The organism is Pseudomonas sp. HMWF032 (assembly GCF_003060885.1).
Classification (GTDB): Bacteria; Pseudomonadota; Gammaproteobacteria; order Pseudomonadales; family Pseudomonadaceae; genus Aquipseudomonas.
In genome coordinates this window covers 437,199-494,869 of record NZ_QAIG01000008.1, presented here as the reverse complement: position 1 = coordinate 494,869, position 57,671 = coordinate 437,199, and the positions used below count along the sequence as shown (strand labels likewise).

At 59.7% G+C, this 57,671-nt stretch carries 51 protein-coding genes (2 of these 51 cut by a window edge); 33 read left to right on the top strand and 18 right to left on the bottom strand.

The genetic code is table 11. The features are described from left to right. The 3 genes from DBR00_RS14710 to metR form a co-directional block, all read right to left on the bottom strand. Window positions 1-606 carry the 5' portion of a TetR/AcrR family transcriptional regulator gene (locus tag DBR00_RS14710; protein ID WP_108487601.1) on the bottom strand. It extends 51 nt beyond the left edge of the window, so 606 of the gene's 657 nt are visible here — the first part of the coding sequence; the start codon lies at window positions 604-606; its stop codon lies beyond the left edge, outside the window. A 106-nt stretch (window positions 607-712) separates the two neighbouring features. Beyond that, window positions 713-1,477, bottom strand: coding sequence for an ABC transporter substrate-binding protein (locus DBR00_RS14705; protein WP_218276623.1), 765 nt, complete (start codon window positions 1,475-1,477; stop codon window positions 713-715). 36 nt (window positions 1,478-1,513) lie between these two features. Further along, window positions 1,514-2,434: a transcriptional regulator MetR gene (gene metR / locus DBR00_RS14700; protein WP_108487605.1), complete on the bottom strand. Its 921-nt coding sequence runs from the start codon at window positions 2,432-2,434 to the stop codon at window positions 1,514-1,516. A 150-nt stretch (window positions 2,435-2,584) separates the two neighbouring features. Between metR and metE the strand changes: the two genes are divergently transcribed. Then, a complete protein-coding gene (gene metE / locus DBR00_RS14695; RefSeq protein WP_108487607.1) occupies window positions 2,585-4,903 on the top strand; it encodes a 5-methyltetrahydropteroyltriglutamate--homocysteine S-methyltransferase in 2,319 nt (772 codons plus the stop codon). Between the two features lie 247 nt (window positions 4,904-5,150). Then, the gene (locus DBR00_RS14690; protein WP_108487609.1) at window positions 5,151-6,140 is read left to right on the top strand and encodes an alpha/beta fold hydrolase; all 990 of its coding nucleotides are present in this window, start codon (window positions 5,151-5,153) and stop codon (window positions 6,138-6,140) included. 319 nt (window positions 6,141-6,459) lie between these two features. On the opposite strand, the gene DBR00_RS14685 is transcribed toward DBR00_RS14690, so the two are convergent. From DBR00_RS14685 to DBR00_RS14675, 3 genes are all read right to left on the bottom strand, one after another. Next, window positions 6,460-6,966: a DUF1993 family protein gene (locus DBR00_RS14685; RefSeq protein WP_108487611.1), complete on the bottom strand. Its 507-nt coding sequence runs from the start codon at window positions 6,964-6,966 to the stop codon at window positions 6,460-6,462. Between the two features lie 156 nt (window positions 6,967-7,122). Further along, window positions 7,123-7,593, bottom strand: a complete 471-nt coding sequence (locus tag DBR00_RS14680) for a MaoC family dehydratase (RefSeq protein ID WP_108487613.1) — start codon at window positions 7,591-7,593, stop codon at window positions 7,123-7,125. After that, window positions 7,590-8,552 carry an alpha/beta hydrolase gene (locus DBR00_RS14675; RefSeq protein ID WP_108487615.1) on the bottom strand — a complete coding sequence of 321 codons (963 nt, stop codon included), beginning with the start codon at window positions 8,550-8,552 and terminating at the stop codon, window positions 7,590-7,592. Before DBR00_RS14675 ends, DBR00_RS14680 begins: the two co-directional genes overlap by 4 nt. Before the next feature lie 273 nt (window positions 8,553-8,825). Between DBR00_RS14675 and fadD2 the strand changes: the two genes are divergently transcribed. Together fadD2 and fadD1 are read left to right on the top strand one after the other, a co-directional pair. Then, a complete protein-coding gene (fadD2, locus tag DBR00_RS14670; RefSeq protein ID WP_108487617.1) occupies window positions 8,826-10,514 on the top strand; it encodes a long-chain-fatty-acid--CoA ligase FadD2 in 1,689 nt (562 codons plus the stop codon). 384 nt (window positions 10,515-10,898) lie between these two features. Beyond that, the gene (fadD1, locus tag DBR00_RS14665) at window positions 10,899-12,587 is read left to right on the top strand and encodes a long-chain-fatty-acid--CoA ligase FadD1 (RefSeq protein ID WP_108487619.1); all 1,689 of its coding nucleotides are present in this window, start codon (window positions 10,899-10,901) and stop codon (window positions 12,585-12,587) included. A gap of 302 nt (window positions 12,588-12,889) precedes the next feature. Here fadD1 and DBR00_RS14660 read toward each other — a convergent pair whose 3' ends face one another. From DBR00_RS14660 to DBR00_RS14645, 4 genes are all read right to left on the bottom strand, one after another. Then, the gene (locus tag DBR00_RS14660; RefSeq protein ID WP_108487712.1) at window positions 12,890-13,261 is read right to left on the bottom strand and encodes a hypothetical protein; all 372 of its coding nucleotides are present in this window, start codon (window positions 13,259-13,261) and stop codon (window positions 12,890-12,892) included. Window positions 13,262-13,263: 2 nt separating this feature from the next. After that, entirely contained in the window at window positions 13,264-14,070 is an 807-nt protein-coding gene (locus tag DBR00_RS14655) for a putative RNA methyltransferase (protein WP_108487621.1), read from the bottom strand. Further along, complete coding sequence (gene dapE / locus DBR00_RS14650; RefSeq protein WP_108487623.1) at window positions 14,067-15,221, bottom strand: succinyl-diaminopimelate desuccinylase; 1,155 nt, start codon at window positions 15,219-15,221, stop codon at window positions 14,067-14,069. The genes DBR00_RS14655 and dapE overlap by 4 nt, the downstream gene beginning before the upstream one ends. 129 nt (window positions 15,222-15,350) lie before the next feature. Beyond that, on the bottom strand, window positions 15,351-17,945 hold the full coding sequence (locus tag DBR00_RS14645) for a glycosyltransferase (protein WP_108487625.1): 2,595 nt from the start codon (window positions 17,943-17,945) through the stop codon (window positions 15,351-15,353). A gap of 252 nt (window positions 17,946-18,197) precedes the next feature. Here DBR00_RS14645 and tcdA point away from each other — a divergent pair, with 252 nt between their 5' ends. Together tcdA and DBR00_RS14635 are read left to right on the top strand one after the other, a co-directional pair. Next, entirely contained in the window at window positions 18,198-19,019 is an 822-nt protein-coding gene (gene tcdA / locus DBR00_RS14640; RefSeq protein ID WP_108487627.1) for a tRNA cyclic N6-threonylcarbamoyladenosine(37) synthase TcdA, read from the top strand. Window positions 19,020-19,170: 151 nt separating this feature from the next. Continuing rightward, window positions 19,171-19,911 carry an ABC transporter substrate-binding protein gene (locus DBR00_RS14635; protein ID WP_256583021.1) on the top strand — a complete coding sequence of 247 codons (741 nt, stop codon included), beginning with the start codon at window positions 19,171-19,173 and terminating at the stop codon, window positions 19,909-19,911. Here DBR00_RS14635 and DBR00_RS14630 read toward each other — a convergent pair. The 7 genes from DBR00_RS14630 to map all read right to left on the bottom strand — a co-directional run bounded on the left by DBR00_RS14630 (window position 19,886) and on the right by map (window position 27,808). Then, window positions 19,886-20,305, bottom strand: coding sequence for a SufE family protein (locus DBR00_RS14630; RefSeq protein WP_108487629.1), 420 nt, complete (start codon window positions 20,303-20,305; stop codon window positions 19,886-19,888). The genes DBR00_RS14635 and DBR00_RS14630 overlap by 26 nt on opposite strands. Further along, window positions 20,302-21,507 (bottom strand): aminotransferase class V-fold PLP-dependent enzyme, encoded by a 1,206-nt coding sequence (locus tag DBR00_RS14625; RefSeq protein WP_108487631.1) that lies wholly within the window; start codon window positions 21,505-21,507, stop codon window positions 20,302-20,304. The genes DBR00_RS14630 and DBR00_RS14625 overlap by 4 nt, the downstream gene beginning before the upstream one ends. A gap of 77 nt (window positions 21,508-21,584) precedes the next feature. Continuing rightward, window positions 21,585-22,619, bottom strand: coding sequence for a 2,3,4,5-tetrahydropyridine-2,6-dicarboxylate N-succinyltransferase (gene dapD, locus DBR00_RS14620; RefSeq protein WP_108487633.1), 1,035 nt, complete (start codon window positions 22,617-22,619; stop codon window positions 21,585-21,587). Between the two features lie 39 nt (window positions 22,620-22,658). After that, a complete protein-coding gene (locus DBR00_RS14615) occupies window positions 22,659-23,006 on the bottom strand; it encodes an ArsC family reductase (protein WP_108487635.1) in 348 nt (115 codons plus the stop codon). Further along, a complete protein-coding gene (gene dapC / locus DBR00_RS14610) occupies window positions 23,006-24,202 on the bottom strand; it encodes a succinyldiaminopimelate transaminase (RefSeq protein ID WP_108487637.1) in 1,197 nt (398 codons plus the stop codon). The genes DBR00_RS14615 and dapC overlap by 1 nt, the downstream gene beginning before the upstream one ends. 71 nt (window positions 24,203-24,273) lie before the next feature. Continuing rightward, a complete protein-coding gene (locus DBR00_RS14605; RefSeq protein ID WP_108487639.1) occupies window positions 24,274-26,976 on the bottom strand; it encodes a [protein-PII] uridylyltransferase in 2,703 nt (900 codons plus the stop codon). 49 nt (window positions 26,977-27,025) lie between these two features. Next, on the bottom strand, window positions 27,026-27,808 hold the full coding sequence (gene map / locus DBR00_RS14600; RefSeq protein ID WP_108487641.1) for a type I methionyl aminopeptidase: 783 nt from the start codon (window positions 27,806-27,808) through the stop codon (window positions 27,026-27,028). Between the two features lie 287 nt (window positions 27,809-28,095). On the opposite strand from map, the gene rpsB reads away from it, so the two are divergent. The 23 genes from rpsB to ispD all read left to right on the top strand — a co-directional run bounded on the left by rpsB (window position 28,096) and on the right by ispD (window position 53,763). Beyond that, window positions 28,096-28,839 carry a 30S ribosomal protein S2 gene (rpsB, locus tag DBR00_RS14595; protein ID WP_108487643.1) on the top strand — a complete coding sequence of 248 codons (744 nt, stop codon included), beginning with the start codon at window positions 28,096-28,098 and terminating at the stop codon, window positions 28,837-28,839. 182 nt (window positions 28,840-29,021) lie between these two features. Next, window positions 29,022-29,888 carry a translation elongation factor Ts gene (tsf, locus tag DBR00_RS14590; protein WP_108487716.1) on the top strand — a complete coding sequence of 289 codons (867 nt, stop codon included), beginning with the start codon at window positions 29,022-29,024 and terminating at the stop codon, window positions 29,886-29,888. A gap of 187 nt (window positions 29,889-30,075) precedes the next feature. Further along, the gene (gene pyrH / locus DBR00_RS14585; RefSeq protein WP_108487645.1) at window positions 30,076-30,819 is read left to right on the top strand and encodes a UMP kinase; all 744 of its coding nucleotides are present in this window, start codon (window positions 30,076-30,078) and stop codon (window positions 30,817-30,819) included. Beyond that, a complete protein-coding gene (frr, locus tag DBR00_RS14580) occupies window positions 30,816-31,373 on the top strand; it encodes a ribosome recycling factor (RefSeq protein ID WP_108487647.1) in 558 nt (185 codons plus the stop codon). Before pyrH ends, frr begins: the two co-directional genes overlap by 4 nt. A gap of 16 nt (window positions 31,374-31,389) precedes the next feature. Then, complete coding sequence (gene uppS, locus DBR00_RS14575) at window positions 31,390-32,145, top strand: polyprenyl diphosphate synthase (RefSeq protein ID WP_108487649.1); 756 nt, start codon at window positions 31,390-31,392, stop codon at window positions 32,143-32,145. Beyond that, complete coding sequence (locus tag DBR00_RS14570; protein WP_108487651.1) at window positions 32,145-32,960, top strand: phosphatidate cytidylyltransferase; 816 nt, start codon at window positions 32,145-32,147, stop codon at window positions 32,958-32,960. The genes uppS and DBR00_RS14570 overlap by 1 nt, the downstream gene beginning before the upstream one ends. After that, window positions 32,957-34,141, top strand: coding sequence for a 1-deoxy-D-xylulose-5-phosphate reductoisomerase (ispC, locus tag DBR00_RS14565; protein ID WP_108487653.1), 1,185 nt, complete (start codon window positions 32,957-32,959; stop codon window positions 34,139-34,141). Before DBR00_RS14570 ends, ispC begins: the two co-directional genes overlap by 4 nt. 21 nt (window positions 34,142-34,162) lie before the next feature. Further along, window positions 34,163-35,515, top strand: a complete 1,353-nt coding sequence (rseP, locus tag DBR00_RS14560; protein WP_108487655.1) for a sigma E protease regulator RseP — start codon at window positions 34,163-34,165, stop codon at window positions 35,513-35,515. An 89-nt stretch (window positions 35,516-35,604) separates the two neighbouring features. Next, window positions 35,605-37,953 (top strand): outer membrane protein assembly factor BamA, encoded by a 2,349-nt coding sequence (bamA, locus tag DBR00_RS14555; RefSeq protein WP_108487657.1) that lies wholly within the window; start codon window positions 35,605-35,607, stop codon window positions 37,951-37,953. A gap of 42 nt (window positions 37,954-37,995) precedes the next feature. Further along, window positions 37,996-38,499: an OmpH family outer membrane protein gene (locus DBR00_RS14550; protein WP_108487659.1), complete on the top strand. Its 504-nt coding sequence runs from the start codon at window positions 37,996-37,998 to the stop codon at window positions 38,497-38,499. Beyond that, window positions 38,499-39,560, top strand: coding sequence for a UDP-3-O-(3-hydroxymyristoyl)glucosamine N-acyltransferase (lpxD, locus tag DBR00_RS14545; RefSeq protein ID WP_108487661.1), 1,062 nt, complete (start codon window positions 38,499-38,501; stop codon window positions 39,558-39,560). The genes DBR00_RS14550 and lpxD overlap by 1 nt, the downstream gene beginning before the upstream one ends. 47 nt (window positions 39,561-39,607) lie before the next feature. Continuing rightward, window positions 39,608-40,048 (top strand): 3-hydroxyacyl-ACP dehydratase FabZ, encoded by a 441-nt coding sequence (gene fabZ / locus DBR00_RS14540; RefSeq protein ID WP_108487663.1) that lies wholly within the window; start codon window positions 39,608-39,610, stop codon window positions 40,046-40,048. Beyond that, a complete protein-coding gene (gene lpxA / locus DBR00_RS14535; RefSeq protein WP_108487665.1) occupies window positions 40,045-40,821 on the top strand; it encodes an acyl-ACP--UDP-N-acetylglucosamine O-acyltransferase in 777 nt (258 codons plus the stop codon). The genes fabZ and lpxA overlap by 4 nt, the downstream gene beginning before the upstream one ends. Before the next feature lie 3 nt (window positions 40,822-40,824). Then, entirely contained in the window at window positions 40,825-41,958 is a 1,134-nt protein-coding gene (gene lpxB, locus DBR00_RS14530) for a lipid-A-disaccharide synthase (protein WP_108487667.1), read from the top strand. Continuing rightward, window positions 41,958-42,554 (top strand): ribonuclease HII, encoded by a 597-nt coding sequence (rnhB, locus tag DBR00_RS14525; protein WP_108487669.1) that lies wholly within the window; start codon window positions 41,958-41,960, stop codon window positions 42,552-42,554. Before lpxB ends, rnhB begins: the two co-directional genes overlap by 1 nt. 103 nt (window positions 42,555-42,657) lie before the next feature. Continuing rightward, window positions 42,658-46,179, top strand: coding sequence for a DNA polymerase III subunit alpha (gene dnaE, locus DBR00_RS14520; protein ID WP_108487671.1), 3,522 nt, complete (start codon window positions 42,658-42,660; stop codon window positions 46,177-46,179). A 168-nt stretch (window positions 46,180-46,347) separates the two neighbouring features. Further along, complete coding sequence (locus DBR00_RS14515; RefSeq protein WP_108487673.1) at window positions 46,348-47,298, top strand: acetyl-CoA carboxylase carboxyltransferase subunit alpha; 951 nt, start codon at window positions 46,348-46,350, stop codon at window positions 47,296-47,298. Next, window positions 47,299-48,612, top strand: a complete 1,314-nt coding sequence (gene tilS / locus DBR00_RS14510; RefSeq protein WP_108487675.1) for a tRNA lysidine(34) synthetase TilS — start codon at window positions 47,299-47,301, stop codon at window positions 48,610-48,612. 167 nt (window positions 48,613-48,779) lie between these two features. Then, the gene (locus DBR00_RS14505) at window positions 48,780-50,411 is read left to right on the top strand and encodes a CTP synthase (protein WP_108487677.1); all 1,632 of its coding nucleotides are present in this window, start codon (window positions 48,780-48,782) and stop codon (window positions 50,409-50,411) included. A gap of 3 nt (window positions 50,412-50,414) precedes the next feature. Next, window positions 50,415-51,275 (top strand): 3-deoxy-8-phosphooctulonate synthase, encoded by an 861-nt coding sequence (kdsA, locus tag DBR00_RS14500; RefSeq protein ID WP_108487679.1) that lies wholly within the window; start codon window positions 50,415-50,417, stop codon window positions 51,273-51,275. Window positions 51,276-51,419: 144 nt separating this feature from the next. Beyond that, the gene (gene eno / locus DBR00_RS14495) at window positions 51,420-52,709 is read left to right on the top strand and encodes a phosphopyruvate hydratase (protein ID WP_108487681.1); all 1,290 of its coding nucleotides are present in this window, start codon (window positions 51,420-51,422) and stop codon (window positions 52,707-52,709) included. 65 nt (window positions 52,710-52,774) lie between these two features. Further along, entirely contained in the window at window positions 52,775-53,056 is a 282-nt protein-coding gene (gene ftsB / locus DBR00_RS14490; RefSeq protein ID WP_108487683.1) for a cell division protein FtsB, read from the top strand. Continuing rightward, on the top strand, window positions 53,053-53,763 hold the full coding sequence (gene ispD, locus DBR00_RS14485) for a 2-C-methyl-D-erythritol 4-phosphate cytidylyltransferase (RefSeq protein WP_108487685.1): 711 nt from the start codon (window positions 53,053-53,055) through the stop codon (window positions 53,761-53,763). Before ftsB ends, ispD begins: the two co-directional genes overlap by 4 nt. On the opposite strand, the gene DBR00_RS14480 is transcribed toward ispD, so the two are convergent. Then, window positions 53,760-54,647, bottom strand: coding sequence for a LysR substrate-binding domain-containing protein (locus DBR00_RS14480; RefSeq protein WP_108487687.1), 888 nt, complete (start codon window positions 54,645-54,647; stop codon window positions 53,760-53,762). The two genes, ispD and DBR00_RS14480, sit on opposite strands and share 4 nt — an antisense overlap. Window positions 54,648-54,770: 123 nt before the next feature. On the opposite strand from DBR00_RS14480, the gene DBR00_RS14475 reads away from it, so the two are divergent. The 4 genes from DBR00_RS14475 to truD form a co-directional block, all read left to right on the top strand. Next, window positions 54,771-55,883, top strand: a complete 1,113-nt coding sequence (locus DBR00_RS14475) for an S-(hydroxymethyl)glutathione dehydrogenase/class III alcohol dehydrogenase (protein WP_108487689.1) — start codon at window positions 54,771-54,773, stop codon at window positions 55,881-55,883. Window positions 55,884-55,923: 40 nt separating this feature from the next. Then, a complete protein-coding gene (fghA, locus tag DBR00_RS14470; RefSeq protein ID WP_108487691.1) occupies window positions 55,924-56,769 on the top strand; it encodes an S-formylglutathione hydrolase in 846 nt (281 codons plus the stop codon). Window positions 56,770-56,858: 89 nt separating this feature from the next. Further along, on the top strand, window positions 56,859-57,332 hold the full coding sequence (gene ispF / locus DBR00_RS14465; protein WP_108487693.1) for a 2-C-methyl-D-erythritol 2,4-cyclodiphosphate synthase: 474 nt from the start codon (window positions 56,859-56,861) through the stop codon (window positions 57,330-57,332). Then, on the top strand, window positions 57,329-57,671 hold the 5' end (the start) of the coding sequence (gene truD, locus DBR00_RS14460) for a tRNA pseudouridine(13) synthase TruD (protein WP_108487695.1). It continues 716 nt past the right edge of the window; the window shows 343 of its 1,059 coding nt (coding positions 1-343); it begins with the start codon at window positions 57,329-57,331; its stop codon lies beyond the right edge, outside the window. The genes ispF and truD overlap by 4 nt, the downstream gene beginning before the upstream one ends.

The following is a 57,671-nucleotide window of genomic DNA, read 5'->3' as shown; positions in this document are numbered from 1 at the left end:
GCCGGCAATGATGAAATCGGTGACGCGAGCGAAATACTCATCCAGGGCTATCGGCTCGGCCCAATGGGCAAAACCACCGGAGGCGATACGCGCCATCACTCCGTTGACGCAGGCTTCCACGCCCCACAGCAGGTTCTGGCAGTCGCTCTGGCTCAGCGCCTGGTTGTTCAGGGTGACGCCGAGCATGTCGCTGAAGAACAGCTGGAATTCCTGCTCTATATCGAGGAATTGCTGGCGGTACGGGCTTTCCAGGCGCTCCTGAAACTCCGGGCGGTCGCAGTGCAGGCACAGCTGCGCCTGGATCGGGTTGGCCAGCATCTGCTCGAAGGCGCGCTGAATGACCCGGCGCATGGCGTCCTGCGCCGGACTGGCGGCATGCAGTTCGCGCAGTTCCAGCAGGTTGGCGCGGCTGAGGTCGAGCACCAGGCGCGCATACAGCGCTTCCTTGCTGGGGAAGTGCTTGTACACCGTGCCTTTACCGATGCCAGCGGCAAGCGCCACTTCGGCAATCGTCACGCGGTCCCAGGGCTGCTCGGCAAACAGCTGACGGGCGGCGTCGAGGAGGGCGGTTTCGCGTTGTTCGAAGAGTTGATCTTGGTAGCGCATGCGGATTTGTCAGAGGTTGTGACCGGTGGTCATGCTATGACTGTTGGTCACGATGCGGCAAGCCGGCAGTTGTAACAGGCTTTGCCGTGATTGGATGGATCAGTGTTTAAGGATGGTGTGATGTGCTGAGTGGTTGCCAGAGTTGCGCATAACGGCCGCTGTCTTTCAGCTCGCGCAGGCCCTGATCGAAGAGTTGCTGCAGGCGTTCGCTCTCAGGCAACTGGCGGGAGAAAATCAGGTGGTAATCCCAGGTATCGTAGGTTTGCGTGGTGGTCAGGTGGGCGCGTTCCTTGGCGCTGAGTTGGTTGAGCACATGGCTGCCCGAGCCTTTGACAATGTCCACCGCATCAATGCGCCCGGCGGCCAGCTTGCGCAGGTTGATCAGCTCATCCCCGCTGGCTTCGTACTGCACCCAACCGCGCTGTTCGGCTTGCTCCAGCACTGGCATCTTCGCCGATCCCAACGGAATGCCGATGCGCAGACCATTGAGCTGCTCGGCCCCTGCGAGGCGGCCGTCCCAGCTGATCGGTTTGTCGCGACGGTAGAACAGCACCAGTTCATCGCTGTAGACCACAGCAGAAAACAGGCAGTCGGCCTCGCGCTCCGGCGTGCGACCCCAGATGGCCGAGGCTTGCCAGTGACCCTGTTTGACTTCTGTGTAGGCGCGCTTCCACGGGAAGAAACCGTATTCCACGCTGACGTTCTGGCTGGCGAAGACTTCGCTGATCAACTGCGGCACTACGCCGTAGTGAGGCAGCGATGCGCTGATAAACGGTGGCCATTCGCCGATGGCGATGTGTATTTTTTCCTGGCTATGCAGGGGCTGGCAGAGGCCAGCCCAGAGCAGCAAGACGGAAAGCAAACAACGCATGCAGTGCTCGATATTCAGGCGGCGGGTTATGCAAGCTCAGCCGCGTGCCACGCTGACGCCTTCCAGATTGGCGAAGGAGGTGTCTTTGGCGGTCAGCAGGAAGTCGCGCATAAACGGCGCGTCGAGCATATCGGTACGGATGCCGGCATACAGTGTTGCAAACAGCCCCTTATCGCCCAGGCGTTTTGCCGTCACGTAGCCACGCGAACTGTATTCATGCAGCGCCCAGTTGGGCAGACCACACACGCCGCGGCCGCTGGCCACCAGCTGCATCATCATCACCGTCAGCTCGGAGGTGCGCACCTGCGCTGGTTCGACATCTGCCGGCTCAAGGAAGCGGGTGAAGATGTCCAGGCGGTCACGTTCCACCGGGTAGGTGATCAGGGTTTCCGTGGCCAGGTCCTGCGGCTTGATGCACGGTTTGCTGGCCAGCGGATGCTGGTTGGCCACGGCGAGCATGGCTTCATAGGTAAACAGCGGCACATAGGTGATGCCGGCCAGTTCCAGTGGATCGCTGGTCACCACCAGGTCCAGATCACCGCGGGCCAGGGCGGGCAGTGGGGCGAAGGAGAAGCCCGAGGCCAGGTCCAGTTCCACTTCCGGCCAGGCATCGCGGAACTGGTCGATGGTCGGCATCAGCCACTGGAAGCAGCTGTGGCATTCGATGGCCATGTGCAGACGGCCGGCGGTGCCACCGGCCAGGCGGGCTAAATCACGCTCGGCACCGCGCAGCAGCGGCAACACCGTGTCAGACAGCTGCAACAGGCGCAGTCCTGCGCTGGTAAAGCGCACCGGCTTGGTTTTGCGCACGAACAGCGGCATGCCCAGGCGCTCTTCCAACTCCTTGAACTGGTGTGACAGCGCCGATTGCGTCAGGTGCAGACGTTCGGCGGCATCCACCAGGCTTTCGCTTTCGCGCAGGGCATGCAGGGTTTTCAGGTGGCGCAATTCGAGCATGGCGGGCCTCGGTGTTTGGCGGATCGGCGTTCTAGCGACAAGCAGAACATGAGTAAAACTATAGATCAAGGCGAATAGATTGAGTTTGTCTCACTTAGACGGGGTGCCGAGAATAGCCAGCATCTTATTGATCTGCTGGAGCGTTCTGACATGGCCCTGTCCCATTCCCTTGGTTTTCCGCGTATCGGTCGCGACCGTGAACTGAAAAAAGCCCTGGAGGCCTACTGGAAGGGCGAACTGGACGAGGCCGGTCTGCAGGCGGTGGGGCGTGAGCTGCGCGCCGCCCACTGGCTGCTGCAGAAGGACGCGGGTATCGACCTGCTGCCGGTCGGCGATTTCGCCTGGTACGACCAGGTGCTGACGCACTCGTTGAGCTTCGGCGTGATCCCCGAGCGCTTTCGCCCGGCCAACGACAAGCCGACCCTGGATACCTTGTTCGGCATGGCGCGCGGTGCCGTTGCAAACAAGAGCAGCCAGAACGCCTGTTGCGGTGCCCATGCGCAAGAAATGACCAAATGGTTCGATACCAACTACCACTATCTCGTGCCCGAATTCAGTGTCGAGCAGCAGTTCCAGTTGAGCTGGGAGCAACTGTTCGAGGAAGTCGAAGAAGCTCACGCATTGGGTCACCGCGTCAAGCCGGTGCTGATCGGCCCGCTAACCTATCTGTGGTTGGGCAAAGCCAAGGGTGCCGCTGCTGAAACCGAGAGCTTCGACAAACTCGATCTGCTGGAGCGCCTGTTGCCGGTCTACGGCGAAATCCTCCAGCGCCTGGCCGTTCAGGGTGTGGAGTGGGTGCAGATCGATGAGCCGATTCTGGTGCTGGACCTGCCGCAAGCCTGGAAGAACGCCTTCGAGCGCGCCTACAACCTGCTGCAGCGCGAGCCCTGCAAGAAACTGATCGCTACCTATTTCGCCGGCCTGGAAGACAACCTCGGTCTGGCCGCCAGCCTGCCGGTGGATGGTCTGCATATCGACCTGGTACGTGCGCCCGAGCAGTTCCCGACCATCCTCGACCGTTTGCCGGCCTATAAGGTGCTGTCGCTGGGCGTGGTCAGTGGCCGCAACGTTTGGCGTACCGATCTGCAAGCGGTGCTGGAGACGTTGCAACAGGCCCAGGAGCGCCTGGGCGAGCGCCTGTGGGTGGCGCCAAGCTGCTCGCTGTTGCACAGCCCGGTGGACCTGAACCGCGAGGACAAACTGGATGATGAGCTGAAAAGCTGGCTGGCCTTTGCCGTGCAGAAGTGTGAGGAAGTCGCACTGCTGACCACGGCGCTTAATAACCCGCAGGATGCTCAGGTGCAGGCCGCACTGGCGGCAAGCCGCGCCGTGCAGGCCAGTCGCGCGCAATCGCCACGCATCCACAAGCCGGCAGTGCAGGCGCGTTTGGCTGCCATTACTGCCGCTGACAGCCAGCGTCAGTCGCCATTTGTCACACGCATCGAGCAGCAGCGCGCACGCCTGCAGCTGCCGGTCTTGCCGACCACTACCATTGGCTCGTTTCCGCAAACCGCCGCCATCCGTCTGGCGCGTCAGGCGTTCAAGGCTGGCAAGCTGTCGGCGGGGGATTACACCGAGGCCATGCACAGCGAAATCCGTCATGCCGTTGAGGTGCAGGAAAACCTCGGTCTGGATGTGCTGGTGCACGGCGAGGCCGAGCGCAACGACATGGTCGAGTACTTCGCCGAGCAGCTCGACGGCTATGCCTTGACCCGTTTCGGTTGGGTGCAGAGCTACGGTTCGCGTTGCGTAAAACCTGCAGTGATCTACGGCGACCTGAGTCGGCCCAAGGCCATGACTGTGGCCTGGATCGGTTATGCGCAGACCCTTACCCGCAAAGTGATGAAGGGTATGCTGACCGGCCCGGTGACCATGCTGATGTGGTCCTTCCCGCGCGACGACATTTCCCCTGAGCAGCAGGCGCGTCAGCTGGCCCTGGCCATTCGTGACGAGGTGGTTGACCTGGAAACAGCGGGTATCAGGATCATCCAGATCGACGAAGCCGCCTTCCGCGAAGGCCTGCCGCTGCGCCAGGCGCAGTGGCAGGGGTACCTGAACTGGGCCACTGAGGCGTTCCGTCTGTGCGCCTCGGGTGTGCGTGACGAAACGCAGATCCACACCCACATGTGCTACAGCGAGTTCAACGACGTGATCGAGTCCATCGCCGCCATGGATGCCGACGTGATCACCATTGAAACCTCGCGTTCGGACATGCAGCTGCTGGAGGCCTTCGAGCGCTTCGACTACCCCAACGACATCGGCCCCGGCGTGTATGACATCCACTCGCCACGGGTGCCGGACAGCAGGGAGATGGTCAACTTGTTGCGCAAGGCCGCGCAGCGTATTCCGCTCGAGCGGCTGTGGGTCAATCCGGACTGCGGCCTGAAAACCCGTGCCTGGCCGGAGACCGAAGCGGCGTTGATCAATATGGTGGCGGCGGCTCGTCAGCTGCGTAGCGAACTGGCCTGATCAGCCATTGTGTAGGTTGGTGCCGAGCGCAGCGAAGTCCAACTGGGAACTCCAGGTTCTGCTCGACACTTGCCCGTTTTTTGGGCTTCGTCGCAGGCTCCTCACCCAACCTACTCACTGCAATGGCGACCGCTCGTCTCCCTTCATCAAATTGTCACGCTTGTGTGGCAGTGCGCTCGTAAAAACATCATCACACTCGCGTCTTAATGGGGGGCTGCGTTCTGCTGTCCCATGGCTGGGTGATGCCATGCGTAGTTTGATTGTTCTCGTCGCACTGCTGTGCGGCCTGCCGGCTTTTGCCGCACAACCTTGCAGTGTTCAGGTGCCAACGCTGACCGCCGAGGTCGCAGACGTGCGCCTGGCTTACCAGAGTATCGGGCGTGACACGGACCCGGCGTTGCTGCTGGTGATGGGCCTGGGTGGGCAATTGATTCATTGGCCGGATGAGGTCGTCGAGCGTCTGTGTCAGCAGGGGTTTCGGGTGATTCGCTTCGATAACCGCGATGTCGGCTTGAGCAATTGGGTCGCTACGGCACCGGAAATCAACCTGACCTATGAAGCGCTGCGCTATCGCCTGGGGCTGTCGGTGGCAGCGCCTTATGGCCTGCGCGACATGGCCCGTGATGCTCTGGGGCTGCTGGATAGCCTGAAGATCGAACGCGCCCATGTGTTGGGCGCTAGCATGGGCGGGATGATCGCTCAGCACATGGCCGACCTTGCGCCTGAGCGGGTTCAGAGCCTGACGTTGGTGATGACCAGTTCCGGTGCCCAGGGCCTGCCGGCCCCGAGCAGCGAACTGCTGACCTTGCTGGCTCGGCGCGACGCCCCCAATCGCACGGTGGCGCTGGAACAGCAGGCTGACCTGCTGGCGGCGCTGGGTAGCCCGGCGGTCAGTGATGACCGCCAGTTATTGTTACAGCAGGCGCAGGTTGCCTATGACCGCGCTTTCAACCCAGAGGGGGTGCAACGCCAGTTGCTGGCCATCCTCGCCGAACCGAGCCGGGTCGAACTGCTCAACCGCTTGCAGGTGCCGACGCTGGTGGTGCACGGTACGGCTGATCCGCTGCTGCCGGTGATGCACGGTGTGCATGTGGCCGCGCATATCAAAGGCAGTGAGCTGCGCTTGATTCCGGGACTGGCCCATCGCTTTCAGGATGCGTTCAAGGAGCCATTGCTGGCAGCGGTGCTGCCGCACCTGCAGGCCCATCGTGTGGATGGGCAGTGGGCACGGCTATGACAGGCGAGCCATTCGCCGTTTGTGTCTTCCACTGACGAGTGGTTCCGCCCTTACGGCGGCTCACTTTTGGCAAACGCCCGGATGGCCGGCCCCGCCAAAAGTAAGCAAAGGTTCTTTCCCCTTGTATCCGGCCCGACTTCGTCGGGTTCCCTCACTCCATCATTGCTCTAGGGGGCGGCGTACAAGGGCCGTCCCTGGCCTTTTATCGCGGTGGCGCCAGCCCTCTCGCCGCATCCATGCGGCTCGCACCCTTCCACAACGATTCTGCTTGGCCTTCTGATGGGGCCTTCGGCGTCGCCTGTAAGACCTGGCGCTTGTCTTAACGAGTACCGAGGAAGTCGCGCTTGCCGATATTGACGCCGTTGTGGCGCAGGATGGCGTAGGCGGTGGTGTAGTGGAAGTAGAAGTTCGGCATGACGTGATCGAGCAGGAAGGCCTGACCCTGGAAGTGGGTTTCTTTGTCGCGGCGCTTGAGGGTTACGGTGCGTGTTGCGCTGCCGTCGATCTGCGCGGCGCTCAGGCCTTGCAGAAAACTCAGGGTCTTGGCGATGCGCGTTTGCAGTTCGGCGAAGCTGGTTTCGTCGTCGGCATGGCTGGGTGCTTCCACTTCAGCCAGCAGCGCAGCGCCAGCCTTGGCGCCGTCGCAGGCGATTTGTACCTGGCGGCTGAGCGGGAACATATCGGGGGCCAGGCGGGCGTTGAGAAATACGCTCTGCTCGATGTTTTTCTCTGCGGCGTGGGCGGCGGCGAGGCCGAGGATGGTCGACAGGTTGTTCAGCTGGCGGGTAAAGACGGGGATGGATGCTTGGTACATGGACAGGGACATGGGTATCTCCAGAAGCGCCGAAGCGGGAGTGCCTCGGGCGCGATTGTATAGAAGGGCGGAGCACCGCCGCAGGCAGCGACGGTGACGTGGGCTAACAAGCTTAGAAGCTGTTGATGATCTTGCCGCCGAGCAACGGGCAGTGATCGTGAGCAATTTTTAGCCGATGGTGATGGGCGGCAGCTGAGTCAGTTCAACATTCTGTGCCTTGCGCGGGGCGAGGATTTCCGCTTCGCCATCGACCACCAGCTCATCGTTCTGGTTGAACACGCGAGTGGCTACACGCACGCGGAATTTTGGCAGTTTCTCAAGGATTTCCAGGCGCACGGTGAGGGTGTCGCCGAGCTTCACCGGTGCGGTGAAACGCATGCTCTGGCCGATATAGATGGTGCCGGGGCCAGGCAGTTCGCAGGCTACGGCGGCGCTGATCAAGGCACCGCTGAACATACCGTGGGCGATACGCTCCTTGAACATGGTGGTGGCAGCGTAGTCCGCATCCAGATGCACCGGATTGTGATCGCCGGAGACCTCGGCAAACAGCTGGATATCGCGTTCGCTGACGGTCTTGCTGTAGCTGGCGGTCTGGCCGACTTCGAGGGCGTCGTAGGGCGTGTTGCTGCTCTGGGTCATGGGTGACTCTCTTGGCTCTGTTGGTGGTACTGGCGCGGTTGGCTGAGGGCCTGCTGCAACCAGTCGATGATCTGGGCAGTGACTTCGTCACGATTGCTCTCGTTGAGCAACTCGTGACGCGCGTCGGGATAGAGTTTGACTTGAACGTGCTGGTTGCCGGCGGCCCTCAGGGCGTTGCCCAGATCCTGCTGACGGCGGCCGTCGCTGACCGGGTCACAGGCCCCGCCTATCACCAGCAGCGGCAGGCTGTTGTCGATCTGCGCAAGATTTTCCAGTGGGGTGATCTGTTGCAGGCCGCCGAGCAGGTCGATCCACAGCTGATTGCTGCAGCGGAAGCCGCACAGTGGGTCATGGATGTACTTGTCGACTTCCAGAGGGTCACGGCTCAGCCAGTCGAAGGCGGTGCGGTTAGGTTTGAAGGCCTTGTTGAACGAACCGAATGAGGCGAATTCCAGCAGAGCACTGCGTCCCTCTGGCCCTTGTCGCCAGCGCTCGAAGCGTGCCAGCCACTGGCCGGCGCGGTACAGCGCCACGGGCTGGTAGTTGGAACCGGACAGAATCGCACCCTGCAAACTGCAGCTGTGTTGCATCAGATAGGCCTGAGCGATGTAGCTGCCCATGCTGTGGCCGAGCAGGAAAATCGGCGTTTGTGGGTGGGTTTGCCGCATATGATGATTGAGGCGTGCGAGATCGTTGACGACCAGCTCCCAGCCTTTGCTGTCGGCATAGTGGCCGAGCAGACCATGCTCGGCGGTTTTGCCATGCCCGCGCTGGTCATGTGCGTAAACCTCGAAGCCCTGCGCCACCAGCGCTTCGGCCAGGCGGGCATAGCGTCCGCTGTGTTCGGCCATGCCGTGGGCCACCATCAACAATGCTTTTGGCGGCTGTTCTGCGCACCAGCGATTGACGTAGAGAGGCGCTGCATCGGTACTGTTGAGCCAGAACGCGTGGTGGGGCATGGCGAATTCCTTGAGCCTGCAGAAGCTTCGCATTGTGCACCCCGTGCAGCGCGGCGCAAAGTCCATCCAGGTGTAACGGCTGTCCATGAACCTATGGCCGTTATCCGCTGGCGGCGTTTCTGTACCGGGTTGGCAGGATAGTTGTGCAGCGAGCGGCAAGATTCAGTGCGTCAATGACGCTGCTCGGCTATTTGCCTGTATGGCGTTAACTGTTAAGTTCCAGCCAACTCCGCAGCGCGGATCAGACCATCTCAGGGCAAGAGGACAAAAATAATGCAGCCTGATTTCTGGAGCGACAAGCGCCCGGCCGGCGTACCCAATGACATCGACCTGGGGGCTTACAAGTCGGTGATCGAGGTGTTTGAGCGCTCGTGCAAGAAATTCGCCGATCGACCTGCTTTCAGCAACCTGGGCGTGACCCTGACTTATGCTGAGCTGGATCGGCTCTCGGCGGCCTTTGCCGCTTACCTGCAGAAACATACTGACTTGCAGCCAGGTGACCGCATCGCCGTGCAGATGCCCAACGTGCTGCAGTACCCGATTGCCGTGTTCGGCGCGATGCGCGCCGGGCTGATTGTGGTCAACACCAATCCGCTGTACACCGCCCGCGAGATGCGCCATCAGTTCAAGGATGCCGGTGTGCGTGCGCTGGTGTACCTGAACATGTTCGGCAAGCTGGTGCAGGATGTGCTGCCGGACACCGAGATCGATTACCTGATCGAAGCCAAGATGGGTGACCTGCTGCCGAGCCTCAAGGGTTGGCTGGTCAACACCGTGGTGAAGAAGGTCAAGAAGATGGTTCCGGATTACCACCTGCCGCAGGCGGTGGCGTTCAAGGATGCACTCAAGCAGGGCCAGGGCCATGCGCTCAAACCGGTAAAGGTCGGTCATGCCGATGTTGCCGTGCTGCAATACACCGGCGGCACCACCGGGGTGGCCAAGGGCGCGATGCTGACCCACGGCAACCTGGTGGCCAACATGCTGCAGGTCGATGCCTGCCTGTCGCAGTTGGGCAGCGATGGCACCCCGCTGATGAAGCAGGGCCAGGAAATCATGATCGCGCCGCTGCCGCTGTACCATATCTATGCCTTCACCGCGAACTGCATGTGCATGATGGTCAACGGCAACCATAACGTGCTGATCACCAACCCGCGCGACATTCCAGGCTTCGTTAAGGAGCTGGGCAAGTGGCAGTTCTCTGCACTGCTGGGCCTCAACACGCTGTTTGTCGCGTTGATGGATAACCCTGAATTCAAGAACCTGGATTTCTCCAAACTCAAGGTCACCAATTCCGGGGGCACCGCCCTGGTCAAGGCCACGGCCGAACGCTGGCAGGCAATGACCGGTTGCACCGTGGTCGAAGGCTACGGTCTGACCGAAACCAGCCCGGTGGCCAGCACCAATCCTTATGGCGACAAAGCGCGCTTGGGCACGGTGGGCATTCCGGTGCCGGGCACGGCGTTCAAGGTGATTGATGATGACGGTATCGAGCAGCCGTTGGGCGAGCGCGGCGAGTTGTGCATCAAGGGCCCGCAGGTGATGAAGGGCTACTGGAATCGTGACGAAGCCACGGCCGAAGTGCTGGACGCCGAGGGCTGGTTCAAGACCGGTGATGTGGCGGTGATCGATCCGGATGGTTTCGTACGTATCGTCGACCGCAAGAAGGACATGATCATCGTCTCGGGCTTTAACGTGTACCCCAACGAGATCGAAGATGTGGTCATGGCCCACCCGAAAGTCGCCAGTTGCGCGGCCATCGGCGTGCCGGATGAGAAGTCCGGGGAAACGGTCAAGTTGTTCGTGGTGGCCCGCGACAGCAGCCTCAATGCTGAGGAGCTGAAGGCCTACTGCAAGGAAAACTTCACCGGCTACAAGGTGCCCAAGCAGATTGTCTTCCGTGACTCGCTGCCGATGACCCCGGTTGGCAAGATTCTCCGCCGTGAGTTGCGCGACATCGCTTGATCGCTTCAAAGCAGTGACTGTTTCAGCGCATACCGCAGTGACAACGGCGGGTGCGCTGAAATCCCTTCCATCACTGCGCAACGGCTATAGTCCGCCTGTTACAGCGAAATTATAGAAGTGACTGATTGTTGATTGTTGGTCACTTTTGTGACTGCTGCGGCGCTTATTGGTGCTAGTCGCTGTTTGGCAAAGCTGCTACTCTCGGGCGGCTTTTTTGTGATCCGCCATCCATAGTGACCTGTCTTTCTGGGCTGTCGCTGTGCGACGTCAGAAGTTGCTTGCGGCAATTTTTGGCTGTTCAAGTCGCAAGAAATCACGCGAACCTACAATAAACAACCGTCTACGCGCGGTGAAGATCAAGCTGTTGCTGAGGAGTGGGCTTCCATGACCGAAAACTTTTGGAAGGATAAGTATCCCGTTGGGATTGCTGCCGAAATCAATCCTGACCAGTACCCGAACATTCAAGCGGTACTGAAAGAGTCCTGCCAACGCTTCGCCGACAAGCCTGCTTTCAGCAACATGGGTAAAACCATTACCTACGGTGAGCTGTACGAGTTGTCCGGCAACTTTGCCGCTTACTTGCAGCAGAACACCAATCTGCAGCCCGGCGACCGGATCGCCGTGCAACTGCCCAACGTGTTGCAGTACCCGGTTGTGGTTTTCGGTGCCCTGCGTGCCGGACTGGTGGTGGTCAACACCAACCCGCTGTACACCGCGCGGGAAATGGAACACCAATTCAACGATTCCGGTGCCAAGGCTCTGGTCAGTCTGGCCAACATGGCCCATCTGGCTGAGCAGGTACTGCCGAAAACCGGGATCAAGACGGTCATCATCACCGAAGTCGGTGACATGCTTTCGCCGCTCAAGCGCCTGCTGGTAAACAGCGTGGTCAAGCGTGTGAAAAAGATGGTGCCGGCTTATAACCTGCCGCAAGCCGTTAAATTCACTGCTGCCATGGCCAAAGGCCGTGGCCAGGCACCCAAGGATGCAGCGCCGAGCAATGGCGATATCGCCGTGCTGCAATACACCGGTGGCACCACCGGCGTGGCCAAGGGCGCGATGCTCACCCACCGCAACCTGATCGCCAACATGCTCCAGGTCAAGGCGCTGATGGGCTCGGAAATGAGCGAAGGCAGTGAAGTGTTGATCGCGCCATTGCCGCTGTATCACATCTACGCCTTCACCTTCCATTGCATGGCGATGATGCTGATTGGCGGGCACAACGTGCTGATCACCAACCCGCGTGATCTGCCAGCCATGACCAAGGACCTGGCCAAGTACAAATTCACCGGTTTTGTCGGTCTCAACACCCTGTTTGTTGCCCTGTGCAACAACGAGGACTTCCGCAAGCTGGACTTCTCGACCCTCAAGGCCACCTTCTCCGGTGGTATGGCGCTACAACTGGCGACTGCCGAGCGTTGGAAGCAGGTGACTGGTTGCTCGATCTGCGAAGGCTTCGGCATGACCGAAACCAGCCCAGTGGCCTCGGTTAACCCGTTCAGCAATATCCAGATCGGCACCATCGGTATTCCGGTTCCATCGACCGTGTGCAAGGTGATCGACGATGAAGGCGTCGAGCAGCCGCTGGGTTCGATTGGTGAGTTGTGCGTCAAAGGTCCGCAGGTGATGAAGGGCTACTGGCAGCGCCAGGAAGCCACCGACGAAATCCTCGACGCCGAAGGCTGGTTGAAGACCGGCGATATCGCGGTGATCCAGGAAGACGGTTACATGCGTATCGTCGACCGCAAGAAGGACATGATTCTGGTGTCAGGCTTCAACGTCTACCCGAACGAGCTGGAAGACGTGCTGGCCACCCTGCCAGGCGTACTGCAGTGCGCGGCCATCGGTGTGCCGGATGAGAAATCGGGTGAGGCGATCAAGATCTTTGTGGTGGTCAAACCGGGTGAAACCCTGACCAAAGAGCAGGTCATGGAGCACATGCGGGCCAACGTCACTGGCTACAAAGTGCCGAAAGCTGTGGAGTTCCGCGACGTGCTGCCGACCACCAACGTTGGCAAAATCCTGCGCCGCGAACTGCGTGACGAAGAGCTGAAGAAACTGGGCAAGAAGTAAACGCCCGGTTAAACAAAACCCCGCTTAGGCGGGGTTTTTTGTATTCGTCTGTAAAGCGGCTGTTGAAAACGTAGCGAGCGATGGCTAGGCAAGGCGGAAGTAGCCGAAAAGCGAAGCGTACGTCTGTACATGAACATTGGATTCGCTGCGCTCACCTCTTCGGGTCGTGCTAAAGCACGTTCAGCCTTTGGCTGTGAGGCTGCTTTACTCGCATCGCTCGTCCTTCGGATCAGCCTTCGGCTGTTACTCCCGTTGGTCGTTGCAACGCAGAATAGCCGAGCGCAGTAGTTTTCAGCGGTCGGTTAGCCGGTGCGCCAGGTGATCTCTTCCACCCCATCGGCGCTGATGCGCATCCAGCGGTCGGCCTGCTCGTCGCTTTCTTCTTCCTGCCAGCCGCCGGGTGCACAGCGCACTTCGACATTCAGCGCGGCGAAGGCGGCCTGAGCGCAAGCCAGGTCGTCGGCCCAGGGCGTGGCATCGCTTTCCAGGAACAGGCTGTGCCATTTGCCGACGGCCTTGGGCAGCCAGGTGACGGGAACTTCACCGGCCATGCACTTGAAGGTCTGGCCTTTCTGCTGCCAGGGTGTGCAGCTGCCCAGCGCTTGGCTCAGCCACTCGCCGATGGCGGTGTGGTCGGCGTCTTTCAGGTAAATCTCGATATCCGGTTGGCGCATGGTCATAGTCTCTCGATCCAGTCGTAGCGGATGGCGACAGTCACGTCGCAGGGTTCGGCGATCACCGCTGCGCGGCGTTCGGCACTGGCGCGCCAGCCGTGTGGGGTCATGGCCAGCAGGTCGGCGCGGGCTTCGCTGCTTTGCAGGTGCAGATTAAAGGTCAGGGTTTCGCTGTGGGCCAGGCGCATGCCGTCGGGGATCAGCTCCAGGTGCTTCTGATCATCGTAGTCACGCACTTCGTCATATAGCTTCTGGCGCAATTCCATCAGGTGTTCGCTGGTTGGGCCCATGCGCAGCAGGCCGCCACCGGGGGGCAGCAGGCGCTTGGCTTCCAGCCAATCGAGCGGGCTGAAGACGCTGGCCAGCAGTTGGCAGCTGGCGTCCGCCAACGGTACACGGGCCATGCTTGCCACCAGCCAGGTCAGCTGCGGCGCACGTTTGCAGGCGCGCTTGACCGCCTCGCGGGAGATGTCCAGGGCGTAGCCGTCGGCTTGCGGCAGGGCATCGGCGATCTGCGCGGTGTAGTAACCCTCGCCGCAACCGATATCCAGCCAGCGCGCCGGGTTATAACCGGCCGCCAGTTCGGCCAGGCGCTTGGCCAGCGGTGCGTAATGACCGCCGTCGAGAAAGCGCCGCCGCGCTTCGACCATGGCGAGGTTGTCGCCCGGGTCGCGGCTGTTCTTGTGTTGTACTGGCAACAGGTTCAGGTAACCCTGGCGTGCGCGGTCAAAGCGGTGGTTGGCCTGGCAGGCGACGCCGTTGTCGAGCGTCTGCAGGGGGGCCTGGCAGATGGGGCAGATCAGACTCATGCGAGCAGATTGACCAGGGTCTGGTAGTAGATTTCGGTCAGCACATCCAGATCGCTGGCCAGTACGCGCTCGTCGACCTGGTGGATGGTGGCGTTGACCGGGCCGAGTTCGACCACCTGGGTGCCGAGAGTCGCGATAAAACGCCCGTCCGAGGTACCGCCGCTGGTAGACGGTTTGGTATCGCGGCCGGTGATGGCCTTGATGCTGGCCGCTACGGCGTCGAGCAGCGCACCCGGCTCAGTGAGGAAGGGCAGACCGGAGAGGGCCCAGTCCAGTTCAAAATCCAGGCCGTGTTTGTTGAGAATGGCCTGAGTACGCTGCTGCAGGCCTTCAACCGTCGATTCAGTCGAGAAGCGGAAGTTGAAGATGGCCTTCAGCTCACCCGGAATCACGTTGGTCGCGCCGGTGCCTGCGTTGAGGTTGGAAATCTGGAAGCTGGTCGGCGGGAAGAAGGCGTTGCCGTCATCCCAATGCTCGGCGGCCAATTCGGCCAGGGCCGGCGCGGCCAGATGAATCGGGTTGCGCGCCAGGTGCGGGTAGGCCACGTGGCCCTGCTTGCCGCGTACGGTCAGGGTGCAGCCGAGTGAGCCGCGGCGGCCGTTTTTCACCACGTCGCCAACCAGGGAGGTGCTCGATGGTTCGCCGACGATGCACCAGTCCAGGCGCTCGTTACGTTCGCGCAGGCGTTCAACCACCGCCTTGGTGCCGTGGTGCGCCGGGCCTTCTTCGTCGCTGGTGATCAGAAAGGCGATACGGCCTTTGTGATCCGGGTATTCGGCGACAAAGCGTTCAACGGCGATGATCATCGACGCCAGGCTGCCTTTCATGTCTGCCGCGCCACGGCCGCAGAGCATGCCGTTCTCATCGATCAGCGCATCGAACGGCTGGTGCTGCCACTTCTGCACTGGGCCGGTGGGGACCACATCGGTGTGTCCGGCAAAGCACAAGACCGGGCCGTTGTCGTTGCCGTGGCTGGCCCAGAAGTTGTCCACGTCCTCGATCCGCATCGGTTCGATGGTGAAACCGCAGGCGGCAAGGCGGCGCGTCATCTGTTCCTGGCAGCCCTCATCAAGCGGCGTGACGGACGGACGACGAATCAGCTCACAGGCAAGCTCCAGCGTCGGGGAAAGGGGCGTGGCGTGGGTGGTCATTGCGGCTCCGGGGCGGCTTCAGGCACAAAGGCCGCCATCTTAATGCAAAACGGCGGCCCGAGGCCGCCGTTTCGACAGGTTGACGCGCAGTGTTGATTGGCTCGCCATCCTGAGTGAACAGATCGTTCGTCAGGCGTCAGCGATTTGCCCCACCTCGTCTTGCGCCGGCTTCGGCAGGGACGACAGCAGGGCCATGATCAGGGCTGCCAGGTACGGTAACGACTGCACCACCAGCATGGCCACCCAGAACTTCACGTCGGCGCTGGGAAGGCCCTGGACGATGCCGATGCCGATGGCCGCGCCCCACAGCAGCAACATGATAAATACCTCTTCGCGGGCCTCAGCCAGGGCCACCATGATGCCGTGGTTGCTGGCCATTTTCGGTGTGCGGAAGAACGGGATGGTTTTGGTGAAGGTCCCGTAGAGCACCGCTTTGGCTATCGTGTGCGACAGCGCCAGGCCCGCCAGCGCCGCCTGGAAGGAACGCACCAGATCAACGCCCATGGCCTTGCGGTAGAGGAACAGAATCTTGCCCAGCTTGAAGAAGAACAGCGCCAACGGCGGGATGGCGAAGATCATCAGCGGCGGGTCAACCCGCTGCGGCACGATGATCATCGCCGCCGACCAGAGCAGGGCGCCGGCGGTGAAGAAGATATTCAGGCCATCGGCGATCCACGGTAGCCAACCCGCGACGAAGTGATAGCGCTGGCCACTCTTCAGCTCGGAACCTTTGCCGAGGAACAGGCTGCGTGCATGGCCTTTCATGATCTGGATTGCGCCATAGGCCCAGCGGAAGCGCTGTTTCTTGTAGTCGATAAAGGTATCGGGCATCAGGCCACGGCCAAAGCTTTCGTGGGCATAGGCGGCGCTGTAACCCTTCTCGAACACGCGCAGCCCCAGCTCGGCATCTTCACAAATGGTCCAGTCGGCCCATTTCAGCTCGTCCATCACGCTGCGGCGGATCATGGTCATAGTGCCGTGCTGGATGATCGCATCACGGTCGTTGCGGGTCACCATGCCGATATGGAAGAACCCTTTGTACTCGGCATAGCAGAGTTTCTTGAAGGCGCTTTCATTGCCGTCACGGTAGTCCTGCGGGGACTGCACCACGGCAATTTTCGGGTCGCTGAAATGCGGCACCATGTACTTCAGCCAGTTGCGGTCGACGCAGTAGTCGGAGTCGATCACCGCCACCACTTCGGCATCCGGACAGGTGTGCGGCAGGATGTAGTTCAGGGCGCCCCCCTTGAAGCCATGCAATGGCGCCACGTGGAAAAAGCGAAACCGCGGGCCGAGTTGCTCGCAATAGGCTTGCACCGGTTCCCAAACGGCCGGGTCTTTGGTGTTGTTGTCGATGATGATGACTTCGTAGTCCGGGTAATCCAGTGCGGCCAGGGCATCGAGGGTCTGTTTGACCATCTCAGGCGGCTCGTTGTAGCAAGGCACATGGATCGACACCTTGGGCCGATAGGCTGTATCGCTGTCCACGGGTTGAAAGCGGCGACGGCGCGTGCGCGTCCAGGCCGTTTCGGCCAGTTCATGCGCTTCGGTGAGCAGCACGATAAATACGCCGAAGGCGCCGAAGCCCAGCAGCAGGCCGACCAGGGTGCTGAACCAGGTGCTGTACTGCTGGCTGTAGTCGTAGCCGATCCACACCAGAGCAGAGCCGCCGGCGAAGGCGACAAAGGTCAGGAACGTGCGGCCACGCTGGCGCAATGCGCTGCCGTCAATCAGCATGATGGCCAGGCTCAGCAGGGCCAGGACGACGGAGGCAATGGCCAGCAAGCGCCACTGTGGGATGGCTACCACCGGGCCTTCGAAGGCAAATTTGGGTTGGCGGTCAAGGTTGTACACGCCCCAGTAGGCCCCTACAGAACCTTCTTCGCTGGCTTTCCAGGGTTGATCAAAAGCTTCGATGACGAAGTAGTTGTAACCCTTGGCGTTCAATGTGTTGACCAGGGTGCGCAGGTAAATTGCCTGGTCAGCCTGGGATGCATCAGCGCCGCCGCGCATGCGGCCGTTACTGGGCCAGCCGACTTCGGAGAGCAGCAGGGGCTTCTTCGGGAAGAGCTTTTTCAGATCTTTGGCGCGCTCAAGGACGAACTCGGTCGAGTCTTCCATGGGCACGAATTCCCAGTAGGGCAGCACGTGTGCGGCAATCAGGTCGACATGCTGAGCCAGTTCCGGATGATCCTGCCAGATGTGCCACTGTTCGGAGGTGGTCACTGGGACTTTTACGGCGCTGCGCACACGGTCAATGTAGGCAATCAGGTTCTTGGGCGTGACTTCGGTACGGAATAGCGCTTCGTTGCCGACGACGACACGCACGACGCTGCGCGACGTGTTGGCAATTTCGATGGCTTTGGCGATTTCCCGCTCGTTGCGTTCCAAGTCCGGGCTGATCCAGATACCCAGGGTTACCCGCAGGCCAAACTCTTCGGCCAGATAGGGAATCCTGCTCAGGGCGCCATCGACCGAATAGGTGCGAATGTTGTCCGTCTGGGTGGTCAGCAGTTCCAGGTCGGCGCGCATCTCTGCTTCGCTCGGATAGGTATCCTGCTGAGGGTTTTGCCCCGCGCGGAAAGGGGAAAAGGAGAAGCCGGAAATCTGTTCCGGCCAGTCAGGGGCAGTTACCGGGCGGTTATAAAGTGCCCAGATACCGGTGAACAAGGCGGCAATCGCCAGGAACACGACCAGGTTCAATCCAAACTTACGCGAAGGCATAGTGAGCGGGTCCAGCGAAGAGGCAGTAGAAAAGCGACAGGCGTCGGGTGGCGCATGCTACGCCGCCGTCACAGGGCTGTATAGCCCGGCCGGCGGGCATAATGATGGGATTGCGACGCTGTGAAGAGGTTCATTGTCGGGCTGTTTGGCCACTGCTGTTCATCGGTTGCTGCAAGCTCATGCGACAGAGTGCTTGGGTGCTGCCTGCCGGCTCCCTATAATGCGCGCCGCCTGTGCTGTTGAGAGATACGAATGCCTGTGGATGAACAACGCTTTGCCGGAATAGCCCGCTTGTATGGCCACGAGGGTGCCGAGCGCCTGGCGGCTGCGCATGTGGCAGTAGTAGGCATTGGCGGTGTGGGTTCCTGGGCGGCCGAGGCTCTGGCTCGCTCCGGGGTGGGCGAGATTTCTTTGTTTGATCTCGATGATGTGTGCATCAGTAATAGCAATCGTCAGGCACACGCGCTGGACAGCACGGTTGGCCAGCCCAAGGTTGATGTGATGGCTGCGCGTATCCGGTCGATCAATCCGGCCTGCGTGGTGCACGCAGTGGCGGATTTTGTCACCCGTGAAACCATGGCCGAGTACATCACCGAGCAACTTGATGCGGTGATCGACTGCATTGACAGCGTCAACGCCAAGGCCGCACTGATTTCCTGGTGCAAGCGGCGCAAGATCCAGGTCATCACCACCGGTGGTGCCGGCGGTCAGATTGACCCGACACAAATTCAGGTCGGCGACCTGAACAAAACCTGGAATGACCCGCTGGCTTCCAAGGTGCGCTCGACCTTGCGTCGCGATTACGGGTTTTCCCGTACGCCGGGGCGCAATTACAGCGTACCGTGCGTGTTTTCCAGCGAACAGCTGCGCTATCCCAAGCCGGATGGCACGGTCTGTCAGTACAAGGCATTTGTTGGTGATGGCGTGCGCTTGGATTGTGCCGGTGGTTTTGGCGCTGTAATGATGGTCACAGCAACCTTCGGTATGGTGGCAGCGGCACGCATCGTTGATAAGCTGGTCGCCGGTACACGGCGACCCTCTGAGCGCAGTTCGGTGGTCGATGCTCGGGGTTAGGTATCAACGCTGACCGATTCCGGTCTATATACAGCAGGGATAAGCTGGTAATGCTCTATTGAGGTGTGTTGTGTTGTCCCTGTCGCGTCTTGTCCTGCTGGTTTTTCCGCGATGTCTGTTGGCCTGTGCGCTCTTGTTGTCAGCGTTAAGCGTGACTGCAGATCCTCTGGTACGTATTGGCACGGGTGATTGGGCGCCTTACGTCGATCAGCAGCGCAGTGATGGCGGGGCCTTGTCGCGCCTGATACGCGGTATTTTCGAAGCTGCCGGTTATCAGGTCGAATTGGTCTACTACCCCTGGGATCGTAATTTGCTGATGCTCGAGCAAGGCAATCTTGATGCGGTGATGCCCTATATCTGCAATAAGAATCGCCAGCGATTCAGTCAGTGCAGCGATGCTGTTGCCCATGGCGAGGTGGTGCTGTTCCAGCGAGCTGACCAGCAACTTAATTGGCAGCGTTTTGAGGACCTGGAAAAATTTCGCATAGCCACCACCCTGGGCTACTCCTATGGCTCGAAGTTTGATGCAGCGCTTGATGCCGGGCGCTTACAGGTGCAGCAGAGTGGCAAGGAAGACACGGGATTCCGGCTGCTCAGCCTGGGGCGAGTGGACTTTCATCCGCAGGATCGGGCCGTCGGCTATGCCATGCTGCAGCGCCTTTTCTCGGCCGAGGAACGGGCCTTGATCAAGCACAATCCCCGTATTTTGCATGCTGAGCCGCTGCACGTATTGTTCCGTAAGGACGATGCACGGGCACAACGTCTGCTTGAGGTGTTCAATGCAGGACTGCGCCGCTTGGTGGCCAATGGTGAATTGGCAACCTTACAACGCGCACTGAATGCAGGGAATGCTGATCAGTGGCAGTTCACCCCTGAGTCTTCAGTGCAATGAGCTGTTGCATGCGTGCGAGTACGGCTTGTAGGCCGTTACTGCGTGAGGGGGAAAGGTGGCGGGCCAGGCCGAGCTGAGTAAACCAGTCGGCTGGATCCAGTTGCCTCAGTTCGCTTGGCGGCAGACCGTTGACTCTGGCCAATAGCAGCGCGAGCAGGCCACGCAACAGGCGTGCATCGCTGCTGGCGCGAAATTGCCAATGGGCCCCCTGCGTGTCGACCAGCAACCACACCTGGCTTTCACAGCCGCTGACCCGATTGGCTTCGCAGCGTTCTGCTTCGGTCAGGGGCGGCAATCGTTCGCCCCATTGCATCAGCAGGCGCGCACGCTGTTCCCAGCCTGGACAATTGGTGAAGGCGTGTAGGGCGGCTTGAGCGTTCTCCGGTAAGGTCATTGCAACAGTTCCAGGGTCTGATCCAGTGCACTGAAAAAGCGCTGCAAGTCGCCCGCATCGTTATACAAACCCAGCGATACACGAATCGCCCCGCTCAAGCCGAGGCCCTGCAGCAGCGGCATGGCGCAGTGATGGCCGGCGCGCACGGCGATGCCCTGTTCGGTCAGCAGGTGGGCAAGGTCGGCATGGTGTGCGCCGTCGACCACAAAGCTGGCCAGGGCGACAGTCGGCGTGCCGAGCAGGCGCAGGCCTTGGCGCTGCTGCAGCCCCGTGATCAGCTCGCCATGCAGCGCCGCTTCGTGGGCGCTGACGGCGCTAGCGTCGAGGCTGCTCAGGTAATCCAGGCTGGCACCCAGGGCGATCACCGACGCAATCGGTGGCGTACCAGCCTCAAAGCCTAATGGCGCAGGGCGGAAACGGGCGTTGTGGTAGTCGGTGTCCTGCAGCATTTCGCCACCAAACTGCCAGTGCGACAGCTGTTCCAGCGCTTGCGGGCGGCCATAGAGCAGGCCGACACCGTCCGGGCCGTAAAGCTTGTGGCTGGAGCAGACATAGAAATCGCAGCCGAGTGCCTGAACATCCTGACGGCCATGCACCACGCCTTGGCTGCCATCGACCACGGTCAGCGCACCTTGCGCCTGCGCCAAGGTCATGAGCGGCCTTAGCGGTTGCCAGCTACCCAGCACGTTGGACAGTTGACTGATCGCCAGCAGGCGGGTGCGCGGCCCGATCAGTTGCGCGGCTTGGGCTAGATCAATCAAGCCATGCGGGTCCAGCGGCAGCACCACCAGTTTTAGCTGACGACGCTGCGCCAGTTGTTGCCACGGCAGCAGGTTGGCGTGGTGTTCCAGCGCGCTGATGACGATTTCGTCACCCGCAATGAAACGATGCTCCAGGCCATAGGCCAGAAGATTGAACGCTTCGGTGGCGCTGCGGGTGAAGACGATCTGCTGTGCGTCGGCGGCGTTGAGCCAGCGCGCGACTTTCTCCCGCGTGGCTTCAAAGGCACGGGTGGCACGTTCGCCCGGCACATGCTGGGCGCGGTGCACGTTCGCGGCGCCGCCGGCGTAATAGCCGAGCAGGGCATCGAGCATGGTCTGGGGCTTTTGCGCGGTGGCGGCGCTGTCCAGATAGGTCTGGCCTTCGGCCGCAAGGGCCAGAATACCGGGGAAGTCAGCGCGCCATGGGGAATCAAGAGCCATAAGCTTCAAGCGGCAAGCTGCAAGTCTGGGCTGCGGCTATCGCTTGCAGCGTGTGGCTTGTAGCTTGCTGCGGCCTCTTAGTTGTGCGCGTGCAGGGCTTCGTTCAACTCAATGGCCGACTTGTGGGTTTTGCACTCCACCGCGCCGGTTTGCGAGTTGCGACGGAACAGCAGGTCTGGCTGACCCGCCAAGTCGCGGGCCTTGAGCACCTTGACCAGTTGATTGTCGGCATCGAGCAGCGCGACCTTGGTACCGGCGGTGATGTACAGGCCGGATTCCACGGTGTTGCGGTCGCCTAATGGAATGCCGATGCCAGCGTTAGCGCCGATCAGGCAGCCTTCGCCCACGGAAATGACGATATTGCCGCCGCCGGACAGGGTGCCCATGGTCGAACAGCCGCCGCCCAGGTCTGAACCTTTACCAACAAACACGCCTGCCGACACACGGCCTTCGATCATGCCGGGGCCGGCGGTACCGGCGTTGAAGTTAACGAACCCTTCGTGCATCACGGTGGTGCCTTCGCCCACGTAGGCACCCAGACGAATACGCGCGCTGTCAGCGATACGCACGCCGCTCGGCACCACGTAGTCGGTCATTTTCGGGAACTTGTCGACCGAGAACACTTCCAGCAGTTCGCCTTTGAGGCGCGCTTCCAGTTGGCGCTCAGCCAGCTCGGCCAAATCGACTGCACCCTGGCTGGTCCAGGCCACGTTCGGCAGCAGCGGGAAAATACCGGTGAGGTTGAGGCCATGCGGCTTCACCAAACGGTGCGACAGCAGGTGCAGTTTCAGGTACGCCTCAGGGGTGCTGGTCAGTGCGGCGTCTTCGGCCAGCAGGGTGACCACCAGCGGCTTTTGGCTTTCGGCCAGGCGGGTCAGCAGGGCGGCTTGAGCGCTGTCGGTGTGTTTGAGCACTTCGGCCAGATCACCGGCCTGATTGGTGGTGATGGCGATGGCCTGGTTGCCGCCCTGGTAGCCGAGTTTTTCCACCACTTTGGCGACCAGCTCGCTGGCCGGGTTGAGCAGTGGCTGTGCGTAAAAGACTTCCAGCCAGGTGCCCTGACGGTTTTGAGTGCCAACGCCAAAGGCCAGGCTGAATAATGCTGTGCTCATGCTGTTTTCCTTACCGCAAATTCGTGTGGGCCGGCTGGTTCAAGCCAGTTCGGCGGCATAACGGTCGGCTTTGAAGCCAACCAGGGTCTTGTTGCCGAGATCCAGCACCGGGCGTTTGATCATCGACGGTTGGGCGAGCATCAGTTCGATCGCCTTGTGCTGGTCGAGGTTGCTTTTCTGCGCCTCGTCCAGCTTGCGGAAGGTGGTGCCAGCGCGGTTCAGGACGGTTTCCCAACCATGCTCATTGCACCACTTTTCCAGGTTGCCACGGTCGATGCCGCAGGCTTTGTAATCATGAAAGGCGTAGCTTACCCCGTGCTCGTCGAGCCAGGTGCGGGCTTTTTTCATGGTGTCGCAGGCTTTGATGCCAAACAGGGTCTTGCTCATCAGCGGCTCTTTACAAAATCACGGATACGTTCAGCGGCCGCCACGCACTCGGCCAGAGGTGCGACCAGCGCCATGCGCACACGGCCAGCCCCCGGGTTGTGGCCGTCTACCGCGCGCGACAGATACGAGCCGGGCACTACGGTGACATGCTCACGGGCAAACAGCTCGCGGGTAAATGTTTCATCGTCTATCGGGGTTTTCGCCCACAGGTAAAAACCACCGTCCGGGCGCTGTACATCCAGCACGCCTTGCAGAATCGCCAGCACCGCGTCGAACTTCTCGCGGTACAGGTCGCGGTTGGCTTTGACATGGGCTTCATCGTTCCAAGCGGCCACACTGGCCAGCTGGGTTTGTACCGGCATGGCGCAGCCGTGGTAGGTACGGTACAGCAGAAAAGATTTCAGAATGTCGGCGTCGCCGGCGACGAAGCCCGAACGCAGCCCCGGCAGGTTGGAGCGCTTGGACAGGCTGTGGAATACCACGCAGCGTTTGAAGTCGTGGCGGCCCAGTTCGCCGCAGGCGGTCAGCAGGCCGGCTGGTGGATTGGCTTCATCGAAATACAGTTCGCTGTAGCACTCGTCGGCGGCGATCACGAAGTCGAATTGATCGGCCAGGGCGATCAGCTTTTTCAGCGTTGCCAGCGGAATCAGTGCGCCGGTCGGGTTGCCGGGCGAGCAGAGAAAGAGGATTTGGCAGCGTTGCCAGACATCGTCGCTGACCGCATCGAAATCCGGGTTGAAGCCATGTTCTTCCAAGCACGGCAGGTAGTGCGGCTGTGCGCCCGCGAGAAAGGCCGCGCCTTCGTAGATCTGATAGAACGGGTTGGGGCTGACCACCAATCCGTCCGCATCACGTTTGACTACGGCCTGGGTAAAGGCGAACAGTGCCTCGCGGGTGCCGTTGACCGGCAGCACATGGCGCGCCGGGTCGAGCACGCCGGCCGGCAGGCCGAAGCGGCGACCACACCAGTTGGCGATGGCTTCGCGCAGCGCCGGGATACCCAGGGTGGTCGGGTAGACCGCCAGCTGGTCGAGGTTGGCGCTCAGTGCTTCGGCAACAAAATCCGGGGAGCGGTGTTTTGGCTCACCAATCGACAGGGCGATCGGGCTTTTACCGGCGGCCACCTGTACGCTGCCGAGCAGGGCGCGAAGCTTTTCGAACGGGTAGGGCTGCAGCTGGTTTAACGCGTCATTCATGGTGTCTTCCTGAGGTCTCCAGGCGCCTGGCGGCATCGCGGCCGGGCAGCTCAAAGCGTAAGGGCGAAGGGTTAGATGCTGATGCGAGTCGGTTCGACCTGCAGGCTGGTGGTGTCAGACAGTTGCGCCACCATGGTTTCCTGCAGCCGCATGCACAGTTCCGGGTCGGCCAGTGGCTGGTTGTGCGCGTCGGTGACGAAGAACACGTCTTCCACGCGCTCGCCTAATGTGGCGATCTTGGCATTCTGCAGCGACAGGTCGAAGTCGAGGAAAATCCGTCCGATGCGGGCCAGTAGGCCGGGGCGATCCGGTGCGGTGACCTCAAGGATGGTCACCGGGCGGTGCGCATCGTTATGGATAGTCACCTGCGGGGCGAAGGCAAAGTGCTTGAGCTGACGCGGCACGCGGCGTTGGATGATGCTCGGGTACTCGTCTGGGTTCTTCAGGGCATCAATCAACCCCTGGCGAATTTCCTTGATGCGCGCCGGGTTGTCGCCGATTGAGCCGCCTTCGCCTTCGAGCACAATGTAGGTGTCGAGGGTGAACTGGCTGGTGGAGGTGAGAATCCGTGCGTCGTGGATGTTCAGGTTGAGCTGAGCCATGGCGGCCACGGTCACGGCGAAGAAGTCATGCTGGTCGGGGGCATAGATGAAGATCTGTGTGCCGCCTTCGAACTCGCGCTGGGTGGTTTCCTTAATCAGCACCAGTGGGTCGCCATCGGCTGGGTGTTGCAGGATGGCCTCACTGTGCCAGACCACATCGGCTGCGGTATGGCGCAGGAAATAGTCATCGCCCAGTTGCGCCCAAAGCTGTTCGGCATCGTCGGCATCGGTGCCGCCACGTACCAGAATGTCCAGGGCCGCGCTCTGCGTCAGGCGGATCTGCTCTTCGCGATCCAGCGGGTTTTCCAGGCCACGGCGCAGCGCGCGCTTGGTTTCGGTGTAGAGCTGGCGCAGCAGGCTGGCACGCCAGGAATTCCACAGGCTGGGGTTGGTGGCGTTGATGTCGGCCACGGTCAGCACGTAGAGGTAATCCAACCGCGTCTGATCGCCTACCAGGCGGGCGAAATCGAAGATGACTTGCGGGTCGGAGAGGTCCTTGCGCTGCGCGGTGGTGGACATCACCAGATGGTGCTGCACCAGCCAGACGATCAGTTTGGAGTCCCAGTTGGGCAACTGATGGCGTACGCAGAACGCTTCCGCGTCCACTGCGCCCAGCTCCGAATGGTCACCGCCACGGCCTTTGCCGATGTCGTGGTAAAGCCCGGCCATATAGATCAGTTCGGGTTTAGGCAGTTTGTCGATCAGCTTGCTGGCCAAGGGGAATTTTTCCGCCAGCTCAGGCCACTTGAATTTGCGCAGGTGTTTAATCAGGTTGAGGGTGTGCGCATCGACGGTATAGATGTGGAACAGGTCATGCTGCATCTGCCCGACAATATGGCCGAACTCGGGCAGGTACAGGCCGAGGATGCCGTATCGGTTCATTCGGCGCAGGTTACGATGGATGCCCTGGGGGCTTTTGAACAGCTCGACAAACAGGCTGGTGTTGCGAATATCGCGGCGGAAATCATCGTCGATCAGGTGGCGGTGTTCGCGCAGCAGACGAATGCTGTTGGCGCACACGCCTTTGATATCCGGGTGCTGAGCCATCAGCACGAAGATTTCCATGATGGCGAACGGCGTGCGCTTGAACACGTTGGGGTGCGCAACTTCGATATAGCCATCACGCAGCAGGAAGCGGCTGTTGAGCGGCGTGGCCTGACCGACTTCACCGGCATGCAGAATCTGTTCTTCGAAGTGCTGCACTATCAGGTCGCTGAGTTCAGCGATTGCCATGACTACGCGGTAGTACTTCTGCATAAAGCGTTCAATGGCGCGCTTGCTGTCGCTGTCTTCGAAGCCCAGCAGGGTCGCCACCTTGCTCTGGTGGTCGAACAGCAGGCGGTCTTCGGCGCGGCCGGCGAGCATGTGCAGGGCGTAGCGCACCTTCCAGAGAAACTCCTGGCTGGAGGCGAGCAGGGCGTATTCGCTTTCCAATAGGAAGCCCTGGCCGACCATGGCGTGCAGGTTCAGCGTGCCGAAATGCCGGCGCGCGACCCAGAGGATGGTCTGAATGTCGCGCAGGCCGCCGGGGGAGCCTTTGACGTTGGGCTCCAGGTTGTATTCGGTGTCGTTGTATTTGCTGTGTCGGGCGCGTTTCTCGCTGTGTTTGGCTAGAAAGAAGTCCTTGCTCGGCCACATCTGTTCGGTGCTGGTGACGGCCTGCATGCGCATGCGCAGACGCTCGGGGCCAGCAATGGTGCGGCTTTCCATCAGGTTGGTGATCACCGTCAGGTCGGCGCGGGCTTCGCTGGCGCACTCATCGACGCTGCGCACGCTTTGCCCGACTTCCAGTCCGATGTCCCAGAGCAGGGTGAGAAACTGCTCGATCGGTTCACGGAAGGTTTCGTGGTCGGCGTTGTCCAGCAGGATCAGCAGGTCGATGTCCGAGTAGGGGTGCAGTTCGCCGCGACCATAACCGCCAACTGCCAGTAAGGCGATGTCGGCGTCTTCACTCCAGGGCAGACGATCCCATGCCTCGCGCAGGATCTGGTCGACAAACCAGGCGCGATCTTCCACCAGGCGGCGTACATCGCGACCGGTCCGGAAGCGTCCGTCGAGCACTTCGCGGGCATGGCGGATGGCCTTCTTAAAGGCGGCGATGGGGCTGGCCTTGAGGGCCAGCTCCGCCTGGAACTGGCCGCGGTCGAACAGCTCGGGATCTACCTGCGGCATGACTGCTTTCCTTCTATCTAGAACAAGCGCGGTGAGCGTGCCGTGAGGGTCAGGCCGATGTGCGCGGGATGGTGTCATCACTGCGCAGGGTGAATATCTCGTAGCCGTCGGCGGTCACTAGGATGGTGTGTTCCCATTGCGCGGAAAGCTTGCGGTCCTTGGTAATGGCGGTCCAGCCGTCCCCGAGGGTACGAGTTTCCGGGCGACCCTGGTTGATCATCGGCTCGATGGTGAAGGTCATGCCTTGTTTGAGCTCCATGCCGGTGCCGGCGCGGCCGTAATGCAGCACTTGCGGCTCTTCATGGAATACCGCGCCGATGCCATGGCCGCAGTATTCGCGGACCACGGAGAAACCGTTTTTCTCGGCATGCTTCTGGATCACTTCGCCGATATCGCCCAGGCGCGTGCCCGGCTTAACCAGTTCGATACCCTTATACATGCATTCTTGGGTGATCTTGGCCAGGCGCTCGGCCCACTCGGGTACCTTGCCAACCATGAACATCTTGCTGGTATCGCCGTGGTAGCCATCTTTGATCACGGTGATGTCGATGTTGATCACATCACCTTCTTTCAGTGGTTTGTCGTTCGGGATGCCGTGGCAGACCACGTGGTTGACCGAGGTACAGATCGACTTGGGAAAACCTTTGTAGTTGAGCGGCGCGGGGATGGCCTGCTGCACGTTGACGATATAGTCATGGCAGATGCGATCAAGCTCTTCGGTGGTTACTCCGGGCTTGACGTGTTCGCCGATCATTTCCAGAACTTCGGCAGCCAGGCGACCGGCTACGCGCATTTTCTCGATTTCGTCGGGCGTTTTGATGGTGACGGTCATAGTGCGGCTCTCGGGCGCGAACAGAAAGGGCGTTATCTTAACAGCTACCAGCCGCCTGCCATAAGCAGCACGTGACGCCGTTGTGCTGGTTTCGGTAGGGTTTGCGCTGTGTGCGTGTAGCCTGCGCCTATCTTTTATGGTATAAAACGCGCCGCTTTACGGGCAGCACGCCCGGAAGCTTAAACCCACACACGTATCGACACGGTTTCCTGGGTGCTTTGCGGCAGGTCCGCAGGGTTGGAAATCGGGATGCGTGGAGGCCTAACCCGACTTATCAAGGAACTATCATGTCCCAAGTCAATATGCGCGATATGCTGAAGGCCGGTGTGCACTTCGGCCACCAGACCCGTTACTGGAACCCGAAAATGGGCAAATACATTTTCGGCGCGCGTAACAAGATTCACATCATCAACCTCGAAAAAACCCTGCCAATGTTCAACGAAGCGCTGTCTTTCGTTGAGAAGCTGGCTGCTGGCAAGAACAAGATTCTGTTCGTTGGCACCAAACGCTCCGCTGGCAAGATCGTGGCTGAAGAAGCGGCACGTTGCGGTTCGCCGTACGTCGATCATCGCTGGTTGGGCGGCATGCTGACCAACTACAAAACCATCCGTGCATCGATCAAGCGTCTGCGTGATCTGGAAGCTCAGTCTCAGGACGGTACTTTCACCAAGCTGACCAAGAAAGAAGCCCTGATGCGTACCCGTGATCTGGAAAAACTGGATCGCAGCCTGGGTGGTATCAAGGATATGGGCGGCCTGCCTGACGCACTGTTCGTGATTGACGTTGATCACGAGCGCATCGCGATCACCGAAGCCAACAAGCTGGGCATCCCGGTGATCGGCGTTGTCGATACCAACAGCAGCCCGGAAGGCGTTGACTACATCATCCCAGGCAACGATGACGCCATTCGCGCCATCCAGTTGTACATGGGTGCGATGGCTGACGCCGTTGTGCGCGGCCGCAGCAACGCTGCTGGCGGCACCGACGAGTTCGTCGAGCAAGCGCCGGCTGTAGAAGCTGCTGAAGGCTAAGTAAAACGCGTATAGCGTTTGCTTAGTTCGCAAAAAGGGGGCTTGGCCCCCTTTTTGCCACCTTGAAAACCATCGCCGACATACTGTTGCAAATGTTTCAGGTCATTGTCGGCAGTGCGTTAAGAATTGAGCGCCCGTTTTTGGCGGGTGGAATGGTTAACACCTATCCAGAGGATTTTGAAATGGCAGAAATTACTGCAGCGTTGGTTAAAGAACTGCGTGAGCGTACTGGCGAAGGCATGATGGATTGCAAGAAAGCCTTGGCCAAGGCTGGCGGCGACATCGAAAAAGCCATCGACGACATGCGTGCTTCCGGCGCGATCAAGGCTGCCAAAAAAGCCGGCAATGTGGCTGCTGAAGGCGCGATCAGCATCAAGGAAGACGGCAAGACCGCCGTTATCATTGAGGTCAACTCGCAGACCGACTTCCTGGCGCTGCAGGACGACTTCAAAGCCTTTGTGGTTGCCAGCGTTGAGAAAGCCTTCGCTGACAAACTGACCGAAGTTGAGCCGTTGATCGCTGCTCAGGAAGAAGCCCGTCTGGCTCTGGTTGCCAAGTGTGGCGAGAACGTCAACATCCGTCGTCTGGCGCGTATCGAAGGCGACGTTCTGGGTTCTTACCTGCACGGCAACAAAATCGGTGTTGTGGTTGTGCTCAAAGGCGGCAACGTCGAGCTGGCCAAAGACATCGCTATGCACGTAGCGGCCAGCAACCCAGAGTTCCTGCTGCCTTCGCAGGTTTCCGCTGAAGCCATCGAGCGCGAGAAAGCCGTGTTCCTGAGCCTCAACGAAGAGAAAATCAAAGGCAAGCCGGAAAACATTGTTGAAAACATGGTCAAGGGCCGTATCAACAAGTTCCTGGCTGAGGCCAGCCTCGTTGAGCAGGCGTTTGTTAAGAACCCTGAGTTGACTGTTGGCGCTCTGGCCAAGCAGGGCGGCGCTGAAATCGTTTCCTTCACTTACTTTAAAGTGGGCGAAGGCATCGAGAAGCCAGTCGACAACTTCGCTGAAGAAGTTGCTGCGCAAGTGGCTGCTGCCAGCAAGCAGTAAGACGGTTCTTTACTGCCGACAGGAGAGGCTGCCCGCTGACGCGCGCAGCCTCTTTGTCAAATAAGGACGGGGAGTTGCTGTTCGCTTCTATTATTGAAGCGCACCAATTGTCCGGGGCGCGGTCCAAGCGCTCGATAATTCGGGTCCAAGCCCGTAAAGAATTCAAACGCCGCAGGAGAGACTCGCAATGGCTCAGCAGATGGGTGGTCGTCAACCGCGCTACAAGCGCATTCTGCTCAAACTTAGCGGCGAGGCCCTGATGGGGTCGGAAGATTTTGGCATCGATCCCAAGGTGCTTGATCGCATGGCGCTGGAAGTCGGCCAGTTGGTCGGTATCGGTGTGCAGGTCGGTCTGGTGATCGGTGGTGGCAACCTGTTCCGTGGTGCGGCCCTGAGTGCTGCGGGCATGGATCGGGTGACCGGCGATCACATGGGTATGCTCGCCACCGTAATGAATGCCCTGGCCATGCGCGACGCCCTGGAGCGCTCGAACATTCCTGCCATCGTTATGTCGGCCATTTCCATGGTCGGGGTGACGGATCATTACGATCGCCGCAAGGCCATGCGTCATCTGAAAACCGGTGAGGTGGTGATTTTTGCTGCTGGCACTGGTAATCCGTTTTTTACCACTGACTCGGCTGCCTGCCTGCGCGCCATCGAGATCGATGCCGATGTGGTGCTCAAGGCGACCAAGGTCGATGGCGTGTACACTGCCGACCCATTCAAGGATCCGCATGCCGAGAAGTTCGATCGCCTGACCTATGACGAGGTGCTCGACCGCAAGCTGGGCGTGATGGATCTGACAGCGATCTGTCTGTGCCGCGACCATAATATGCCGCTGCGCGTTTTCAACATGAACAAGCCCGGTGCCCTGCTGAACGTTGTAGTCGGTGGCGCTGAAGGCACTCTGATCGAGGAAGACAAGCAATGATCAATGAGATCAAGAAAGACGCCCAGGTACGCATGCAGAAAAGCCTGGAGTCGTTGGTTCATGCCTTCAGCCGGATCCGTACCGGTCAGGCGCACCCGAGCATCCTCGGCGGCGTGATGGTGCCTTACTACGGCTCCGACACCCCCTTGAATCAAGTGGCTAACGTCACCGTCAAGGATGCCCGTACCCTGCAGGTTGTAGCGTTTGAGCGCAACATGCTGGCAGCGGTCGACAAGGCGATCCAGAGTTCCGGTCTGGGCTTCAACCCGACCAACCTGGGTGAGCTGTTGCTGATCTCCATGCCGGCTCTTACCGAAGAAACCCGTAAGGGCTTCACCAAGCAAGCGCGTGATGCAGCTGAGGATGGTCGTGTTGCGGTGCGCAATATCCGTCGCGATGCCTTGAGCCAGCTGAAAGATCTGGTCAAAGAGAAGGAAATCAGCGAAGACGAGGAGCGTCGTGCTGCTGATGACATCCAGAAGCTGACCGACAAGTTCGTGGCGGAAATCGAAGTGGCGGTGAAGCAGAAAGAAGCGGATCTGATGGCCGTTTAACGGTCAGATTATCGCCATGGACAAAACCAACGACGGTAATCGGATTGCCGTGCCACGGCATGTGGCAATCATCATGGACGGCAATAACCGCTGGGCGAAGAAGCGTCTGCTGCCTGGTGTTGCTGGCCACAAGGCTGGCGTCGATGCCGTTCGTGCGGTGATCGAGGTGTGTGCTGAGGCCGGGGTCGAGGTATTGACCCTGTTCGCCTTCTCCAGTGAAAACTGGCAGCGCCCGGCCGAAGAAGTCAGTGCGCTGATGGAGTTGTTTCTCAGTGCGCTGCGGCGCGAGGCGAAAAAGCTCGATGCCAATGACATCAGTTTGCGCATTATTGGCGACCGTTCACGTTTTCACCCCGAGCTGCAAGCGGCCATGCGCGATGCAGAAGCGCAAACTGCTGGCGACAGACGTTTTGTCCTGCAAGTGGCCGCCAACTATGGCGGTCAGTGGGATATCGCGCAGGCTGCGCAGCGGCTGGCGCGTGAAGTTCAAGGTGGTCATCTGCGCGCCGAAGATATCACCCCGGAATTGCTGCAAAGTTGCCTGGTGACCGGTGATCTGCCATTACCGGATTTGTGTATCCGCACCGGTGGTGAGCATCGCGTCAGCAATTTCCTGCTTTGGCAGCTGGCGTATACCGAGTTGTATTTCTCCGACCTCTACTGGCCGGACTTCAAACACGACGCCATGCGCAAAGCCTTGGCCGATTTCGCTAGCCGCCAGCGTCGCTTTGGGAAAACCAGCGAGCAGGTTGCAGCTGAGGCGCGTACCTGATGCTCAAGCAACGAATTATCACGGCTCTGGTGCTTCTGCCGTTTGCGCTGGGCGGCTTTTTCCTGCTGGATGGTGCCTGGTTTGCGCTGTTTATCGGTGCGGTGGTCAGTCTGGGGGGCTGGGAATGGGCGCGCCTGGCCGGTTTTGCCGCGCAGGTGCAGCGTGTGGCTTATGCCGTACTGGTTGCGGCCTTGCTGTTCGGCTTGTATCTGTTGCCGCAGCTGGCGCCCTGGTTGTTGTTGATCGGGGTGGTTTGGTGGGTGATTGCTACGTTTCTGGTGCTGGGTTATCCCGGCAGCAGCCAGTACTGGGTTGCCGCGCCGGTCAGGTTGCTGATCGGTCTGCTGATTCTGTTGCCCGCCTGGCAAGGGCTGGTGCTGCTCAAGCAGTGGCCAGAGGCCAATTGGCTGATCTTGGCGGTGATGGTGCTGGTCTGGGGGGCTGATATCGGTGCCTATTTTGCAGGTCGCCGTTTCGGCAAGCGCAAGCTGGCGCCGCAGGTTAGTCCCGGCAAGAGCTGGGAGGGTGTCTTCGGTGGCCTGCTGACTACGCTGCTGATCTGTATCGGTGTCGCCATTGGCCGCGAGTGGTCCTTTAGCAGTCTGCTGCTGGGGGCACTCGGTACAGCGGTCGTGGTGTTGATCTCGGTTGTGGGTGATCTGACTGAGAGCATGTTCAAGCGCCAATCGGGCATCAAGGACAGTAGTAATCTGCTGCCAGGGCATGGTGGCGTGTTAGACCGTATCGATAGTCTGACTGCTGCTATTCCGGTTTTTGCAGCTCTCTTGTGGTTGTCAGGGTGGGGCATACGGTGAGTGCGATGCAGCAGATAACCGTCCTGGGGGCTACCGGTTCGATCGGTCTGAGCACCCTCGATGTGATCGCTCGCCATCCAGAACGCTATCAAGTATTCGCGTTGTCCGGCTTTAGCCGTCTGGCAGAGCTGGAAGCGTTGTGCATGATTTACCGTCCGCGCTTTGCTGTAGTGCCGCAGGCTCTGCAAGCTCGCCAGCTTCAGGAGTGTTTGCGCGCGGCCGGTTTGGCCACTCACGTGCTGCATGGTCCCGAGGGGCTCTGTAAAGTGGCAGCGCATCCTGAGGTGGATGCGGTGATGGCCGCCATTGTTGGTGCCGCCGGCCTGCCGCCGACCCTGGCTGCGGTCGAGGCCGGCAAGAAGGTGCTACTGGCCAACAAAGAAGCGCTGGTGATGTCGGGCGCACTGTTTATGCAGGCCGTCAGGCGGAGCGGTGCAGTTCTGCTGCCGATCGACAGTGAACACAATGCGATTTTCCAGTGTCTGCCGGGTGACTACGCTCGCGGCCTGCAGCAGGTGGGTGTGCGGCGTATTCTGCTGACCGCCTCGGGTGGGCCGTTTCGTGAGATGCCGCTGGAGCAGCTGCATGCTGTCACGCCTGAGCAGGCGTGCGCGCATCCCAACTGGTCGATGGGGCGCAAGATCTCGGTGGATTCGGCGAGCATGATGAACAAAGGCCTGGAGCTGATCGAGGCTTGCTGGTTGTTTGATGCCACTCCTGACCTGGTTGAGGTGGTGGTGCATCCGCAGAGCGTGATTCACTCGTTGGTCGACTATGTTGACGGTTCGGTGCTGGCTCAGCTGGGCAACCCGGACATGCGAACCCCCATCAGTCACGCTTTGGCTTGGCCGGAACGTATCGACTCCGGCGTCGCGCCGCTGGATCTGTTTGCTATTGCTCGGTTGGACTTCCAGGCTCCGGACGAGCAGCGCTTCCCTTGTCTGCGTCTGGCGCGTGAGGCTGCTCAGGTCGGTGGCACTGCGCCGGCTATGCTCAATGCGGTCAACGAAGTGGCCGTTGCGGCGTTTCTTGAGCGACGCATCCGCTTTCCTGAGATCGCGCGTATCATCGAAGATGTTCTGCACGCTGAGCCCGCCCTGGCGGTTGAGAGCCTGGATACGGTGCTGGTCGCTGATGGTCGGGCTCGTCATCTGGCCGAACAATGGCTGAGTCGGCGCTGATCGTCGACGCGGAGAAGTTTGATGAGTGCGCTTTATATGCTGGTCGGTACCCTGGTTGCACTGGGTGTGCTGGTAACCATCCACGAGTATGGACACTTCTGGGTAGCTCGCCGCTGTGGCGTCAAGGTGCTGCGGTTTTCTGTCGGTTTTGGCAGCCCGCTGCTGCGCTGGCATGACCGCCAAGGTACTGAATTTGTCGTGGCCGCCATCCCGCTGGGTGGCTACGTGAAAATGCTCGATGAGCGCGAAGGCGATGTGCCGCCGGCGTTGCTCGATCAGTCGTTCAATCGTAAGTCCGTGCAGCAGCGTATTGCCATTGTGGCAGCTGGTCCGGTGGCAAACTTCCTTCTTGCACTGCTGTTCTTCTGGCTTGTGGCGATGCTGGGTAGCCAGCAGGTGCGCCCCGTTATTGGTGCGGTCGAGGCGGGCAGTCTTGCTGAGGTTGCTGGTTTGCGGGCCGGGCAGGAGATTGTGGCGGTTAACGGCGAGCCTACTACGGGTTGGGCTGCGGTGAACCTGCAGCTGGTCAGTCGCTTGGGTGAAAGTGGTCGCCTGGATCTCGCTGTGCGCGAGCCGGGTTCGTCAGCCGATACGCCGCGGCAGATCATGCTGGATAACTGGCTTCGCGGTGCCGACGAGCCAGACCCTATCGCTTCCCTGGGAATTCGCCCCTGGCGTCCGGTTTTACAGCCGGTGTTGGCGCAGCTGGACCCGGAAGGCCCGGCATTTGCGGCGGGTTTGCAGGTAAATGATCGTCTGCTGGCGCTTGATGGTCAGCCTTTGGCTGATTGGCAGCAGCTGGTGGATCAGGTTCGTGGCTTGCCGGGTAAAAAAATTAGCTTGCAGGTGGAGCGTCAAGGTCAGCAACTGGACGTGCCGCTGACCCTTGCGGCGCGCGGTGAAGGTGAAGCCCTTAGCGGTTATCTAGGTGCTGGTGTGGCAGGTGGCGAATGGCCGCCTGAGATGCTGCGCGAAGTCAGCTACGGTCCTCTGGAGGCCATCGCTGAAGGCGCTAAAAACACTTGGACTATGAGCATTCTGACCCTCAACTCGCTGAAGAAAATGCTGTTTGGTGAGCTCTCGGTAAAAAACTTGAGCGGGCCGATAACCATTGCTAAAGTGGCGGGCGCTTCTGCTGAGTCGGGTTTGAGTGATTTTCTTAAGTTTCTCGCCTACTTAAGCATTAGTCTGGGGGTTCTTAATTTGTTGCCTATCCCCGTGCTGGATGGGGGGCATCTGCTTTTTTATCTGATCGAGTGGGTGCGTGGTCGTCCGCTGTCGGAACGGATACAGGGTTGGGGGATGCAGATCGGCATCAGCTTGGTTGTCGGGGTGATGTTACTGGCCCTGGTAAACGATTTGGGTCGCCTGTAGCCACTGTTGAATTACGCTCTCGGTACGAACAAGACGTGTCGCTCTAAGCGGCAGATTTTTTATTGTCAGTTGGAATAAGAAAGGACTTCATGAAACGTCTGCTGCTACCTGCGGTGCTTGCCGCACTGATGATCACCGAAGTTCACGCCGAGTCCTTCACCATTTCCGATATCCGGGTCACCGGTCTCCAGCGTGTTTCCGCTGGTAGCGTATTCGGTGCCTTGCCGCTCAATGTGGGGGCGCAAGCCGACGATCGTGCACTGGTTGAAGCAACCCGCGAGCTATTTAAAACTGGCTTCTTTCAGGATATTCAGCTCGGTCGCGATGGCGATGTTCTGGTTATTACCGTCGTTGAGCGTCCTTCAATTTCCAGTATCGAGATCGATGGCAACAAAGCCATTAGCAGTGAAGACCTGCTCAAAGGCCTTAATCAATCTGGCCTAGCAGAAGGTGAGATCTTTCAGCGTGCAACGCTTGAAGGCGTGCGTAACGAGTTGCAGCGTCAATACGTTGCGCAAGGCCGTTACTCTGCGGAAATTGAAGCCGAAGTCATTCCTCAACCGCGTAACCGCGTAGCCCTGAAGATCAATATCAACGAAGGTTCGGTTGCTGCGATTCAGCACATCAACGTAGTAGGTAATACCGTCTTCTCCGATGAAGACCTGATTGCCTTGTTCGAGCTGAAGACCACTAACTGGCTGTCGTTCTTCAAGAACGATGATAAGTATGCTCGCGAGAAACTGTCCGGTGACTTGGAGCGCTTGCGTTCTTATTACCTGGACCGCGGCTATATCAATATGGATATCAGCTCGACTCAGGTATCCATTACCCCGGACAAGAAACATGTCTATGTCACCGTCAACGTCGACGAAGGTGAGAAGTACACCGTACGTGAGGTGAAACTCAGCGGTGAGCTGAAAGTACCTGAAGAAGAAGTCCGCGCTTTGCTGCTGGTTCAAGAAGGTCAGGTGTTCTCGCGCAAAGTGATGACCACTACCTCTGAGCTGATTACCCGCCGTCTGGGTAACGAAGGTTATACCTTCGCCAACGTCAATGGTGTGCCAGAAGCGCACGATGACGGCACGGTGTCCATTACCTTTGTGGTTGACCCGGGTAAGCGTGCTTACGTCAATCGCATCAATTTCCGTGGTAACACCAAGTCGGAAGATGAAGTGCTACGCCGTGAAATGCGTCAGATGGAGGGAGGCTGGGCTTCTACTTACCTGATTGACCAGTCCAAAACCCGCCTGGAGCGTTTGGGTTACTTTAAGGAAGTCAACGTTGAAACCCCGCAAGTGCCAGGTACTGATGATCAGGTTGACGTCAATTACACAGTTGAAGAACAGGCTTCGGGATCGATTACTGCCAGTGTTGGTTTCGCCCAGAATGCCGGTCTGATCCTCGGCGGCTCAATTACTCAGAACAACTTCCTGGGTACCGGTAACAAAGTCAGCCTTGGTTTGACCCGCAGCGAGTACCAGAGCAATTACAACTTTGGCTTCGTTGATCCTTATTGGACGCCGGACGGTGTCAGCTTGGGTTATAACGCTTTCTTCCGCGAGACCGATTACGAAGAGCTGAACACTGATGTTTCCAGTTATGCGGTGGACAGTTATGGGGCGGGCGTCAGTATCGGGTACCCTATTAGTGATACCTCGCGGTTGACCTATGGGCTCACGGTTCAGAGCGACAGTATCAGCACGGGTCGTTATACCGTTGATGAGATTTTCAACTTTATTCAGGCTGAAGGTGACAGTTACCTTAACCTCAAAGCTTCAGTTGGTTGGTCGGAATCGACTCTAAACCGTGGTGTACTTGCAAATCGGGGTCACTCGCAGAGTTTGGTCTTCGAGACGACTGTCCCAGGTAGCGATCTGTCATTTTTCAAAATCGACTACCGTGGTCAGGTTTTCAAGCCGTTAAATGATACCTATACCCTGCGTTTCCACAGTCAGTTGGGTTTCGGTGAGAGTTATGGCTCTACATCTGATCTGCCTTTCTACGAGCATTACTACGCCGGTGGTTTCAACTCTGTACGTGGTTTCAAAGATAGCAGTCTCGGCCCTCGCAGTACGCCGAGTAAGGGCAAGAACCCGGGTACCGAATTTGATCCGGATCAAGACCCGTTACCGTTTGGTGGCAACGTACTGATCCAGGGTGGTGCTGAATTGTTGTTCCCCATGCCGTTTGTCAAAGATCAACGCTCTTTGCGTACCGCTTTGTTCTGGGATGTGGGTAATGTTTTTGATACCAATTGCGGCAAGACTCAAACCGACTGCAACAATATCGACCCGGGGCAGCTGGCCAGTTCCGTGGGTGTTGGCTTGACCTGGATTACTGCATTGGGGCCGTTGAGCTTCAGTCTGGCCATGCCAATCGTCAAACCGGATGATGCTGATACACAGATCTTCCAGTTCTCTCTCGGTCAGACGTTCTAAGCGTCAGATTATTGAATAACAACAGTTTGCAGGAGTTGCACTGTGCGTAAGTTGACACAACTGGTTTTGCTTAGCGTTGCCATGCTTGCTACCCCGGCGTTTGCCGAGATGAAAGTTGCCGTCTTGAACTATCAGATGGCGTTGTTGGAGTCTGATGCTGCCAAACGTTATGCCGTGGATGCCGAAAAGAAATTTGGTCCGCAACTGAACAAGTTGAAGACTCTCGAAAGCGATGCCAAGCGCATTCAGGATCGCCTGGTTAAAGAAGGCGAGAAAATGCAGACTGCTGAGCGCGAGCGTCTGGAACTTGAATTTAAACAGAAAGCCCGTGACTTCCAGTTCCAGTCCAAAGAGCTGAACGAGTCCAAGGCTGTGGCAGATCGTGAAATGCTGAAGAAGCTCAAGCCCAACCTGGACAAGGCCGTGGAAGAAGTGATCAAGACTGGCAACTTCGACCTGGTGCTGGAGCGCGGTGCGGTGATTGATGTCAAACCTCAGTTTGACATCACCCGCCAGGTTATCGAGCGCATGAACCAGCTGCGCTGATCATGAGTGCAGCGGTTTATACCCTTGGCCAGTTGGCCGAGCGTCTGGGCGCCACCTTGCGTGGTGCCACGGACAAGCCGATCAGCGGCTTGGCTACCTTGCAGGAAGCCGGTGCTGATCAGCTGAGTTTTCTCGCCAATGCGCAATACCGCAAGTTTCTCTCGGGCTGCCAGGCTGGTGCGGTGCTGTTGACCGCAGCTGATGCCGAAGGCTATGCCGGCAATGCTTTGGTCGTTGCTAATCCTTACCTGGCGTATGCCGAACTTTCCCATCTATTTGACCGCAAGCCCCAGGCACTGCCTGGCGTGCACCCAACGGCTGTGGTGGCTGCGGATGCTCACGTTGATGCGAGTGCCAGTATCGGCGCCTATGCGGTGATCGAAAGTGGCGCGCAAATCGCTGCCGGTGTAAGTATCGGCGCGCAGTGTGTTGTCGGTGCGCGTTCGGTGATCGGTGAGGGCGGTTGGTTGGCTCCGCGAGTGACGCTGTATCACGACGTGCAGATTGGTAAACGTGTGGTTATTCAGTCGGGTGCGGTGATCGGTGGCGAGGGCTTTGGCTTTGCCAACGAGAAGGGCGTGTGGCAAAAGATCGCGCAAATCGGTGGGGTGACCATCGGTGATGACGTCGAGATTGGTGCCAATACCACTGTCGACCGAGGGGCGCTGTCGGACACGCTGATTGGCAACGGCGTCAAGCTGGATAATCAAATCATGATCGCGCACAACGTGCAGATCGGCGACAACACCGCCATGGCCGGTTGTGCGGGGATTTCCGGCAGCACCAAAATTGGCAAGAACTGCATGATAGCCGGCGGTGTGGGCATGGTCGGGCACATCGAAGTGTGCGACAACGTGTTCGTTACCGGTATGACCATGGTGACCCGCTCGATTACTGAGCCCGGTTCCTATTCGTCAGGTACCGCCATGCAGCCTGCGGCTGAATGGCGCAAGAGTGCGGCACGCATTCGTCAGCTGGATGACATGGCGCGTCGCCTGCAACAGTTGGAAAAGCAGCTGGCCTCCGTGACCCCAGCCGCCGACACTTCATCTGATGCCTGAGCCGGTGTTGCCGGCTTCTCTTTTTTCTCTTACAGGCTTCTCTGCACATGATGGACATTAACCAGATTCGCGAATACTTGCCGCACCGCTATCCGTTCCTGCTGGTGGATCGGGTGGCTGAGCTGGACCTCGATGGAAAAAGCATTCGTGCCTACAAGAATGTCAGCATCAATGAGCCATTCTTCAACGGCCACTTCCCTGAGCACCCGATCATGCCGGGCGTGCTAATCATCGAAGCCATGGCTCAGGCCGCTGGCATCCTCGGCTTCAAGATGATGGGGCTGAAACCGACTGATGGCACCCTGTATTACTTTGTCGGCTCCGACAAGCTACGCTTTCGTCAGCCGGTGGTGCCAGGCGATCAGTTGATCCTCGAGGCCAAGTACCTGAGCAGTAAGCGCAGCATCTGGAAGTTTGAGTGCAAGGCCAGTGTCGACGGCAAGGAAGTCTGCTCGGCCGAAATCATCTGTGCGGAACGCAAGCTATGAGTTTGATTGACCCTCGCGCCATTATTGACCCTAGCGCCAAGCTGGCTGACGACGTAGTCGTTGGTCCTTGGTCGATAATCGGGGCTGATGTGGAAATTGGCGAGGGTACAGTGATTGGCCCTCATGTGATCCTCAAGGGGCCGACGCGGATCGGTAAGCATAACCGTATCTATCAGTTCTCCTCCGTGGGTGAAGACACCCCTGACCTCAAGTACCAGGGTGAGGCGACTCGTCTGGTCATTGGCGATCACAACGTGATTCGTGAGGGCGTGACCATCCATCGCGGTACGGTGCAGGATCGCAGCGAAACCACTATCGGCGATCACAATCTGATCATGGCCTACGCTCACGTGGGCCATGACAGTGTGATCGGCAACCACTGTATTCTGGTCAACAACACCGCTTTGGCTGGGCACGTGTGGGTGGATGACTGGGCGATTCTCTCTGGCTACACCTTGGTGCACCAGTTCTGCCGAATTGGCGCGCACAGCTTTTCCGGAATGGGCACGGCGATTGGCAAGGATGTACCGGCCTTTGTCACCGTGTTTGGCAACCCCGCCGAAGCGCGCAGCATGAACTTTGAAGGCATGCGCCGTCGTGGTTTCAGTGCCGAGGCGATTGCTGCGTTGCGCCGTGCCTACAAGATCGTCTATCGCCAGGGGCTTACCGTTGAGCAGGCCCTGGCTGAGCTGGCGGAATCCGCTGCAGCGTTCCCCGAAGTCGCGATCTTTCGCGATTCCATCCAGGCTTCCAGCCGCGGCATTACCCGTTAATTTATGACAGACCTGATGCGTGTCGCGCTGGTCGCCGGCGAGGCGTCTGGCGATATTCTTGGTGCGGGCCTGATGCAGGCCCTGAAAGCCCAAAACCCGCAGATCGAGTTCATTGGCGTGGGTGGTCCGCTGATGCAGGCTCAGGGGCTGAACGCTTACTTTCCGATGGAGCGCCTGGCCGTCATGGGGCTGGTCGAGGTACTCGGTCGTCTGCCCGAGTTACTGTCGCGGCGTAAACGCCTGATCCGTACTCTGGTTGATGCCAAACCGGACGTGTTTATCGGCATTGATGCGCCAGATTTCAACCTGACGGTTGAGCTCAAGCTGCGTCAGGCCGGCATCAAAACTGTGCACTACGTCAGTCCGTCCGTGTGGGCCTGGCGGCAGAAGCGCGTGCTGAAAATTCGTGAAGCCTGCGATCTGATGTTGACCCTGTTCCCCTTCGAGGCGCAGTTCTATCAGGATCATCAGGTTCCCGTGCGCTTTGTCGGCCATCCACTGGCCGACACCATCCCGCAGCAGGCGGATCGTCGTGCCGCCCGTGATGCACTGAATTTGCTGCAGGATCAGCCGGTGGTTGCCCTGCTGCCAGGCAGTCGCGGTGGTGAAGTGGCGCGTTTGGGCAGTCTGTTTCTTGATGCCGCTTTGCGCTTGCGGGCCTTGCGTCCTGGTATTCAGTTTGTTCTGCCGTGTTCCAGCCCCGAACGCCGCACCCAGCTTGAACAGATGCTGGTGGGCCGCGATCTGCCGTTGACCTTGCTCGATGGTCGTTCCCATGAGGCCTTGGCCGCCTGCGATGCGGTGCTGATCGCCTCCGGCACGGCAACTCTGGAAGCCTTGCTATACAAGCGACCGATGGTGGTGGCGTACAAGGTTGCGCCGTTGACCTATCGCATTCTCAAACGCCTGGTTACCAGTGCCTATATTTCCCTGCCAAACCTGCTGGCCGAGCGCCTGTTGGTGCCAGAAATGATCCAGGATGCCGCTACGCCAGAGGCTTTGGCTCAATTACTGGCGCCGCTGCTGGATGGCGGCGAGGTGCAGACCGAAGGCTTTGACGTGATTCACCGTGCACTGCGGCGAGACGCATCGGTGCAGGCTGCCAAGGCTGTGCTGCAGCTCGCAGGGCGTGGCTGATGCAACTGGGGTTGGACTTCACCCAGGTGCAGGAGTTGGTGGCTGGCGTCGATGAGGTCGGTCGCGGCCCACTCTGTGGTGCGGTGGTTACGGCAGCGGTGATTCTTGATCCGGCGCGGCCGATTCTGGGTTTGAACGATTCGAAAAAACTCAGCGAAGCCCGTCGCGACAAACTCTTCGATGAAATCTGCGAGAAGGCCCTGGCCTGGTGCATTGCCCGCGCCGAGGTGGAAGAGATTGACCGCCTGAATATTCTGCACGCCACCATGCTGGCCATGCAGCGCGCGGTCGAGGGCTTGAGCGTGACGCCCAAGCTGGCGCTGATTGATGGCAACCGCTGCCCCAAACTGCAGGTGCCCAGTGCCGCAGTGGTCAAGGGCGACAGTCAGGTACCGGCGATTGCTGCGGCGTCGATCCTGGCCAAGGTCAGCCGTGATCGCGAGATGCAAGTGTTAGATCAGCAATACCCGGGCTATGGCATTGCCGGGCACAAGGGCTACCCCACGCCTGTGCACCTGGAGGCCTTGCGGCGTCTGGGGCCGACTCCAATCCACCGACGTTCCTTCGCGCCGGTGCGGGCCTTGTTGGACGACTGACGCCGTAATTACACTCGACCCTCGCTATGCTGTGCGCTTGTCGCTCGCGGCTGCGGTTGTACAATCCCTGCCTTGTCGTTTTTGCGTTTTGTATAGGACTGCCATGACCGCTTCGTTTGTCCATCTGCGTTTGCACACCGAGTTTTCCCTGGTCGATGGGCTGGTGCGGGTCAAGCCTCTGATCAAGTCAGTGGCGGCAGCCGGGATGCCGGCAGTGGCGGTCACCGATATGAGCAATATGTGCTCGCTGGTGAAGTTTTATAAGGCGGCCATGGGCGGTGGCATAAAGCCGATCTGTGGTGCCGATATCTGGTTGGCCAGCGCCGAGGAGGATGGCCCACTCAGTCGCCTGACCCTGCTGGCGATGAATGCCAAGGGCTACCGCAATCTCACCGAGCTGGTCTCGCGCGGCTGGAGCGAAGGGCAGAGCAATGACCTGGTGATTATCCAGCGCGACTGGGTCAAGCAGGCGGCCGAGGGACTGATTGCCTTGTCTGGCGCGAAGGAAGGCGAGGTTGGCCATGCCTTGCTTGATGGCGAGCAGGCCACGGCCGAAGCGCTGTTGCAGGAGTGGATGGCCGTCTTCCCCGAGCGCTTCTACCTGGAGGTGCAGCGCACCAACCGGGTCAACGATGAAGAACACCTGCATGCGGCTGTAGCGCTGGCCGACAAGCTCGGCGCGCCATTGGTGGCGACCAACGATGTACGCTTCCTCAAACAGGATGACTTTGCCGCGCACGAAACCCGCGTGTGCATTGGCGAGGGCCGTAGCCTGGATGACCCGCGCCGTCCGCGCACCTATTCCGATCAACAGTACCTGAAAAGCCCGCAGGAAATGGCCGAGCTGTTCAGTGACCTGCCCGAGGCGTTGGAAAACACGGTCGAGATCGCCAAGCGCTGCAACATCGAAGTGCAACTGGGCAAGTACTTCCTGCCTGACTTCCCGGTGCCGGCTGGCATGACCATGGACGAGTACTTTCGTCAGGTCTCGTTCGAGGGCCTGGAAGAACGCCTGGCGGTGCTCTGGCCGAAAGAGACCACGCCCAATTACGAAGAGAAGCGTCAGGTCTATATCGATCGGCTGAATTTCGAGCTGGATATCATCATCCAGATGGGTTTCCCAGGTTACTTCCTGATCGTAATGGACTTTATCAAGTGGGCGAAGAACAACGGCGTGCCAGTCGGCCCAGGCCGTGGGTCGGGTGCTGGTTCGCTGGTGGCCTATGTGCAGAAGATCACCGACCTCGACCCGTTGGCCTATGACCTGCTGTTCGAGCGTTTCCTCAACCCGGAACGGGTCTCCATGCCCGACTTCGACGTCGACTTCTGCATGGATGGCCGCGACCGGGTAATCGATTATGTGGCCGAGAAATACGGCCGCAACGCGGTGAGCCAGATCATCACCTTCGGTACGATGGCGGCCAAGGCGGTGGTGCGTGATGTCGCGCGGGCGCAGGGCAAGTCCTATGGCTTGGCCGATCGGCTGTCGAAGATGATTCCCTTCGAAGTCGGCATGACGTTGGAAAAGGCCTATGAGATGGAGGAGCCGCTGCGCGAGTTCCTCAAAGTCGATGAAGACGCCCGGGAAATCTGGGAGATGTCGCTCAAGCTCGAAGGCATCTGTCGCGGCACCGGCAAGCACGCCGGGGGTGTGGTGATCGCGCCTACCAAACTCACCGACTTCTCGCCGATTGCCTGTGACGATGAAGGCGGCGGTCTGGTGACCCAGTTTGATAAGGACGATGTCGAGCAGGCCGGCCTGGTTAAGTTCGACTTCCTCGGCCTGCGCACCCTGACGATCATCAAGTGGGCGATGGAAACCATCAACCGCGAGCAGGCAAAGAAGGGCCTGCCGGATCTGAACATCGACTTTATCCCACTGGACGACAAACCAACGTTCAGCATGCTGCAGAAAGCCGAGACTACGGCGGTGTTCCAGCTTGAATCGCGCGGCATGAAAGAGCTGATCAAAAAGCTCAAGCCCGACTGCCTGGAAGACATGATCGCTCTGGTGGCGCTGTTCCGCCCCGGTCCACTGCAATCGGGCATGGTGGACGACTTCATCAACCGTAAGCACGGTCGTGAGCCGATTTCCTACCCGCATCAGGACTATCAGTACGCAGGCCTTGAGCCGGTGTTGAAACCGACCTACGGCATCATCCTGTACCAGGAACAGGTGATGCAGATTGCTCAGGTGATGGCCGGCTACACCTTGGGTGGTGCGGACATGCTGCGCCGCGCCATGGGTAAGAAAAAACCCGAAGAGATGGCCAAGCAGCGCGGTGGCTTTATCGAAGGCTGCGCCGGCAACGGGATCGATGCGAACCTGGCGGGCAACATCTTTGATCTGGTGGAGAAGTTCGCCGGTTACGGCTTCAACAAATCTCACTCGGCGGCTTATGGCCTGGTGTCTTATCAAACCGCCTGGCTCAAGGCGCACCATCCGGCGCCGTTCATGGCCGCGGTGCTCTCGGCGGATATGCACAACACCGACAAGGTGGTCACCCTGATCGAGGAGTGCCGCAGCATGAAGCTGCGCCTCGATGCGCCGGACGTGAATATTTCCGAGTTCAAGTTCACGGTGAACAACGAGGGCTGGATTGTTTACGGCCTGGGTGCAATCAAGGGGGTGGGCGAGGGGCCGGTGGAGGCCATTGTTGAGGCGCGCGAGTCCGGCCCGTTCAAGGACCTATTCGATTTCTGCGCCCGGGTGGATCTCAAGCGCATCAACAAGCGCACCCTAGAAGCGCTGATTCGCAGCGGCGCGCTGGATCGCCTCGGTCCGCATTTCCATGAAGAGCTGAAAGCCTACAAGGCCAATATCGACCGCAATCGTGCGGTGCTGATGGCCGCGATGGAAGAAGCTGTGCAGGCCGCCGAGCAAACCGCCCGCAGCGCCGAAAGCGGTCACATGGACCTGTTTGGCGGTGTATTTGCCGATGCCGAGGCGGATGTCTACCTCAATCACCTGCGCGCCCGCGAGCTAAGTCTCAAGGAGCGTCTTAAAGGTGAAAAAGACACCTTGGGGCTGTACCTGACCGGCCATCCGATTGATGAATATGAAGGTGAAGTGCGCCGCTTTGCCCGTCAGCGCATTGTTGACCTTAAAGCCGCGCGCGGTGACCAGACCATCGCCGGACTGGTGGTTAACCTGCGCGTGATGAAGAACAAGAAGGGCGACAAGATGGGCTTTATCACCCTCGATGACCGTTCCGGGCGCATCGAAGCCTCGCTGTTTGCCGAAGCCTTCAACAGTGCTCAGGCCCTGCTGCAGACTGACGCCCTGGTGGTGGTTGAGGGGGAGGTGAGCAACGACGACTTCTCCGGCGGTCTGCGCTTGCGTGCCAAACGGGTGATGAGCCTGGAAGAGGCCCGTACCGGACTGGCCGACAGCCTGCGTCTGCAGGTTGGCAGCAGTGTGCTGCAGGGGGATCGCCTGCGCTGGTTGGCTGAGCTATGCGGCCGTCATCGCGGCGCGTGCCCGATCACCGTTGACTACAGTGGCAGCGAAGCCAAGGCGCAGCTGCAGTTCGGCGATAACTGGCGCATTGAACCGGCGGACAGTCTGATTCAGGCATTGCGTGACCAGTTCGGCCGCGACAACGTCTTTTTGCACTACCGCTGATTTGCGGGGCTGCGGCCTCGCCGGTTTTGGTCGTGATACGCCGCAGTGAGCACGGAAAACTTTCCTGCCACTTCGGGTGTCGACCTGAGTGCGCCCGCTGCTATATGGTAGGGCGCGATAACGGATACAGCTCCCGGCCACTTGGCCGTCGACGCAAGACGGATGACTATGAACCCGAATTTTCTCGATTTCGAACAGCCGATCGCCGACCTGCAAGCCAAGATCGAAGAGCTTCGCCTGGTCGGTAACGACAACTCGTTGAACATCACTGATGAAATCGCCCGCCTGCAGGACAAGAGCAGCGCGCTGACCGAAAGCATTTTCGGCAACCTCAGCAGCTGGCAGATCGCTCAGCTGGCGCGTCACCCGCGCCGTCCCTACACCCTGGATTACCTGCAACACATCTTTACCGAATTCGACGAGTTGCATGGTGATCGTCACTTCTCTGACGACGCTGCCTTGGTGGGGGGGGTTGCGCGTCTGGACGGTGAGCCGGTGATGGTCATCGGGCATCAGAAAGGCCGTGAGATTCGTGAAAAGGTACGGCGCAACTTCGGCATGCCGCGTCCTGAGGGCTATCGCAAGGCCTGCCGTCTGATGGAGATGGCCGAACGCTTCAACATGCCGATTCTGACCTTTATCGATACCCCAGGGGCCTATCCGGGTATCGACGCCGAAGAACGCAACCAGAGCGAAGCCATCGCCTGGAACCTGCGTGTCATGGCGCGTCTGAAGACCCCGATCATCGCCACCGTAATTGGTGAAGGTGGTTCCGGCGGTGCCTTGGCCATCGGTGTGTGCGACCAGCTGAACATGCTGCAGTACTCGACCTATTCGGTCATTTCACCGGAAGGCTGCGCGTCGATTCTGTGGAAGACCGCCGAGAAGGCGCCCGATGCAGCTGAAGCCATGGGTATCACGGCTGAGCGTCTGAAGGGGCTGGGCATTGTCGATCAGGTCATCAGTGAACCGCTGGGCGGCGCACACAGTGATCCGGCTGCTGCGGCTGAGTCGATTCGTCAGGCGTTGCTGGCTCAGCTGAAAACCCTCAAGGGGCTCGATACCGATGCGCTGCTCAAGCGTCGTTATGAGCGTCTGATGAGCTACGGCATCGCCTAAGTGAGTCTAAGCGCCAGGCTGCTGCACTCTCTGGCGCCCTGGCGCGGCGCACCGGCGTGGCGGATTGCCTTGTCCGGTGGCCTGGACTCCACAGTACTGCTGCACCTCTTGGCCAGCCTCGCGCAACGTGAGGCGTTGCCGCCGCTTTCCGCCATTCATATTCATCACGGCTTACAGGCTGTGGCTGATGCCTGGCCTGCGCATTGTCGTGAGCTATGTGCTGCGTTGTCAGTGCCGCTGCAGGTTGTGCCGGTGCAGGTGCAGCAGGGCGCCAGTCTTGAGCGTGCGGCGCGCGATGCCCGTTATGCGGCTTTTGTGGCGTGCCTGGCTGTCGGCGAGGTCGTGCTGACCGCGCAGCATCGTGATGATCAGGCTGAAACCCTGCTGTTTCGCCTGTTGCGTGGCGCGGGTGTGCAGGGGTTGGCGGGTATGCCTGCCAGTCGCGCGCTGGGTGCAGGGTATTTGCTGCGGCCCTTGCTGGACTGTTCTCGTGCCGAGTTGCTGGCTTATGCACAGGCTCACGGGCTGGTCTGGGTCGATGACCCATCCAATACCGATGAACGGTTCTCGCGCAACTACTTGCGGCGCCAGGTATTGCCACGGCTTTCCCAGCGTTGGCCGCAGGCGCATAACGCACTGGCGCGCAGTGCTGCGCACCTGAGTGAGGCGCAACAACTGCTGGATGAGCTGGCTGAGCAGGATGTGCATGCAGCCATGGTGCCTGGCGAATTTGCCTGGCTGCCATTGCCATGCCTCCATTTGCCGACATTGCGTGAGCTGAGCGACGCGCGTCAACGCAATGCCCTGCGTTACTGGCTTCGCCGCCTGACCGCGATGCCGGATACAGAGCATTGGGCCGGTTGGCAAGCCCTGCGCGATGCGGCGCTGGATGCCACGCCGGTTTGGCAATTGGCCTCTGGTGAAGTGCGTCGTAGCCATGCGTGTCTGTGGTGGCTGGCGGGTGATTGGCTGCGTTCCCCGCCGTCCCCCGACATTGCCGTAGCCGATAATCGACGTCTGGTGTTGCCTGGTAATGGGGTCGCGCATATTCAAGGCTGCTTGCCGGCCGGTAACTGGCAGCTGGGTTATCGTCGGGCGGGTGAGCAGATCATGCTGTCGGGGCGCGGGCATCGTGACCTGAAGCGTCTGTTCAATGAGCGGCGTGTCCCGGCTTTTGTCCGCGACCGCCTGCCGCTGCTGCGCCTGGATAACCAGGTTGTAGCAATCGCTAACCTGCCAGGTCTGCAGGGGGGCACCGATGACGGCTGGCAATTGCATTGGCAGCCGCCGACTGATGATCAAGGTTTGAGCTGATAAGCCCTTTCCGGTAGACTACGCTCCCGTCTTACTACAGCTTTTGTCGGCTCCTCTGGGAATCGGCAGGGCGAGCTAATTGCGGCATATCGTGATTGGCAGCTTCGGTATTCCTTCGCTTTCCCCGGCGGCACTGACCGCTTAAACGCAGACTTCTAGGGTTTTTCATGACGCGCTACATATTCGTCACGGGTGGTGTTGTTTCTTCATTGGGGAAAGGCATCGCCTCGGCTTCATTGGCGGCTATCCTGGAGGCGCGGGGCCTGAAGGTCACCATGCTCAAGCTGGATCCCTATATCAACGTCGATCCGGGCACCATGAGCCCGTTCCAGCACGGTGAGGTGTTCGTCACCCACGATGGCGCTGAGACTGACCTCGACCTGGGCCACTATGAGCGGTTTATCCGCACCACCATGACCCAGAACAACAACTTCACCACCGGTCGCGTCTACGAGGACGTGCTGCGCCGCGAGCGCCGTGGTGATTACCTGGGCGCGACCATTCAGGTCATTCCGCACATCACCGACGAAATCAAGCGCCGCATCATCAAGGGTGCGGGCGACGCTGATGTGGCCATGGTTGAGATCGGCGGTACGGTCGGCGACATCGAGTCGCAACCGTTCCTCGAAGCCATTCGCCAGTTGCGTGTGGAAGTGGGCGCCAAGCGCGCCATGCTGATGCACCTGACCCTGGTTCCGTATATCGCCACGGCTGGCGAAACCAAAACCAAGCCGACCCAGCATTCGGTGAAAGAGCTGCGCTCCATCGGCCTGCAACCTGACGTGCTGATCTGCCGCTCTGATCACCCCGTGGATGTGTCCTCGCGCCGCAAGATTGCCCTGTTCACTAACGTTGAAGAGCGTGCGGTGATCAGCCTGGAAGACGTCGACACCATCTACAAGATTCCAGGTGTGCTGCATGCCCAGGGGCTGGATGACTTCGTCGTTGAGCGCTTCGGTCTGGAGTGTGGCGGTGCCGATCTGTCCGAGTGGGACCGCGTAGTAGACGCCAAGCTCAACCCGGAAAAAGAAGTCAACATCGCCATGGTCGGCAAGTACATGGAACTGCTGGATGCCTACAAGTCGCTGATTGAAGCGATGAGCCATGCCGGCATCCAGAACCGCACCAAGGTCAACCTGCGCTATATCGACTCTGAAGACATCGAGAACAAAGGCACTGCGCTGCTTGAAGGCGTGGATGCCATTCTGGTGCCGGGCGGTTTCGGTCTGCGCGGCGTGGAAGGCAAGATCAAGACCGTGCAATACGCCCGTGAAAACAAGATTCCTTACTTGGGTATCTGCCTCGGCATGCAGGTGGCGGTCATCGAGTTTGCCCGTAATGTGTTGGGTTGGAGTGATGCCAATTCGACTGAGTTCGATACCTCCAGTCAGCACCCGGTTGTCGGCCTGATCACCGAGTGGCAGGACGCTACCGGCGAAGTCGAGACGCGTAGCGACTCCTCTGACCTGGGTGGCACCATGCGTCTAGGCGCACAAGATTGCCAGCTTCAGGCCGGCTCGCAAGTGCATGCCTGCTACGGCAAGGATGTGATCGTCGAGCGCCATCGTCATCGTTATGAAGTGAACAACAACCTGCTGCCACAGTTGATCGATGCCGGCCTCAAGGTTACCGGTCGCTCGGGTGACGGTGCGCTGGTTGAAGTGGTTGAGGCGCCGGATCATCCATGGTTTGTGGCCTGCCAGTTCCACCCGGAGTTCACCTCGACGCCGCGTGATGGCCACCCGCTGTTCAGCGGTTTCGTCAATGCCGCCCTGGCTCAGCAAGCTAAAAAGGCCTAAGGCATGACACAGCGGATCGTAAGTCAGAAAACCATCAAGGTCGGCAACATCGAGATCGCCAACGACAAGCCCTTTGTGCTGTTCGGTGGAATCAACGTCATTGAGTCACGTGATCTGGCGATGCGCGCATGCGAGGAGTATGTACGGGTTACTGAAAAACTTGGTATCCCCTACGTATTCAAGGCCAGTTTCGACAAGGCCAACCGTTCGTCCATCACCTCCTTCCGTGGTCCAGGTCTGGAAGAAGGCATGAAGGTCTTCGAGGACGTGAAGAAGACCTTCGGTGTGCCGGTAATCACCGACGTGCATGAACCGTATCAGGCGCAGCCGGTGGCTGATGTTTGCGACATCATCCAGCTGCCGGCGTTTCTGTCGCGGCAGACTGATCTGGTTGTGGCCATGGCCAAGACCGGTGCAGTGATCAATATCAAAAAGGCCCAGTTCCTCGCGCCTCAGGAGATGAAGCACATCCTGACCAAGTGTGAAGAGGCCGGTAATGATCAGCTGATTCTTTGTGAGCGTGGTTCCAGCTTCGGTTACAACAACCTGGTGGTGGACATGCTTGGCTTCGGCATCATGAAGCAGATGAACTACCCGGTGTTCTTCGATGTGACCCACGCCCTGCAAATGCCAGGTGGTCGCGCCGACTCCGCTGGTGGTCGCCGTGCTCAGGTGACTGATCTGGCCAAAGCCGGCATGAGTCAGGGGCTGGCTGGGTTGTTCCTGGAAGCGCATCCGGACCCGGACAATGCCAAGTGCGACGGCCCTTGCGCCTTGCGCCTGGACAAGCTGGAGCCGTTCCTCACCCAGCTCAAGCAGCTGGATGATTTGATCAAGAGTTTTGCGCCGATTGAGACTGCCTGAAACGGCAAATCTCCGGTAAAGTGCCTTTTGTATACAATATGACTGATTAGTCAGTACAGGTTGTCCACCGAAATGCTCTTCAGTGGATGATGAATGTGCAGCTGGTACGACCCTTTTCGTCAATTTTTTGGAGTGCTACACGCAATGGCAAAGATCGTCGACATCAAAGGCCGTGAGGTTCTCGATTCCCGTGGTAACCCGACTGTGGAAGCCGATGTAATTCTCGACGGCGGCATCATCGGCAGCGCCTGTGCGCCATCCGGTGCCTCCACCGGTTCGCGTGAAGCGCTGGAACTGCGTGATGGCGACAAGAGCCGTTACCTGGGCAAGGGCGTGCTGAAGGCTGTGGCCAATATCAATGGTCCGATCCGCGACCTGCTGCTGGGTAAAGATGCTGCCGATCAGCAAGCCTTGGATCAGGCGATGATTGCCCTAGACGGCACTGAAAACAAAGCCACCCTGGGTGCCAACGCCATCCTCGCCGTATCCCTGGCTGCGGCCAAGGCTGCTGCGCAGGCTAAAGGCGTACCGCTGTACGCGCACATTGCCGACCTGAATGGCACACCGGGCGTCTACTCGATGCCGGTGCCGATGATGAACATCATCAACGGTGGCGAGCACGCCGATAACAATGTCGACATTCAGGAATTCATGGTTCAGCCGGTTGGCGCCAAGACCTTCGCTGATGCGCTGCGCATGGGCACCGAGATTTTTCACCACCTCAAGGCTGTGCTGAAGGCTCGTGGCTTGAGCACCTCCGTGGGTGACGAAGGCGGTTTTGCGCCGAACCTGGCGTCCAACGAAGACGCACTGGCGGCTATCGCCGAAGCCGTGGCCAATGCCGGTTACACCCTGGGTGACGACGTGACCCTGGCGCTGGACTGCGCTTCCAGCGAGTTCTTCAAGGACGGTCAGTACGACCTGGCCGGCGAAGGCAAGGTGTTCAGCGCTGAAGGTTTCGCCGACTACCTGGCGGGTCTGACTCAGCGTTACCCGATCATCTCCATCGAAGACGGTATGGATGAGTCCGATTGGGCAGGCTGGAAAGTGCTGACCGACAAGATCGGTGAGAAGGTGCAGCTGGTGGGTGACGACCTGTTTGTGACCAACACCAAGATCCTCAAACGCGGTATCGACGAGTCGATCGGCAACTCGATCCTGATCAAGTTCAACCAGATCGGCACCCTGACGGAAACCCTGCAGGCCATCCAGATGGCCAAGGCTGCCGGTTACACCGCGGTGATTTCGCACCGTTCGGGTGAAACCGAAGACAGCACCATTGCTGACCTGGCGGTCGGTACTGCTGCTGGCCAGATCAAGACCGGCTCGCTGTGCCGCTCGGACCGCGTCTCCAAGTACAACCAACTGCTGCGTATTGAAGAGCAGCTGGCTGGTAAAGCACCGTACAAAGGCCGCGCCGAGTTCCGTGGTTGAACCCAGGCATGGTAAAAGAGGGGCGGCGCGAGTCGCCCCTTTTTCATCCGGAATCTTTTGCTGCTATGCGTAGTCGTTCTTACTGGGTGTTTATCGTCCTGCTGGCCTTGTTGGCTGGCCTGCAATATCGCCTGTGGGTGGGCGATGGCAGCCTGGCGCAAGTTACCCAGTTGAAGCAGCAGATTGCCGATCAGCAGGGTGAAAATCAGCAGTTGCAAGAGCGCAATCGGATCCTCGAAGCGGAAGTGCTGGAGCTGAAAAGCGGGATGGAAACCGTCGAAGAGCGTGCTCGCCACGAACTGGGCATGCTTAAAGAGGGCGAAACCCTCTATCAGTTGGCTGAATGAATACGTCTGAATTACCCCCTTTCTGGGCGTTGATCCCGGCTGCTGGTATTGGCAGCCGAATGCGCGCCGACCGGCCCAAGCAGTACCTGCAACTGGCCGGCAAAAGCATTATCGAGCACACCCTGGCATGCTTTCTTGGGCATCCGCAGCTGCGTGCGGTGGTAGTCAGCCTGGCGGCAGATGATCCCTACTGGCCGACCCTGAGGTGTGCCCATGATCCACGTATCCAGCGTGCCGATGGCGGTGCCGAACGGGCTGATTCGGTGCTCAGCGGTCTGATGCGCCTCAGTGAGCTGGGTGCTCAGGAGCAGGATTGGGTGCTGGTGCACGATGCAGCGCGGCCTAATCTGGCGCGCAGCGATCTCGACCTGCTGCTCGCCGAACTAGCTGACGATCCGGTAGGCGGCCTGCTCGCCGTGCCTGCCCGCGATACGCTCAAGCGCGCCGGCACCGATGGCCGGGTGCAGGCTACGGTGGATCGTTCGACCATCTGGCAGGCTTTTACTCCACAGATGTTCCGGCTTGGCGAGTTGCAGCATGCGCTGGCCGATGCGCTGATTGCTGGAGTGGCGATTACCGACGAGGCCTCGGCCATCGAGTGGGCAGGACAGGCACCGCGTCTGATCGAAGGCCGTTCGGACAACCTCAAGGTCACTCGTCCTGAAGATCTGCGCAGCTTGGCCAACCTTTGGCACCTGAAGAGCTAGCGATACTCGCTGCGTTGCGTCAACCCCTGTTTAAGAAACTCCACCAGCTGACGCACCTTGGGTGACAGGTGGCGTTGCTGTGGATAGAGGGCCCATACCGCAGTGTCCGGCGGTTGCTGGTTATCAAGCAACGAGACCAGCGCGCCGCTGCGCAAGTGTTCCAGCACGTAATAATCCGGTAGCTGGCACAGTCCAAGGCCGCGTAATGCGGCTTCCAGTACTGCCTGGCCGCTGTTGCAGCGCCAATTGCCCTGCACCCGCAGGCTGGAATCTCGGCCGCTGGCCTGAAAGCTCCAGAGGTCCGAACTGCCGATCAGGCAGTTGTGTCGCGCCAGCTCCGACAGCGAATGCGGGCGCCCGTAGCGTTGCAGGTACGTCGGGGCGGCGCACAGGTACATCTGCCGCGGTGCCAGGCGCGTGGCCACCAGGCGCGAGTCCTGCAGGCGACCCAGGCGGATGGCCAGGTCGAGGCCTTCGTGCAGCAGGTCAAGGGTGCGGTTGCTCAGTTCGATGTCCACCCGCAGTTGTGGGTGCTGCACCATAAAATCGGTGACCAGCGGCACGATAAAGCGCTCGCCATAGGCCACCGCACAGGTCATACGCAGCAGGCCTTTGGGCTCGCTGCCCAGATCGCCTACGGCGCGCAGGGCTTCTTCTCGGGCATCCTGCAGGCGCTGGCAGTGCTGTAAAAACGTCTGCCCGGCCTCGGTGAGCGCCACGCGGCGGGTGCTGCGGTAGAACAGGCGGGTTTGCAGGCGCTCTTCCAGTCGCGCGATCTGCCGGCTGACCTGGGAGGACGACAGACTCAGGCGTTCGGCGGCAGCGGTGAACTGGCCGCATTCGGCCACCGCGACAAATTCATCGAGGCCTTCCCAGCGGTTCATGCGGATGTCCTGTTGTGAGTTGATTATCCCTGTATAGCAAGAATGTTTTGTTTTTTGTTGGATTATCTATCTGCATCACTGATCTACACTCTGCGCCACTGTTGAGTCCGCTGGAGAGCGATCATGATCAAGTCCCGTGCTGCCGTAGCCTTTGCCCCCAACCAGCCGCTGCAAATTGTCGAGGTCGACGTCGCGCCGCCCAAGGCCGGTGAAGTACTGGTGCGCATTGTTGCCACCGGCGTGTGTCACACCGATGCCTACACGCTTTCGGGTGAGGATTCTGAGGGGGTGTTCCCGGCGATTTTGGGGCATGAGGGCGGCGGCATCGTTGAAGCCATCGGTGAGGGCGTGACCTCGGTACAGGTCGGCGATCATGTGATCCCGCTGTACACCGCCGAATGCCGCGCCTGCAAATTCTGCAAATCCGGTAAAACCAACCTGTGCAGCTCGGTGCGCGCCACCCAGGGCAAGGGCCTGATGCCGGACGGCACCAGCCGCTTCAGCTACAACGGCGAGCCTATCTATCACTACATGGGCTGCTCGACCTTTTCCGAATACACCGTGCTGCCGGAAGTCTCCCTGGCGGTGATTCCCAAGGAGGCGCCGCTGGAGAAGGTCTGCCTGCTCGGTTGTGGCGTGACCACCGGTATTGGTGCCGTACTCAACACCGCCAAGGTGGAAGAGGGCGCTACCGTGGCGATCTTCGGTCTGGGTGGCATCGGTTTGGCGGCGATTATCGGCGCGAAGATGGCCAAGGCCTCGCGCATCATTGCCATCGATATCAACCCGGCCAAGTTCGAGGTGGCCCGCGAGCTGGGTGCGACCGATTTCGTTAACCCCAAGGATTTCGCCAAGCCGATTCAGGAGGTCATCGTCGAGATGACCGACGGTGGCGTGGACTACTCCTTCGAGTGCGTTGGTAACGTGCAGCTGATGCGTGCGGCGCTGGAGTGCGCGCACAAGGGCTGGGGCGAGTCGGTGATTATCGGCGTGGCCGGTGCTGGTCAGGAAATCAGCACACGTCCGTTCCAGTTGGTGACCGGCCGCGTCTGGCGCGGTTCGGCCTTCGGCGGCGTCAAGGGCCGTACCGAACTGCCGAGCTATGTGGAAAAGGCGCAGAAGGGCGAAATCCCGCTGGATACCTTTATTACCCACAACATGCCGCTGGAAGACATCAACAAGGCCTTTGACCTGATGCACGAAGGCAAGAGCATTCGCACCGTTATCCACTTCTGATCACGCGGGGCGGCTGTCATGGCCGCCCACTGGAGGCCCCATGACCTTGGAAAATATTTCCTGCCAGAAGAGCGCCGGCGGTTGGCACAAGCGCTATCGCCATCGTTCGGCGGTGCTGGGCTGCGACATGGTGTTTGCTGTGTACCTGCCACCGCAGGCCGAGCAGGGCGGCAAACTGCCGGTGCTGTATTGGCTGAGCGGCCTGACCTGCACCGACGAAAACTTTATGCAGAAGGCTGGCGCACACAAGCTGGCGGCCGAGCTGGGGATGATCATTGTTGCGCCGGATACCAGCCCGCGCGGCGCTGATGTGCCGGATGATCCGGACAAAGCCTGGGACTTTGGCCTGGGCGCAGGCTTTTATCTGAACGCCACCCAAGAGCCCTGGGCGCGGCATTACCGCATGTATGACTATGTGGTGCAGGAACTGCCGGCGCTGATCGAGGCGAATTTCCCGGTATCCGACAAGCGCGGTATCAGCGGCCACTCCATGGGTGGGCACGGTGCGCTGGTCTGTGCGCTGCGTAATCCGGGGCGCTATCAGTCGCTGTCGGCCTTTGCGCCGATCAGCAACCCGAGCAACTGCCCCTGGGGTGAGAAGGCATTTTCGCGTTACCTGGGTGATGAGCGCTCGCGTTGGCGCGAATGGGACGCCTGCGCCTTGCTCAGCGATGCCACGGAAAAGCTGCCGATGCTGATCGATCAGGGTGATCGTGATGATTTCCTGGAAAATCAGCTCAAACCGGATGCTCTCAAGGCAGCGGCACAGGCTGCCGGCCATCCGCTGACCCTGCGCCTGCAGCCGGGCTACGACCACAGCTACTACTTTATCGCCAGCTTTATCGATGATCACCTGCGTCATCATGCCAAGGCGCTATTGAGCTGAACCGGTGCTGATCGAAAGCCCGCTAGCCGGGTTGATCCTCTGGCTTTCGGTTAGAATCACGCCCTGACTTTTTCAGGGCGTTGTTTTTTATGCGTATTGGCCACGGCTACGATGTGCACCGCTTCGGTGAGGGCGACTTCATCACTCTGGGCGGCGTGCAGATTCCCCATAAATTCGGCCTGCTGGCCCATTCCGATGGCGACGTGCTGCTGCATGCCCTGAGCGATGCCCTGCTCGGTGCGGCGGCGCTGGGTGATATCGGCAAACACTTTCCCGACACCGACCCGACTTTTAAGGGCGCGGACAGTCGCGTGCTGCTGCGCCATGTGCTCGGTCTGGTACATGCCAAGGGCTGGCAAGTCGGTAATGTCGACGCCACCATCGTCGCCCAGGCACCAAAGATGGCGCCGCATATCGAGAGCATGCGTGCGCGGATTGCCGAGGACCTGCAGGTGAGCCTGGATCAGGTCAACGTTAAGGCCACAACAACCGAGAAGCTTGGCTTTACCGGCCGCGAAGAAGGCATCGCCGTGCATGCCGTCGCGCTGTTGGTCGCCCGATGAACGACCTCGAGCTGCTGGGCCCGCGTGCCCATGGCGAGCCCTGCGGTACGGCGGTGCTCAAGGCCGTGGCGGAAGACTTTCAGGTCGATGAAGTGCTGGATATTCCCCTGGCCGGCGAGGGTGAACACCTCTGGCTGTGGGTGGAAAAACGCGAGCTGAACACTGAGGAAGCCGCCAAGCGCATCGCCCGCGCCGCTGGCGTGCCGCTGAAGCTGATCAGCTATGCCGGCCTCAAAGACCGTCAGGCCCTGACCCGTCAGTGGTTCAGCCTGCACCTGCCGGGCAAGCTTGATCCCGACCTGAGCGCCGCCGAAGATGCCAGCCTGAGCGTCCTCAAGC

Coding starts and splice junctions, on each gene's coding strand:
- DBR00_RS14645 (WP_108487625.1), bottom strand. CDS start 17,945: ATGCCTTCGCGTAAGTTTGGATTGAACCTGGTCGTGTTCCTGGCGATT.
- rnhB (WP_108487669.1), top strand. CDS start 41,958: ATGCAACTGGGGTTGGACTTCACCCAGGTGCAGGAGTTGGTGGCTGGC.
- DBR00_RS14660 (WP_108487712.1), bottom strand. CDS start 13,261: ATGCGCCAACCGGATATCGAGATTTACCTGAAAGACGCCGACCACACC.
- frr (WP_108487647.1), top strand. CDS start 30,816: ATGATCAATGAGATCAAGAAAGACGCCCAGGTACGCATGCAGAAAAGC.
- dapE (WP_108487623.1), bottom strand. CDS start 15,221: ATGACCACCCACGCCACGCCCCTTTCCCCGACGCTGGAGCTTGCCTGT.
- DBR00_RS14570 (WP_108487651.1), top strand. CDS start 32,145: ATGCTCAAGCAACGAATTATCACGGCTCTGGTGCTTCTGCCGTTTGCG.
- DBR00_RS14515 (WP_108487673.1), top strand. CDS start 46,348: ATGAACCCGAATTTTCTCGATTTCGAACAGCCGATCGCCGACCTGCAA.
- DBR00_RS14630 (WP_108487629.1), bottom strand. CDS start 20,305: ATGACCTTACCGGAGAACGCTCAAGCCGCCCTACACGCCTTCACCAAT.
- ispD (WP_108487685.1), top strand. CDS start 53,053: ATGAATACGTCTGAATTACCCCCTTTCTGGGCGTTGATCCCGGCTGCT.
- dapD (WP_108487633.1), bottom strand. CDS start 22,619: ATGAGCACAGCATTATTCAGCCTGGCCTTTGGCGTTGGCACTCAAAAC.
- DBR00_RS14685 (WP_108487611.1), bottom strand. CDS start 6,966: ATGTCCCTGTCCATGTACCAAGCATCCATCCCCGTCTTTACCCGCCAG.
- DBR00_RS14615 (WP_108487635.1), bottom strand. CDS start 23,006: ATGAGCAAGACCCTGTTTGGCATCAAAGCCTGCGACACCATGAAAAAA.
- metR (WP_108487605.1), bottom strand. CDS start 2,434: ATGCTCGAATTGCGCCACCTGAAAACCCTGCATGCCCTGCGCGAAAGC.
- bamA (WP_108487657.1), top strand. CDS start 35,605: ATGAAACGTCTGCTGCTACCTGCGGTGCTTGCCGCACTGATGATCACC.
- DBR00_RS14655 (WP_108487621.1), bottom strand. CDS start 14,070: ATGAGTCTGATCTGCCCCATCTGCCAGGCCCCCCTGCAGACGCTCGAC.
- dnaE (WP_108487671.1), top strand. CDS start 42,658: ATGACCGCTTCGTTTGTCCATCTGCGTTTGCACACCGAGTTTTCCCTG.
- lpxA (WP_108487665.1), top strand. CDS start 40,045: ATGAGTTTGATTGACCCTCGCGCCATTATTGACCCTAGCGCCAAGCTG.
- DBR00_RS14690 (WP_108487609.1), top strand. CDS start 5,151: ATGCGTAGTTTGATTGTTCTCGTCGCACTGCTGTGCGGCCTGCCGGCT.
- uppS (WP_108487649.1), top strand. CDS start 31,390: ATGGACAAAACCAACGACGGTAATCGGATTGCCGTGCCACGGCATGTG.
- DBR00_RS14680 (WP_108487613.1), bottom strand. CDS start 7,593: ATGACCCAGAGCAGCAACACGCCCTACGACGCCCTCGAAGTCGGCCAG.
- pyrH (WP_108487645.1), top strand. CDS start 30,076: ATGGCTCAGCAGATGGGTGGTCGTCAACCGCGCTACAAGCGCATTCTG.
- map (WP_108487641.1), bottom strand. CDS start 27,808: ATGACCGTCACCATCAAAACGCCCGACGAAATCGAGAAAATGCGCGTA.
- lpxB (WP_108487667.1), top strand. CDS start 40,825: ATGACAGACCTGATGCGTGTCGCGCTGGTCGCCGGCGAGGCGTCTGGC.
- DBR00_RS14475 (WP_108487689.1), top strand. CDS start 54,771: ATGATCAAGTCCCGTGCTGCCGTAGCCTTTGCCCCCAACCAGCCGCTG.
- rpsB (WP_108487643.1), top strand. CDS start 28,096: ATGTCCCAAGTCAATATGCGCGATATGCTGAAGGCCGGTGTGCACTTC.
- DBR00_RS14675 (WP_108487615.1), bottom strand. CDS start 8,552: ATGCCCCACCACGCGTTCTGGCTCAACAGTACCGATGCAGCGCCTCTC.
- ftsB (WP_108487683.1), top strand. CDS start 52,775: ATGCGTAGTCGTTCTTACTGGGTGTTTATCGTCCTGCTGGCCTTGTTG.
- rseP (WP_108487655.1), top strand. CDS start 34,163: ATGAGTGCGCTTTATATGCTGGTCGGTACCCTGGTTGCACTGGGTGTG.
- metE (WP_108487607.1), top strand. CDS start 2,585: ATGGCCCTGTCCCATTCCCTTGGTTTTCCGCGTATCGGTCGCGACCGT.
- ispF (WP_108487693.1), top strand. CDS start 56,859: ATGCGTATTGGCCACGGCTACGATGTGCACCGCTTCGGTGAGGGCGAC.
- tcdA (WP_108487627.1), top strand. CDS start 18,198: ATGCCTGTGGATGAACAACGCTTTGCCGGAATAGCCCGCTTGTATGGC.
- DBR00_RS14625 (WP_108487631.1), bottom strand. CDS start 21,507: ATGGCTCTTGATTCCCCATGGCGCGCTGACTTCCCCGGTATTCTGGCC.
- DBR00_RS14480 (WP_108487687.1), bottom strand. CDS start 54,647: ATGAACCGCTGGGAAGGCCTCGATGAATTTGTCGCGGTGGCCGAATGC.
- kdsA (WP_108487679.1), top strand. CDS start 50,415: ATGACACAGCGGATCGTAAGTCAGAAAACCATCAAGGTCGGCAACATC.
- DBR00_RS14705 (WP_218276623.1), bottom strand. CDS start 1,477: ATGCGTTGTTTGCTTTCCGTCTTGCTGCTCTGGGCTGGCCTCTGCCAG.
- dapC (WP_108487637.1), bottom strand. CDS start 24,202: ATGAATGACGCGTTAAACCAGCTGCAGCCCTACCCGTTCGAAAAGCTT.
- DBR00_RS14605 (WP_108487639.1), bottom strand. CDS start 26,976: ATGCCGCAGGTAGATCCCGAGCTGTTCGACCGCGGCCAGTTCCAGGCG.
- eno (WP_108487681.1), top strand. CDS start 51,420: ATGGCAAAGATCGTCGACATCAAAGGCCGTGAGGTTCTCGATTCCCGT.
- fabZ (WP_108487663.1), top strand. CDS start 39,608: ATGATGGACATTAACCAGATTCGCGAATACTTGCCGCACCGCTATCCG.
- fadD1 (WP_108487619.1), top strand. CDS start 10,899: ATGACCGAAAACTTTTGGAAGGATAAGTATCCCGTTGGGATTGCTGCC.
- fghA (WP_108487691.1), top strand. CDS start 55,924: ATGACCTTGGAAAATATTTCCTGCCAGAAGAGCGCCGGCGGTTGGCAC.
- fadD2 (WP_108487617.1), top strand. CDS start 8,826: ATGCAGCCTGATTTCTGGAGCGACAAGCGCCCGGCCGGCGTACCCAAT.
- tsf (WP_108487716.1), top strand. CDS start 29,022: ATGGCAGAAATTACTGCAGCGTTGGTTAAAGAACTGCGTGAGCGTACT.
- DBR00_RS14505 (WP_108487677.1), top strand. CDS start 48,780: ATGACGCGCTACATATTCGTCACGGGTGGTGTTGTTTCTTCATTGGGG.